The following is a 56,990-nucleotide window of genomic DNA, read 5'->3' on the forward strand; positions in this document are numbered from 1 at the left end:
CCACGGCGGGTGCCGCGGCGACTGCGACCGGCGCAGCGGCAACCGGTTGCGCAACCGGCGCAGGTGCCGCCATCGCAGTCTTGGCACCGGGCACGACGAGCTTCATGCCGAGGCTGAGCCGCGCCGACTGATCGAGATTGTTGGCGCGGGCAAGCTCGGCCACCGGGATGTGGTGCTGGCGCGCGATGCTGTGCAGCGTGTCGCCGCGATTGACATAGTGGACGCCGGGCGCAGCCGCCACAGCGACGGGCCGCGCGGCCGGTGCGGACATCGCGGGTGCAGCGGCGGCTGCGGTCGGACGCGGAATGATCAGTTGCTGACCGGGCGACAGCGCGCGCGGTCCCTTGTAGCCATTGGCGCGCAGGATCTCGGCGCTCGAGACGTTGTAGCGCCGCGCCAGCACTTCCAGCGTGTCGCTGGTGCCGACGATGATGGTGGTGCCGTTATGCCCGGCGTGCGCCGCCGCGACCGAATGCGGCACGGTGCCGGTCGCCTCCATCTGCGCGCGCGCCGGCGGCGGTGGCGCGTAGGACGACATCCCTCGTCCGCCTCCGGAGACGCCGGAGTTGGCGACCGGGTAGGATTGCGGCGCCGCGACCGGCGGCGGCAACGGCTGGGACTGATACTGCGAGTACTGCGGTTGCGTTCGCGGCCGTGCGTATTGCGGCAACTCGCGCGGCGGCGCCTGCACGGAGCTGGTCGGCTGCGGATCGAACGCGAACGGATTCTGTGAATATGAGCTTTGCTGGAAGCGCGACGACATGTCGGCGCTGCAACCGGCGAAAGCCATGGACATCAGCGTCAGCACCGCAACCTGCGGAACGCGACGCGAGCGAAGCAACTCAACAACCCCAGACATGGTTACTCACTCGTACGCAACAAAAGACTGTTTTGAGTAAACACGTAGCGAGTAAATAACCGCTTAACCCAGCGAATAAGGCGTTGGTGCCAAGCAGCAAATCGCCAAATTTACAATTCGCGCGCGATTCCGGGCAGCGCCGGCACAAAGCGCACGTCGACCAATTCCTTGCGGTCGAAGCCGCTCTCCGTCCGCATCATCCGGACCAGCGTCTGGGTGCCCTGATGCGGTCCAACCGGGGCAATCAGGATGCCGCCCGGTTCGAGCCGATCGAGCAGTTTCTCCGGCACCTGCTCCATCGCCGCGGTGACGATGATGCGGTCGAAATCGCCGGCGCCGCGGGGGACGTCGAAGCCGTCCCCGAGCAACACCTCGATGTTGTAATAGCCGAGCTTTTCGAGACGCTTGCGGGCGCCCTCGGCCAACGTGCGGTAGCGCTCGACGGTCAGCACCTGCTTGCACAGCCGGGACAGGATGGCGGCCTGATAGCCCGAGCCGGTGCCGATCTCGAGCACGCGATGGTCTTTCGCGAGCTGCAACTGCTCGGTCATGTAGGCCACCACGAAGGGCTGGCTGATGGTCTGCCCGCAGGCGATCGCAAGCGCACTGTCGCGATAGGCCTCGTTGCGATCGCGCGGCTCGACGAAGACCTCGCGCGGCACCTCTTCCATGGTGCGCAGCACCGCCTGATCGCTGACCCCTCGCCGTCGCAGGGTGAGCTGAAACATCATCTTTTCGGTCGAATCAGGGGTTACGGCCATGTTCATCAGCGTCTCTGGGCACCGGCGCGCGGATCTTGCTGAGCTTGATGCCATTGAATCCAAAATACCGCGTTAAGGAAAAATTTCCCGTCATTTTTGTTCCCGGTCAGGAACCTGGCGGCCTGGTTCGCGTTCGGCGCCAGCGGCGGCTCTTCAGATAGTCACCAATGACGCGTGGTTGACTGAGTCGAGCAGCTCGCCGGATCCTGGACGAATCTCGCGCAGCGAGTCAGTCGGGGCGATGCGGCGAAGTGCCTTTGCACGCTGGAAATGGACCAATCCCCAAACGTTTGCATTGCGCCTGGTAATGTTATTTGCGAGCCTATTTCAGGGACGGGCAAGGATTCCATCATGACAGCGATACGGCCGGCGGGCTGTTCAGTTTTCCTCGTGGAGGACGAGGTCATGATCCGGATGATGGTTGCCGATATGCTGGAGGAACTCGGCCATAGCGTCGCCGCCGAGGCCGGCGAGATCGGCGAGGCAGTCAAGCTCGCGCAATCGACCGAGTTCGACCTCGCGATCCTCGACGTCAACGTCAATGGCAAGGTGATCACGCCGGTCGCCGAGCTGATCAACGCCCGCAACCGCCCCTTCATTTTCGCGACCGGCTATGGCTCGTCCGGCCTGCCGCCGGAGTATCGCGACCGCCCGGCGCTGCAAAAGCCCTTCCAGCTGGAAACGCTGGCCCAGGCGATCTCAAGCGCGATGAGGAGCGCGCCGGTCTGACGATCGGCCCATAGCCCGGATGAGCGCAGCGATATCCGGGGCACCTCAAACAATGGTCCCGGATGTCGCTGCGCTCATCCGGGCTACAACGATCATTTCAACGTGTCGACCAGCGTTTCCGAAAACGCCTCATCGGTGCGATCGAGCCTGAGCGGCGTCACCGAGACGTAGCGCGCGGCGAGTGCTGCGAGGTCGGTGCCTTCGGCCGGCGTATCCATCATCGCCGCACGCTCGAAGCCGATCCAGAAGTACGGATTGCCGCGTCCGTCGTGACGGCGATCGATCTTCAGAAAGCCCTGATTGCGCTTGCCCTGCCGGGTGATCCGGATGCCCTTGACGTCGTCGGGCATGCAGGACGGGAAGTTGACGTTGACGACGGTGTTCCGGGGCACGCCCGCGGCCATCACCTTGCGGATGATATCGGGTCCGAATTTCAGCGCGGTGTCCCACAGCGGCGCGTTGCGCGTCTCGATCGAGAATTCCTGCGACAGCGCAAATGACGGGAAACCGAGAATGGTGCCCTCCAGCGCGCCGGCGATGGTGCCGGAATAGACCACGTCCTCGGCGACGTTGCGGCCCTTGTTGACGCCGCTCAGCACGAGATCGGGCAGCTTGTCGCCGAGGACGTGGCGCGCGCCCATGATGACGCAATCGGTCGGCGTGCCGCGCACCGCGAAGTGACGCGGGCCGACTTCGCGCAGGCGCAGCGGATCGTTGAGCGACAGCGAATGCGAGACGCCGGACTGATCGAGCTCGGGCGCGACGATCCAGACGTCGTCGGACAACGCGCGCGCGATCTCCTCGATGACCTTGAGGCCCGGAGCGTTGATGCCGTCATCGTTGGTGCAGAGAATTCGCATCCGTCAAAGTGCCTTTTTTTCCGATTGGGCTCGATCTTCTTGGCTGACGAGCCGTCTTAACCGGCTAGGGCCGCGGAGGCAAACCTGACGAGGGCCCATGCCAGCGTGCCGACCTCACCCGCCAAGGGCTGACAAACCGGGCGCTGCCGGCGATCTTGCGCTCGAACACCGGCCAGGCAGCCGTGGCGCGCGCTACCGGATTGCTCGGCGACGGCGACGGCGGCGGCTCAGGCTGTGGCGGCTCAGGCTGTGGAGGTTCAATCGCCTGAGCATCGGACCCGGGCGGCTCTGGGACGGCCGTAGCAGGCGCCTCGGCGGATTTTGCCGTGGTAGCCGATTTTACCTTCAACCTGGCCAGCAGTTCTTCGATCGTGGGCACCAACGGCGGTTCGATCGAAGCGCGTGACGCTGCTGGCGCAGCTACCGCAGGCGGCTCGGCCGGCGCGGGATCAGCCAGCGCGACATGCGCGAACTTGGCTCGCGCGACCTCCAGCGCCTTGTCGAAATCCGGCCTGTCGATCCAGGCCTTCGATTGCATCGCCTCGATCACGCGCGCCTCGCCCAGGCGCGCGGCCTCGATGTCGTAATAGCCTCGCTGCTTCTGGTTGATCAGTTGCAGACCGTGGCCGGTGACCGCCCATTGTCGACCAAGCCAGTGGATGTCACGGTGGAGCGGCATCACACTGGCCTCGGCGTTACATGCCGTGCTCGATGACCTTGAGCCCGCCCATATAGGGCTGCAACACATCCGGCACCGCGATCGAGCCGTCCTGCTGCTGATAGGTCTCCATCACGGCGATCAGCGCGCGTCCGACCGCCGTGCCCGAACCGTTCAGCGTGTGCACGAAGCGCGGCTTGCCGTCGGGACCACGATAGCGTGCGTCCATGCGGCGGGCCTGGAAATCGCCGCACACCGAGCAGCTCGAAATCTCGCGATAGGCGCCGCCGTCGCCCTGCCCCGGCATCCAGACCTCGATGTCGTAGGTCTTCTGCGCGGAGAAGCCCATGTCGCCGGCGCACAGCGTCATCACCCGGTAATGCAGATCGAGCCGGCGCAACACTTCCTCGGCGCAGGACAGCATGCGCTCGAGTTCATCCTTGCTGGCTTCGGGCGTCGTGATCGAGACCAGCTCGACCTTGGTGAACTGGTGCTGCCGGATCATGCCGCGGGTGTCGCGGCCGGCAGCACCCGCCTCGGCGCGGAAGCACGGTGTCAGCGCGGTGAGCCGCATCGGCAGCTCTTTCTCGTCCACGATCGACTCGCGAACGAGGTTGGTCAGCGAGACCTCCGCAGTCGGGATCAGCCCGAGGCGCGCGCTGCGCAGATCGGCATCGGGTCTTGCAAGCAGCTCACCGCTGATCGCCCAGAACTGGTCGTCCTCGAATTTCGGCAACTGGCCGGTACCGAACATCACGGCATCGCGCACCAGCAATGGCGGATTGATTTCGGTATAGCCGTGCTCACCCGCGTGAAGATCGAGCATGAATTGCCCGATCGCGCGCTCGAGCCGCGCCAAGCCCTTCTTCAGCACAACGAAGCGCGCGCCGGACAATTTCGCCGCCGCCTCGAAATCCATAAAGCCGAGCGCGGTGCCGAGATCATCGTGCAGCTTCGGCGCAAAACCGTAGTCACGCGCCTTGCCGAACACGTGATGCTGGACATTGCCGTGCTCGTCGGTGCCGTCGGGCACCTCGTCGAGCGGCAGATTGGGGATCGACGACAGCTCTCTCGTCAACTCCTCGTCGGCCGTCTTCGCCGCGGTCTCGAGCTCCGGCATCGTCGTCTTGAGCTCGGCGACCTCGGCCATCAGCTTGGCGGCGCGCGCCTCGTCCTTGGCCTTCTTGGCGTCGCCGATCTCTTTCGAGGCCGCATTGCGCCGCGCCTGGGCCTGCTCGGAGGCCAGGATCGCGGCACGCCGCCTCTCGTCGATCGCCAGCAGCGACGGCGACAGCGGCCCAAGTCCGCGGCGCTTCAGGCCGGCGTCGAAGGCTGTCGGGTTGTCGCGGATCGCTTTGATATCGTGCATGGCGGGAAGTCCTAATATGCGTTGATTGACAACGGTTGTGTTGACAATCAACGTTCCACTACCACGACCGTCATCACCCGCGAAAGCGGGTGATCCAGTATTCCAGAGGCGTCGGTGTCTGACCGAAAGGCCGCGGCGTACTGGATACCCCGCTTTCGCGGGGTATGACACTGAATGTGGGGCGAAAGGGCCTACTCGGCCGGATTGGTCGCCGAGCCGGACGAGGCATTCGAAGCCGCGGCCTTCTTCTCCACGATCCGGACCGCGATGATGGCACCCTCATAGAGCGCGAGCAGCGGGATAGCGAGCGAGGCCTGGCTCAGCACGTCGGGCGGCGTCAGCACGGCGGCGATGATGAAGGCGACCACGATGAAGTAGCGCCGCTTTTCCTTCAGCATCTTCGAGGTGACGATGCCGACCCGCCCGAGCAGCGTCAGGATCACCGGCAACTGGAATGCGATGCCGAACGCGAAGATCAGCGACATCATCAGCGACAGATACTCGCCGACCTTGGGCAGCAACTGGATCTGCGCGGTCTCGGCGCCGGCCGCCTGCTGCATGCCGAGCGAGAAGCGGGTCAGCATCGGGAAGACCACGAAATAGACCAGCGCCGCGCCCATCACGAAGAACACCGGCGTCGCGATCAGGTATGGCAGGAAGGCGTTGCGCTCGTGCCTGTAGAGCCCGGGCGCCACGAATTTATAGATCTGCGTCGCGACGATCGGGAACGAAATGAAGCCGGCGCCGAACAGCGCGAGCTTGAGCTGCGTCAGGAAATATTCGAGCAGCGCCGTGTAGATGAATTTGGAGTTTTCCGGCCCCGCCACCCAGATGAAGGGCCACACCAGGACATTGAATATCTGCTTGGCGAAGAAGAAGCAGATGATGAAGGCCACGCCGAAGCCGAGCAGCGCCTTGATCAGGCGCGAGCGCAGCTCGATCAGATGATCCATCAAGGGGGCCTTGGAGGCCTCGATATCTTCGGCGCTCATGACGCCCTCGCGTCCTTCAGCACGTCGGGCTCCGCAGACGACGCCTGCTGCGCCGGTGCGGGCTCGGACTTCACTTCACTGGTGACCGCAAGCGGCTCGCTGCTGGCGGCGTGCGTCTCGGCCTCGACGAAGGTTTCCGGCGTCGGCGCGACCGGCGTCGTGGGCGTGACCGGTGCATCGCCAGTCGATGTCACCGGCGCGTCGATCGCGGAGGCGACCTGCGCATCGACCGGCTTGTCGATCTGCAAGGCGTCGCTGACGTCCTTCTGCAACGAGGTCATGATGTTGCCGCCGCTGGTGATGCCGGTGGCGGCTTCCCTGACCTCGTCAAAGCTCTTCTTGAGGTCGGCCATCTCGGCCTCGCGCATGGCCTCCTGGAACTGACCCTGGAATTCGGCGGCCATCTTGCGGGCCTTGCCCATCCATTGCCCGACCATGCGCAGCACGCCCGGCAGTTCTTTCGGGCCGATGGCGATCAGCGCGACGACCGCGATGACCACCAGTTCACTCCACCCGATATCGAACATGAATTGTTCCGCCTCAGCGCGCCACGATCGGCCCCATGGTCTGACAGGACTTGCCGTCCTAACAGGATCTGGGGCCGCCGGCGCCTCTTCTCAACCGGCGTCCATAGCGCGTCTGTGCGACGGCGTCACCGTTTCGCGCAAAGAAAAACGTCGAAATATTCGTCAGTACGAGCGCGTTAGACAGCCTTGCTGCCAACGTCCTGGCGCGCTGCCGACGGCGCCGCGTTGTGATCGATCGCCTTGGTGGGCTCGGTCTTGTCTGCGACCTTGTCGTCGTCCTGCATGCCCTTCTTGAAGGCCTTGATGCCCTGGGCGACGTCACCCATCAGGTCCGAAATCTTGCCGCGTCCGAACAGCAGCAGGACCACTGCGATCACGACGATCCAGTGCCAAATGCTCAGCGAACCCATCCTGCAAACCCTCCAGAAATGGCCGGGCGAACCGGCCTGGACTTTGCCGGAAGGTAGGCCCGCGGGGTGTCAAAAACAAGGACTTCGGCCGCGGCAAATCGCTGTCGCGGCTACGTAATATTGCTAGGCTTAACCGGGAATATTCGGGCTATTCGCCCTTCTCCTCGGCGCCGTCCTCATCGTCGGCGTGGCCGGCGCGCTGGTCCGGCTCGTCGGCGTCGGGCTCGGCCGCGTCGACCTCCGAAGCCATCTCCGCTTCGACTTCGGTCTCGGCAGCCGTTTCGGCCTCGGCCGTCACTTCAACCTCGCCAGGAGCCTCGGGCTCGGCCTTCGGTTCCTCGGCGTCCGGCTCGACGGCCGGCGCCAGCAGCAGTTCCAGCGTATCGCCGGGCTCGAGCGGCTCCTCGTCCTCGTGCAGCGTCGCGTCGTCCGATGGCGACGGCACGGAGAAGCCGGTCGGCAGCCGCGAGTCGAGCAAGCCAGTACCCTTGAGTTCCTCAAGCCCCGGCAGGTCGCCCAGCGCCTCAAGGCTGAACTGCGACAAGAATCCGTCGGTGGTACCGAAGGTCAGCGGACGGCCCGGTGTCTTGCGACGGCCGCGCGGCCGGATCCATCCGGTCTCCAGCAGCACATCGATCGTGCCCTTCGACGTCACCACGCCGCGAATCTCTTCGATCTCGGCGCGGGTCACCGGCTGGTGATAGGCGATGATCGCAAGCACCTCGATCGCCGCACGCGACAGCTTGCGGGTCTCGGTGCTCTCGCGCGTCATCAGCCACGACAGGTCGCCGGCGGTGCGGAACGTCCACTTGTTCGCGACCTTCACCAGGTTGACGCCGCGCGGCGCATATTCCGCCTGCAACTGCGCGAGCGCTAGCTTGATATCGACGCCGTCGGGCATCCGCTTTGCCAGCGTTGCCTGATCGACCGGCTCGGCCGATGCAAACAACAGGGCTTCCAGGAGCCGCAATTCCTCAGGACGCGCCACCGGATCCATAGGAGAAACCTCCTCCTCGGGCTCTTCTCTGCGCACTTCCGCCAAGCTTGCCATGGGCTTGCTCTCCTTCTTCCGCTTACTCAACCGACAGGTCCGGCGCCGCCATGGCGGCTTGCGCTGGACGCTTTCGGAAATAGATCGGCGCGAACGCCTGCTTCTGGTTGATCTCCATCTCACCCTCGCGGACCAGCTCAAGGGCCGCAGCGAAGCTCGATGCGAACACCGTCGCCTTCTGCTTGGGATCAGCGACATAGTTCATCAGGTACTCGTCGAGGCAGCTCCAGTCCTCGGCGAGGCCGACCAGCCGCTCCAGCGAAGCGCGTGCTTCCGCCAGCGACCACACGGTCCGCTTGGCAAGATGGACCGTCGTCAGCACGCGTGACGCACGCTGCGTCGCATAGGCCGACAGCAGGTCGTACAAAGTCGCGGTGAACTTCGGATGCTTGATCTCGGCGATCGTTTCCGGATTGCCGCGTGGAAAGATATCGCGCTGGAACTGCGGCCGGTTCATCAGCCGGTTTGCCGCCTCGCGGATCGCCTCCAGACGACGCAGCTGGTTGGCAAGCGCGGTCGCCATTTCCTCGGCGCTCGGTCCTTCCGCGGTCGGCGGTTCCGGCAGCAGCAGCCGCGACTTCAGGAAGGCGAGCCAGGCCGCCATCACCAGATAGTCGGCCGCAAGCTCCAGGCGAATCTTGCGCGCCGCCTCGATGAACGAGAGATACTGATCGGCGAGCGCGAGGATCGAGATCTTCGACAGGTCGACCTTCTGCTGCCGCGCCAGCGTGAGCAACAGGTCGAGCGGGCCTTCATAGCCCTCGACGTCGACCACCAGCGCCGGTTCGCCATCAGCGAGGTCGGCCGGCCGCCCGGTATCAAACGATAGAATTTCAGCGGTCATGCCGTCCCTACCCGATCCAACAACGCATCCAGTTCAGCTCGCGCCGCCTGCCGGTCGATCGGCTCAGGCTGCTTCCGCGCGGCGAGCGCGGCCCTGGCGCGCTCAAGCGCCTTGCCGGTCAGTTCCGGCGTCTCCCGCGCGACCTCGCGCATCTCGTCGAGATTGCCGTTGCAGTGCAGAATCACGTCGCAACCGGCGGTGACGATGGCGCGGGTCCGTTCGGCGATCGATCCGGCCAGCGCATTCATCGACACGTCATCACTCATCAACAAACCTTGGAACCCGATCAGGCCGCGAATCACCTGTTCGATGATTGTCGCAGAAGTCGTCGCCGGATGGGCGGGGTCCAGCGCGCTAAACACAACATGTGCAGTCATCGCCATCGGCAGGTCCGCCAGCGGCCGGAACGCGGCGAAATCGGTCCGTTCCAGCTCGTCCCTGGTGGTATCGACCGTCGGAAGCCGGAAATGGCTGTCCGCGGTGGCCCGACCGTGGCCGGGGATATGCTTGAGGATCGGCAGCACGCCGCCCTGCTCGAGCCCGTCGGTGACCGCGCGGGCGATCGCTGCGACCTTGTCCGGCTCGGTCCCATAGGCCCGGTTGCCGATCACGGCGTCTGCGCCTGCCACAGGAACGTCAGCCAACGGCAGGCAGTCGACCGTGATCCCAAGGTCGATCAGATCGGCCGCGATCAGGCGCGAGCTGAGCCGGGCGGCGGCAAGGCCGAGCTTCGGGTCGATGTCGTAGAGTGCGCCAAAACTCGCGCCCGGCGGATAGACCGGCCAATGCGGCGGGCCGAGCCGTTGTACCCGGCCGCCCTCCTGGTCGATCAGGACCGGGGCGTCGACGGCGCCGACTGCCGACCTGAGTTCCCCAACGAGAGCTGCCACTTGGACAGGATTCTCGATATTGCGCTTGAACAGGATGAAGCCCCATGGCCGCTCGGCGCGAATGAATTCGCGTTCGGCGTCATTGAGGGTCAGCCCGGATATGCCCGTGATGAATGCGCGGTTCGTCATTCGGCCGATTAGGCCGTATGCGGCTCACGGGTCAAGGAAACGGCCGTTAATTTCTTTGGATGAGGCATTGCGGCCCACCGGCCGACATCAGGCTCTTGCAAAGCTGGCTCGCCTCGTCCGATGACGCGAACGGGCCGGCAAAGGCGCGGTAATAGACGCCCTTCTCGCCGAGATCGACGCGTTTCACCACCAAAGGCTGCGAGCCGAGCACGTTGCGATACTTGCCCTGCAACGTCCGGTAGGACGCCTGAGCGTCGGCCTCGTTCTTCTGCGACGACACCTGGACCAGGTATCCACCGCCGCCAACCGAGGCGGTCGTGGTGGATGCCATCCGGGTCGGCGGCGCGGCCGGAGCTGCATCGGCCTGACCGGGGGCAAGCGACAGCGGCGCGTTGACGCTGGCGTTTGCCGCGGACGGATTGCCGCGTGACACCGGCGGCCTTGCGGCGGCCATCGACCGCGTCGGCGCGGCCTGGGCCGCGTCAGGCGTGTCGCCCTTGACCGCGAGGGTGCGGATCTTGCGCGGCTCGCTCTGCGGCAGCGTGCCGTTGGCGGTGATCGGCGCCGGCGCGGGCTGCGCGGTCTGCACGCTGGCCGCCGAGGGCGGATTGGCATTGGCATTCAGCGGCGGAAACACGACGCGCGGTCCGGCCGCCTTGGAGTTGACGTCGACCGGAGTTTCCTCGCGCGACACGATCTTCTCGGTGCCGTCACCCGCCGCCATGCGGTCGGGCGTCTTGGCCGGCGTATCGGCCTGCGCCGGGATCACCTTGGTCGGCGTGTTGTCGGCCTTGATGATCGGCGGCTCGCCGGTGCGGGGCGAGCCGACATAGTTGCGATAGGCGAGCGCGCCGCCGGTGCCAACCACCGCAAGCGCGACCACCGCAGCAACCGTCATCAGGCCGCTGCTGCGTCGCTTCGGTTCGGGTTCGTCCTCATAGGCCTCGTAGGCATAGGGATCGTCCGGATAGGCCGGATCGCGCTGGAGGTCCTGTTCGCCGGCTTCCAGCTGACCATAGAGCGCGTCGTCATAGCGCGACGGATCGTGGCCCTGCGCACCGTCCTGGTAATGCACCGCCTCGTCATAGGCTTCAGCCTGCCGCGCGGGCTCGACCGCGCGATAGGGCGCGACCGGTGCCGGCGCGGACTGCGGCTGTTGGGCCGCATAACGGTGCAGCGGATGCACCGGGCTCGGCTGCTGGTAGTCCTGCTCGGGCTCTTCGTAATCGACGTGCTGCTGCGCAGGCGGCTGCACCGGCGGCGGAACGACGGCGTCCTGCCGCGCGCGCTTCATCCAGGGCGGCGGGCCGGCGGGCGGCGCATCCTCTTCGTCTGCCTGCGGCTGATATTGTTGCGGCCGCACATTGGCGCGCGATTGCAGCGGATGCGGCGGCGGCTTGTTGGCGCTGCCGAACGGATCCGTCTGGCCGATCAGGCGGGCCAGCTCGGCAAGCGGATCGCTCTCGGCCTTGGGTGCCGTGTCGGCGGGAAAATGTCGGTCCTGATATCGATCAGCCATTGTGATGATGCATCCCCTTCGGGACAGCGCCAAGATCGCCGGCACAGCCGGTCCGAACGAGTTGGCCCCTGCCAGATGCCCTCACAAATCCCCACTCGTGAGGGCCTAATGCCCCTGCCTACCGCATCTCGGTCGGAGCGTGGACGCCTAGTACAGCTAAGCCCGATGCCAGAACCGAGACGACGCCCTGAACCATTGCCAGTCGCGCCCTCGTGATCTCTGCATCATTATTGATAATGAAGCGTAAATAGGGCAAATCCCGCCCCCTCGTCCAAAGCGCGTGAAATTCACTGGCCAAATCATATAGATAAAAAGCGATTCGGTGCGGCTCATGTGCCGCCGCCGCAGCCTCGATCATCCGCGGATAAAGCGCAAGCCGCTTCAGCAAATCGAGCTCGGCCGGATCGGTCAACCGTTCGACCGCAGCACTACGGAGATAGGCCAGCCGGGCGTCGTCGGTCTCGGGCAGATCCGGAACCGCCTCCTCCCGCGCGTTGCGGAAGATCGAGTGGCCGCGGGCGTGGCCGTACTGGACGTAGAAGACGGCGTTGTCCTTGGACTGCTCGATCACCTTGGCGAGGTCGAAATCGAGCACCGCATCGTTCTTGCGGAACAGCATCATGAACCGGACGGCGTCGGAACCGACCTCGTCGACGACCTCACGCAGCGTGACGAAATCGCCTGACCGTTTCGACATCTTCACCGGCTCGCCGTCGCGCAGCAGCTTCACGAGCTGCACGATCTTGACGTCGAGCACGGCCTTGCCCGCGGTCACGGCCTTCACGGCTGCCTGCATGCGCTTGATGTAGCCGCCATGATCGGCGCCGAACACGTCGATCAGGTTGGTGAAGCCCCGCTCGAACTTGTTGCGATGGTTGGCGATGTCGGATGCGAAATAGGTGTACGAACCGTCCGACTTGATCAGCGGCCGATCGACGTCGTCGCCATAGGCGGTGGCGCGGAACAGCGACTGCTCGCGGTCCTCGTAATCCTCGACCGGCTTGCCCTTCGGCGGCGGCAGGCGCCCCTCATAGATGTCGCCCTTGGCGCGCAGGAAGTCGATGGTCTCGGCGACCTTGTTGTTGCCCGAGGTGATCAGCGAGCGCTCGGAGAAGAACACGTCGTGATGGATGTTGAGCGCGGCGAGATCGCCCTTGACCATCTCCATCATCATGGCGATCGCCTTGTCGCGCACGATCGGCAGCCACTCGGCTTCCTTCATGTCGAGCAGCTTCTCGCCATGCTCCTTGGCGAGCGCTTCGCCGACCGGCACGAGGTAATCGCCGGGGTAAAGCCCTTCGGGGATCGCGCCGATGTCCTGCCCCAGCGCCTCGCGGTAGCGCAGAAACGCCGAGCGTGCCAGCACGTCGACCTGCGCACCGGCGTCGTTGATGTAGTATTCGCGGCAGACGTCGTAGCCCGCGAATTGCAGCAGGCTGCACAGCGCGTCGCCGAACACGGCGCCACGGCAATGGCCGACATGCATCGGCCCGGTCGGATTGGCCGAGACGTATTCGACATTGACCTTCTCGGCCTTGCCGATGTCGCTGCGTCCGTAAGCGGAGCCGGCGGCCAGCACGGCGCGCAGCGCGTCCGCCCAGACCTGCGGCTTCAAGGTCAAATTGATGAAGCCGGGCCCGGCGACGTCGACCGAGGCCACCAGCGCATCGGCGCGCAGCCGCTCGGCGATCTTGTCGGCGAGCTCGCGCGGCTTGGCCTTGGCATCCTTGGCGAGCACCATCGCGGCATTGGTCGCCATGTCGCCATGGCTGGCGTCGCGCGGCGGCTCCACCACGACGCGCGTCAGATCGATGCCCGCGGGCCAGTTGTCCTCGGCGGCGACCGCGGCACAGATCACGTGCACGCGCGTCAGCATGTCGGCAAAAAGGTGCGGTGAAGCAGTGGTGTCGGCCATGGCAGGGCGCTAACGCAAATCCGGGGTCGAGTCAAAAAGCCTTTGGTGTTCGATCAGGGCGAAACGGTCGGTCATCCCGGCAATGAAATTGCCGATCCGCCTGTTCCGCGCGCTGGCGGTCTCCTCCGCGCTCCCCTCGACCCATTCCGCCGGCAAATCTTCCGGCGACTGCCGGTAGCGCTCGAACAGATTGCGCACCACCTGCTCCGCCTCCCGCATCACCAGCATCACCCGCTGGTGGCGATACATCCGCCGGTACAGGAACGCCTTGATCGCCGCCTCCTGCCCGGCCACGTCGGACGGGAACGCAATCAGCGGAGCATTGTGGTTGCGGACGTCGTGGGCGGATTGCGGCTGGGCCGCCGCAAGCCGCCGGCTCGCCTCCGTGAACACGCCATTGATGAAATGCGAGATCAACTCACGGACCAGCTCGGCGCCGCGCCGGACCTCGTCGAGATCGGGATAGTGCCGGTCGATCGCGGCGATGATCTCAGCGGTCAGCGGCATCTCCTTGAGGTCGTCGACCGCGAACAGGCCGGCGCGCAGGCCGTCGTCGATATCGTGCGCGTCATAGGCGATGTCGTCGGCGAACGCCGCGATCTGCGCCTCGAGCGAGGCATAGCTCCAGAGCTCGAGGTCGTAGGTCTTGTTGTAGTCGGCGATCCCGACCGGAATGCCGCCCTCCCAGTAGCGCCCGGCCGGTGCGCCGTTGCGCTCGGTCAGCGGCCCGTTGTGCTTGACGATGCCCTCGAGTGCTTCCCAGGTCAGGTTGAGCCCGCCGAACTCGGGATAGCGGTGCTCCAGCGAGGTGACGACCCGCAGCGTCTGCGCATTGTGGTCGAAGCCGCCATCATCCTTCAGGCATGCGTCGAGCGCCCGCTCCCCGGCATGCCCGAACGGCGGGTGGCCGAGATCGTGCGCGAGCGCCAGCGTCTCTGTCAGATCCTCGTCGACCCCGAGCTGGCGGGCCAGTGCGCGGGCGATCTGCGCGACCTCCAGCGAATGGGTCAGCCGGGTGCGGTAATGATCGCCCTCGTGGAAGACGAACACCTGGGTCTTGTGCTTGAGGCGGCGGAAGGCGGTCGAGTGGATCACCCGGTCGCAGTCGCGCCGGAACGGGCTGCGGGTCCGGCTCGGCGGCTCCGTGACCAGCCGGCCCCGGCTGCGGTCGGGGTCGCAGGCATAAGGCGCGCGGGGGGCAGCCATTCCGACCGACACAGTATTTTAGTCCTTATCCATTTGATTCCATGGTCCGACGCACTTAACTATGTCTGAGGCGGCGGACCAAATGAATTGGGTATGACGCCGGGCATGATCCGATCAGATCGCGCTCAAATAGGGTTTCGGAGACCGAACATGACTGCTGCCATCACTGTCAGCGAACGGGCCGCCCGCCGTATCGGGCAGATCCTCAGCAAGGAAGGCGACGGTGCCAAGCTGCGCATTTCGGTCGAGGGCGGCGGCTGCTCCGGTTTCCAGTACAAGTTCGACGTCGAACGCACCCAGGCCGATGACGATCTGGTGATCGAGCGCGACAGCGCCGTGGTGCTGATCGATCCCGCCTCGGTCCCGTTCCTCGCGGGCTCGGAAGTCGACTTCGTCGACGACCTGATCGGCGCCTCGTTCCGCGTCGTCAACCCGAACGCCACTGCCTCCTGCGGCTGCGGCACCAGCTTCTCGATCTAGCCGCCTCCACCTACTCCGCCGCGACCACCTGCGGGCGATCGACGTCACCGGTGGCGTCTGCCTGCGGGTCGAGCTTGCGCCGCAACTTGCGGTCGATGCGGTCCAGATAGATATAGATCACCGGCGTGATGAACAGCGTCAACAGTTGCGACACGCAGAGGCCGCCGACCACCGCGACACCGAGCGGCTGACGCAGCTCCGCGCCGGCGCCCGCGCCGAGCGCGATCGGCAGCGTGCCGAAGATCGCCGCGAACGTGGTCATCATGATCGGGCGGAAACGCAGCAGCGCCGCCTCGCGGATTGCGTGCTCGGCACTCAAGCCGACGCGGCGGCGCTCCAGCGCGAAGTCGACCATCATGATCGCGTTCTTCTTGACGATGCCGACCAGCATCACGATGCCGATCATCGCGATCACCGACAGCTCCATGCCGAACAGCATCAGCGTCAGGATCGCGCCGATGCCGGCCGACGGCAGGCCCGAGATGATGGTGATCGGATGGATGAAGCTCTCGTAGAGAATGCCGAGGATCACGAAGGCCGCGAACACGGCGGCGAGGATCAGGACGCCCTGCCCGCGCAGCGAATCCTGGAACACCTGCGCGGTGCCGGAGAACCCGGTCGCGATCGTCGGCGGCAGGTTCGAATTCTGCTCGAGCTCGGTGATCTTGTCGACCGCATAGCCCAGCGAATTACCCGGCGCGAGATTGAACGAGATGGTCACCGCCGGCTGCTGGCCCTGGTGGTTGATCTGCAACGGGCCGACCGTCGGCACCAGCCGTGCCACCGCGTCGAGCGGGATGGTCTGGCCGCTCCCGGTCTTCATGTAGAGTTTTGACAGGTCGGACGGATCAACCCGGAATTGCGGCTGCACCTCCAGGATGATCTGGTAGTCGTTCGACGGCATGTAGATGGTGCCGACCTGCCGCGAACCATAGGCGTTGTAGAGCTGGTTGCGGACCTGATCGACGGTGACGCCGTAGACCGCCGCCTTCTCGCGGTCGATATCGACCGTCATCTGCGGGTTCTTGATGTAAAGATCGGTGGTGACGTCGAGCAGGCCCGGGATCTTCTCGATCTTGTCGCGCATCTCAGGCGCCAGCCGGTACAGCGACTCGGTGTCGCCGCTCTGCATCACATACTGGTACTGGCTCTTCGAGATGCGGCCGCCGATGTTGAGGTTCTGCACGCTCTGGAAGAATGCCTGCATGCCCGGAATCTCGCGCGCCTTCTGACGCAGCCGGCCGATCACGACGCTGGCATTGTCGCGGGTCTTCTGCGGCTTCAGTGCGATGAACAGCCGGCCGTAGTTGGTGGTCGGATTGGGACCGCCGGAGCCGACGGTGGAATTCACATAGTCGATCGCCGGATCGGTCCGCAGCACCTCGACCAGCGCCTGCTGGCGCACCTTCATCGCCTCGAACGAGGTGTCGGTCGCCGCCTCCGTCACGCCGATCAGGAAGCCGGTGTCCTCCTGCGGGAAGAAGCCCTTCGGCACCAGCATGTAGAGATAGAAGGTGCCGCCGAGCGTCGCGAGCGTCACCGCGAGCATCAGGGCCTTCCTGGCCAACACCCAGTCCAGCGCCCATTCATAGGCCCGCAGCCAGGCCTCGAACATCGCCTCGAACGCCCGCAGAACGATGTTGGGCCGCTTGGCCGCGTCATGCGCGCGCAGCACGCGGGCGCACAGCATCGGCGTCAAGGTCAGCGACACGAAGCCGGAGACGATGATCGCGACCGAGATGGTGACCGCGAATTCGCGGAACACGCGGCCGACGATGCCGCCCATCAGCAGCACCGGGATGAACACGGCGATCAGCGAGAAGGTGATCGAGATGATCGTGAAGCCGATCTCACGGGCGCCCTTCAGCGCCGCCTCGAACGGCTTCATGCCGTGCTCGATATGGCGGACGATGTTCTCCAGCATGACGATGGCGTCGTCGACCACGAAACCGACCGAGAGCGTCAGCGCCAGCAGCGTCATGTTGTTGATCGAGTAGTCCAGCGCGTACATCACCGCGCAGGTGCCGAACAGCGAGATTGGCACCGCGAGCGCCGGAATGAAGGTCGCCGATGCCGAGCGCAGGAACAGGAAGATCACGAGGATCACCAGCGCGATCGCGATCAGCAGGGTCTCCTCGACGTCGCTGACCGCCTGCCGGATCGAGACCGAACGGTCCATCATGACCTGCATGGTCACCGAGGGCGGGATCGCGGCGCGCAGCGACGGCAGCTTCGCGAGCACGGCATCGACCACCGCGACGGTATTAGCGTCGGGCTGTTTCTGGATCGCGAGCACGATCGCCCGCTCGTCGTTCATCCAGGTCGCGATCTTGTCGTTCTCGACGCTGTCATAGACCTTGGCGATCTCGTCGAGGCGGACCGGCGAGCCGTTGCGCCAGGCGACGTAGATCTGGCGGTAGTCGGCCGCCTTGTCCATCTGGCCGGAAGCCTGCAGCGCGACATCCTGCTTGGGGCCGTTCAGCGTGCCGACCGGGGTCGAGGAATTGGCCCGCGACACCGCGGCGCGGATATCCTCCATCGAGACACCGCGGGCGGCGGCGGCCTCCGGATCGGCCTGGACCCGGATCGCAAATTTCTGCGCGCCGTAGATCAGGACCTGCGCAACGCCGGGCAGTTGCGACAGCGCCTGCCCGATCGTGATGTCGCCGTACTCGTTGACGCTCGACAGCGGCAGCGTCGCCGACCCCAGCGAGACGAACAGCACCGGGAAATCTGCCGGGTTCACTTTCCGGAAGCTCGGCGGGATCGTCATCTCGATCGGCAGCCTGCGCTGCGCGATCGTCAGCGCCGTCTGCACGTCGAGCGCGGCCGCATCGATGCTGCGGTTGAGGTCGAACTGGATGGTGATGACGCTGGTGCCCTGCGACGAGTTCGAGGACATCGAGGAGATGCCGGCGATGGTCGAGAGCTGGCGTTCGATGATGCCGGCGACCGAGGCGGCCATGGTGTCGGCGCTGGCGCCTGGCAAGGTCGCGGTGACCGCAATCGTCGGGAAATCCACCTTGGGCAGTGCCGAGACCGGCAGCAGGCGGAAGCCGAACACGCCGAATGCGATGATCGACGCCGTGATCAGCGTCGTCATGACCGGGCGGCGGATGCAGAGCTCGGAGAGCGTCATCGATCAGGCTCCGGCCTTGCTCGTCCGCAGTTCGACCCGCGATCCATCAGACAGCAACAATTGGCCGTCGACCACGACGCTTTCATCGCCCGCCAAACCGTCTGAGATCACCGATGAGCCCTGGAAGGTGCGATCGACCTTGACCGGACGGACCCTGGCGACGCCGTCCTGGACGACGAAGACGAAATTGCCGTTCTGGCTGCGCTGCACCGCGACCGTCGGCACCACGACCGCGTCCTCGCTGCGGATGATCAGCTTGGTCTGCACGATGGTGCCGGGCCACAGCGTCTCGCTCGCATTGTTCATGATGCCGCGCACCGTGACCATGCCGGTGGTCGCATCGACGGCGTTCTCGACCATCGCGACCTTGCCGCTCTCGGAGCGCTGGTGGCCGGGAATGGTCGCGACCACCTTGGGATCGCCGCCCTTCATGGCGTCGCGCAGGTCGACCAGCGCCCGCTGCGGGATCGCGAAGGTGACATAGACCGGCGCCATCTGGTTGATCACCGCGAGCGGCTGGGTGTCGGCGGGACGGACGAAGTTCCCGACCTTGACGTTGGCGGCGCTGATCCGTCCCGCGAACGGCGCGCGGATCACGGTGTAGCTCTTCTGGACGCGGAGGTTCTCCAGCGCGAACTGGTCGGCCTTGATGGTGCCGATCAGGACATCTGACTGGGTCTTGGCGTTGTCGAGATTGACCTGGGTGGTCGCGCCCTTGCCGACCAGCTCGGTATAGCGGCGAAGATCGCGCTGCGCGCCCTCGAGCTGGGCCTGGTCGCGGGCCAGCACGCCCTCGGCCTGCTCGATCTGGGCGTCGATCTGCCGCGCGTCGAGCATGAACAGAAGGTCGCCCTCATTGACCCTGGCGCCGTCCTCGAAATGCACCGAGACGATGGTGGTCTCGAGCCGCGACTTCAGCGCTACGCTGGAGATCGGGGTCACTTGTCCGATCGCATCGACGTCGACCGGAACCGATTTGCGTTCCGCCTTGGCCAGGTTCACCGAGACGACCCGCGGCTGCGGGGTCCCTAGCGCGGTGGCGGAGCCAGCACCCGTCCATGACGAGCGGGTCATGTAGGCCACCCCGGAAGCAATGCCGAGAATGGCGGCAGTCAGAATCAAATTGCGTTTTTTCATAAGCCTGGCACGTGCGGCGCCGGCCTCCCTTGAAGGCCGGGACGCGTCGTAACTCCCCCGTCGGCAATTGTTACGCCTTGTTTCTGGAGAGTTAGCACACGCCGATCGCCCATGGTATGCCACCTAAGTGAAATAGTGCGGCCTTTGGTCCGCCCCCGGACAAGCGCGCCCATCTCATGCCTGCCACGATCCTGATCTGCACTTGGGAAGCGGCGCGCGAACGCGCCGGGGCCATCCGCATCAGCGTCTTTGTCGAGGAACAGGGCGTGCCGCTCGAGCTGGAGTGGGACGATATGGACAGGTCGAGCTGGCACGCACTGGCGTTGACCACGGACGGGGCCGCGGTGGCGACCGGCCGGCTGCTGCCTGACGGCCATATCGGCCGGATGGCTGTGCTCAAAATGGCACGCGGCACGGGCGTGGGTGCCCAGGTGCTGGACGCGCTGATGGCCAAGGCGGCCGAACTCGGCTATCCCGAACTGATCCTCAACGCGCAGACGCACGCGGAGCCGTTCTATGCGCGCGCCGGATTCGAGCGTGTCGGCGACGTGTTCGAGGAAGCCGGCATCCCACACATCGAGATGCGGAAGCGCTTGGTCTAGGCGGCGCGCCGAGCGACGCGATGGCCCCATGAGATAACAAAGGACGTCCGATGACCGTTCGTATCGCCACCTGGAACGTCAACTCGGTCCGGCAACGGATCGAACTCCTGGTTGCCTGGCTGAAGGAGAGTTCGCCGGACATCGTCTGCCTGCAAGAGATCAAATGCGTCGACGACGCATTCCCCCGGCTCGAGGTCGAGGCGCTCGGCTACAATGTCGTTACCCACGGCCAGAAGACCTTCAACGGCGTTGCGCTATTGTCGAAGCTGCCCTTCGATGAGACCAAATCGGGCCTCGCCGGCGACGACGAGGACAGCCACGCCCGCTTCCTCGAGGGCGTCGTCACGTTGAAACAGGGCGTGGTGCGGGTGGCGTGTCTTTATTTGCCCAATGGCAACCCCGCCAACACCGACAAATATCCCTACAAGCTCAAGTGGATGTCGCGGCTTCTTGACTACACGCGGGAACGACTGAAGGCCGAGGAGCCGCTGATCCTGGCCGGCGACTTCAACGTCATTCCGGCGGCCCGCGACGTCTACAATCCGGCTGCCTGGGTCGACGACGCCCTGTTCCGCCCTCAGACTCGCGAGGCCTTCCAGTCGCTGCTCGGCCTCGGACTGACCGACGCGCTGCGGGCGGTCAATGATGAGCCCGGCCAGTACACCTTCTGGGACTACCAGGCGGGCGCCTGGCAGAAGAATTGGGGTCTGCGCATCGACCATCTCCTGATGTCACCTCAGGCGAGCGACCGGCTGATCGATGTCGGCATCGATAGCTATGTGCGGGCCTGGGAGAAGCCGTCCGACCACGTTCCGGTCTGGGCCGATCTCGATTTCGAGGTCGCCTGAAGTCCCACCGCCGCAAGCAAGATCAGTCGCGGCGGCCTTGCACCCAGTGCTCCAGCATCTGCAACGCCATGGCGCGATCGTCCTCGGAGGCCTTGGCGATCGCCCGGTTGTAGCTTTCCTTGATCCAGGCCTCGTCCGGCGTCGCGCTGTCACGCGCCAAGGTCAGCCACATCAGGCCGCGTGCCCGCTGCGGCGGCAGCCGGTCGCCGTTGAACAGCATCTGGCCGAGCAGCGCCTGGGCCTGGTGCTGGCCCTTCTGGGCGGCGAGCCCGAGCCAGCGGGCGCCATAGCGGAAGTCGTCGCGTGAGGCGTCCGGCGTCTTCAGGTACAGCCGGGCCAGGTCGTACTGGGCGTCGGCATTGCCGAAATAGGATGCAGCATAGGAGAACATCTCCCGCGCCCGCTCGGTGTCCGCCTTGACCTTGGAATTGGGGATGCCGCTCAGATAGTAGCGGCCGAGTGCCACGAAGGCATTGGCCACGATCGAGGCCTGCGGCGCCGACGGCGAATCCTCGGCATGCGCATTGGCGATCCGGCTGAAATATTCGAAGGCGCGCATGTCGTCCTGGATGACGCCATCGCCCTCGGCGTACATCTTGCCGAGCTTCCACTGCGCCACCGGGTGACCGCCCTCGGCCTGATACTGCAACGTGCTGATCGAGGAGTTCGGATCGGTCGCCACCGGAGCAACCGGCGTTGCGGCCCGCTTGAGCGCGGCGGCTCCGCCCGGCTGCGGTGCGACCACAGGAAGGACGGTATCCTGCGGGTTGACCGGGGCACCATCGAATCCGAATCCAGGGCCCGCCACCGGAATGGCCCCTAACGCAAACGCAAAAATCGTACGCCTAAACGTCCGCATAACACTGTTTCTCGTGCGCGCCACCCGGATGGGTGACTGCGCCATCCACCGCCGGCCCCACTTGCTCGGCATATTTCCACAGCGCACCAGATGTGTGGTTAGTCGCGCGAGGGGCCCATTTGGTCTTACGATCTGCGAGCTCGGCGTCGCTCAATTTTACGTTAAGGGTGCCGACGTCAGCATCGATCTCGATGATGTCGCCGTCCTGCAATAACCCGATCGGCCCGCCGATAGCCGCTTCAGGTCCAATATGTCCGATGCAGAAGCCACGGGTGGCGCCCGAGAACCGGCCATCGGTGATCAGGGCAACCTTGCCGCCCATCCCCTGCCCGGTCAGCGCCGCCGTGGTCGCCAGCATCTCCCGCATCCCGGGACCGCCCTTCGGCCCCTCGTAGCGGATCACGATCACTTCGCCTTCCTTGTAGGTGCGCTTCTGCACCGCCTCGAAGGCGTCTTCCTCGCGGTCGAAGCACCGGGCGGGACCGGTAAACTTCAGGTTCGACATGCCCGCGACCTTCACGATCGCACCCTCCGGAGCGAGATTACCCTTCAGCCCGACAACGCCACCCGTGACGGTGATCGGATTGTCGGCGGACCGCACCACGTCCTGGTGCGGATTCCATTTCACGCTTTTGAGGTTTTCAGCGATCGTTCGGCCAGTGACGGTCAGGCAATTCCCGTGCAGGTGGCCATTGTCGAGCAGCGTCTTCATCAGCAGCGGAATGCCACCTACTTCAAACATGTCTTTGGCAACATAACGGCCGCCCGGCTTCAAATCCGCGACGTAAGGAGTCTTTTTGAAGATTTCGGCGACGTCGAACAAATTGAATTTAATGCCGCACTCATGGGCGATCGCCGGCAGGTGCAGTGCAGCATTGGTCGAGCCACCGGAGGCTGCAACGACGGCCGCAGCATTCTCAAGGGCTTCGCGGGTGACGATGTCGCGGGGCCGGATGTTTTTCTCGATCAGCTCCATCACCTTCTCGCCGGCGGCGGCGCAGAAGGAGTCGCGGATCTCATAGGGCGCCGGTGCGCCGGCCGAGTACGGCAGCGCGAGGCCGATCGCCTCGGACACGGTCGCCATCGTGTTGGCGGTGAACTGGGCGCCGCAGGCGCCGGCCGACGGGCACGCCACCCGCTCGATCTCATCGAGGTCCTCGTCCGACATGGCGCCGACCGAATGCTTGCCGACCGCCTCGAACATGTCCTGCACGGTCACCGGCTGGCCGCGGAAATTGCCCGGCAGGATCGAGCCGCCATAGATGAAAATCGAGGGCACGTTGAGCCGGACCATCGCCATCATCATGCCCGGCAACGACTTGTCGCAGCCGGCGAGGCCGACCAAGGCATCATAGGAATGGCCGCGGACGGTCAGCTCGACCGAATCGGCGATGCATTCGCGCGACGGCAGCGACGAGCGCATGCCGTCATGGCCCATCGCGATGCCGTCGGTCACAGTGATGGTGCAGAATTCGCGCGGCGTACCGCCGGCCGAGGCCACGCCCTTCTTCACCGCCTGCGCCTGGCGCATCAGCGAGATGTTGCAGGGAGCAGCTTCATTCCAACATGAAGCAACGCCGACAAAGGGTTGATGAATCTGGGCTGTCGTCAGTCCCATGGCATAAAGATAGGACCGATGCGGTGCGCGCTGCGGCCCTTCCGTCACGTGACGGCTCGGTAGCCTGCCCTTGATGTTCGTCTTGGCGTCCATCGCGACCCTGTTCCCGGCGCTCTTTCCTCCATCAACGCCGGAACCCATGAAAATGTCCCGTCGTCGCGAGCGCTGGTTGTTCAACTATGTGAATATCCTTTCATGTCGGGGTGTGGCTAAAAAGCGGCGCAACTGCCAACTGACTGCTTTTAGGGTTAAATGTTGGGATGATGTTGCGAAATCGCAACAATCGTGGCCTGCGCGCAACCATGTATTATCGGTCCTTATGGGAACCTGACGCGCGCCTGAACAGGGCCGCCTTAAAGCTGCTGCTAAATAACGGAACTCGCCTGAGTTGTGATTGAGTTCCCTGAAAAACAGAGGCCGGTCAGGTCGTCAGCCAGCAACACCGCCATCACTCCGAGGCGCAAGCCCTACTCCGCCGCCAGCTTTGGTGGCGCTGGAGGCATCCAGCATTGCGTGCGATTGCGGCCGCCTTCCTTGGCCTGATAGAGCGCGGCGTCGGCCGCCTTCATCAACGCATCGACCCCGGGCATGCTCGTGATGGCCTCGGCAACGCCGACGCTCACCGTCAGTTGCACCGGGCGACCCTCCGCGGTCAATGTCAGGCCCTCCACCTTCTTGCGAATGCGCTCCGCGACAGTTCGGGCGCGCGACAACGTCGTCTCCGGCAGCAGGACCGCGAACTCCTCGCCTCCAACACGGCCAACGATGTCCGACTTGCGCTTGCCGCGAACGCAGACGTCGGCGACCGCCCTGATCGCCTTGTCACCAACCGCATGACCGAACCAGTCATTGACGCTCTTGAAGTGATCGATATCGACCATCAGCACCGATAACGAACGATAGTAGCGCTGGAACCGGCTCCACTCGGCATCCGTCATCGTCAGGAACTGGCGGCGGTTGAACAGTCCGGTGAGCGGGTCCGTGGTCGCGAGCACTTCGAGCTGTCGTGCATTGCGGACGAGATCGGTGACGTCGACAAAGGTCAGCATCCGGCCGCCGTTTGCCATCGTCGAGCAATGCACCCTGATATTGCGGCCGTCCGGCGTCTGGACGTCGCGCTTGTGGTCGCCTGCCTTGATCTCCGCGATCCGCTTCGCCGGAAAGGCCTTGATCTGCTCCAGCGTCGCGTCCGCCGGGACCGCGCGGCGATTGCGCGTGAGCAGCGTGACGTAGGCCGGATGCCGCGCAACCTCTTCCTCGGTCACCTGCCAGAATTCCCGCATTCTCCGATTGAGGAAGATCGCATTGAGATCGCGGTCGAGCAGGACGACGCCGTCTTCGACGTTCTCGAGCGCACCGGTCAGCACCTTCAGCTTGTCGGACGCGCGCACGATGTCGGTCACCGGCGTGTAGCTAACCATCCGGCCGCCGTCGGGCAACGGCGTGCACTGACAGCGAACCACGTCGCCATTGCTGCGCCTGAGATCGATCGGGTGGACGTCCCCGACGCTGATGAGACGGACGCGCTCTGCAACATAGGCTTCGAGCTGCTCGGCCGGCAGCTCATAGGCCATCGTCTTGCAGCCGTGATGCATCAGATCGGTGAAGCTGGGATTGCGGTCGGCCACCGCGTCCGGAAGCGCCCACATGTTCCGGAACGCGCGGTTGACGAACAGGGCCTTCAGCTCCGTGTCCAGCAGCAGGATGCCGACCGGGATCTGATCGAGCGCCGCGCGCAGCGCCAACATGTGCCCGCGCAGAATATCGCCGCCGCGCCGTTCCAGAATGGCTGCCGGGGCGGAAGCGGCCGGCACCGGACCCGCAGCGTTCGTCCGCTGCTCCTCAAAGGCAAGGCCGAGCTGGCGGTCCGACTGCCACAGCCGTTTGCACGGCTTGACCTGATTGGTGCCGACGATCAGCAGCTGAACGTTGTCGGGAATGCCGATCGTGGTTTCGAGTTCCACGGTGGCTCCCGCATCGGTGAGCTGCCGGATTGTGCAATCAAAAGCGGAGCGACCGAAGTTGAAGACGATCTTTCCGGCCAAGAACGTTCGGCCGCGGGAAGCTGACACCTGTCCGGACATGGCAAGACCACCAGGAGCAATTGCGAGCCCCCTCACATCAGCACCTTTGAGTCACCAAGCCATGAACGGTTTCAGAGGATTTTTTCGGGAACTGCCAAAGGCCGCGCTGTGAAGACGGTTCCATCCGTCGAGCCCGGCGTTGTGGAGGGCCACACGTGAAAAGACCGCCCGAAGGCGGTCTCTGCGGAGCTCATCCCGAGGCGCGATCGAAGATCAGGCCGCAGCCGGCGCGTTGCGGCGACGATAGGCCATGAAGCCGACGGCCGCGAAGCCCAGGATCAGCATCGCCCAGGTGGACGGCTCGGGGACCGCCGGCGTAGCCGCAAGGGTCGCGGTCAGCACGCCGTTGCTGCCGTGGCCGGTGTGCATGTCGTAGTAGGAATACACCGCGGTCGTGAACAGGCTGACGTAGTTGTCGGTCGAGAACCCGCTCGACGTGATGTCGTAAAGGGCTCCGTTGAGAAACTGAACCGTGACAAGGGTGAACTTCGGAATACCGAGCCCGAAGGTGTGGCCGTCGATCGTGAAGGTCAGCCCGGTGATATCAGCGGCAGCGATCGTATCGAGCCCGCTCGCCGCAACCGGCCGATCCAGGGTCAGCAAACCGGACCCGCTATAGGGAGAGCCATCGGTCGGAGTGAGAGACAGATTGTAAGTTACCACCATCGCATCAGCGCGCTGCGTAACGCCAGCGAAGGCGAGTACCATCAAAGCAAGCGCAATCAGTCTGGATTTGTTCATTGTTCTTATGCTCCCTGAAAAAATCACGATTAACTCGAATTCAAATGCTCGTCAAAAACGGAGCTCCACCAATTTGCTGCATAATGCTCGTTCAAAGGTATGACTCTGCCTCGCCGATAGCGACGAATTCTCACTCCGCGCACGCCATTCAAAAAGACGCCAGGCACGACGCTGATGACGCGTTTGTTTTGCACGTCACCACAAACAAAAAGACCGCCCGAAGGCGGTCTCTCTGTGGCTCGTTGACGCTGATGATCAGGCGGCGGGAAGCGAGGACGCCTGACTGCGCTTGCGATAAGCGAGGAAGCCCAGCCCGCAGAATCCGAGGATCATCATCGCCCAGGTCGAAGGCTCCGGCACGGCACCGACAGCGTGAAGGCTTGGAGCGCCCAATGAGTATTTGCCGCTCAGCGTATCGCTTCCGGCGACGTGCTTGATCTCGAAACTTCCATCATTGTCCCAGCCGTTATAGAGGGCGAGATACGCCGCTCCGGGCAGCAGGCCCGTCTGCGACTGGGTGACGGCGATCGACAGATGGCTGGAATCAGGATTCGAGGACTGCGGCCACACATGCGCTCCTTGCAGACCGCCAAAGGCGATGTTCGAATTCGTCAGCTCGAAATTCAGCGTTCCGAAGGTCGCGCTCAGGCTCGAGAAGATCGGGTTCGGCAGGCTGGTCCAGTTGATCGGACCGGTCGTCGGAAACGACGGCAAGTCCAACACCAGGACGCCGGTGCCGACAGAAGTTCCAGACCAATTGCTGAAGGTGACGCCGTAGTCGACCAAAACGGCCTTCGCCGGAACCGTCGAGGTGGCCGTAACAATCAATCCGAACGCGGCCGCCATTAAAGATTTAACCCGAAACATTTAACCCTCTGAGTATTTAAATTCCGCGCGCGATTTGGCAGAAAACCAAATGCCTGTCAAAGCGGCGGATGGTCTTTGCACAGCAGTGGTTACCGGCGAGGACGACGAAAGCGCAGTCATGCGTTGTTATGCCGCACGATCGGCCGGCAGCGCCGCGCGACGAGATCAACCGCGCTTCGAAGGATGGTTCGGTTTACCTTACCGGCGCTGCGATGCGCCTCACGCGCTCAGCCGCGCCCGCTTCGCATTCAGCGCAGAGGCAACGCGGCTGACCGGTGGGCGGCCGAGCAAGCCGGCCACCTCATTGGTCGCAGCGAGCAGCCGGTCCATATCCACGCCGGTCGCCACACCCATGCCTTCCAGCATGTAGACGACGTCTTCCGTTGCGACGTTGCCGGTGGCGCCGGGCGCATACGGACAACCACCGAGGCCGCCGGCAGCGGAATCGATGACGCGAACGCCCTGCTCCATGCCGGCATAGAGATTGGCAAGCGCCTGGCCGTAGGTATCGTGGAAGTGCATCGCAAGGTTGGCGACCGGAAGCTCGGCACCGACCGCCCGCAGCATCGCCTTGGCCTTGAGCGGCGTGCCGACGCCGATGGTGTCGCCGAGCGAGATTTCGTAGCAGCCGAGATCCCACAAGGTCACCGCGAGGTCGGCCACTGCCTTCGGCTTGATCTCGCCATCGAACGGGCAGCCGAGCACGCAGGAGATATAGCCGCGCACCTTGACGCCATCGGCCTTGGCACGCGCCAGCACCGGCCGGAAGCGTTCGATCGACTCCGCGATCGAGCAGTTGATATTGGCGCGTGAGAAGCCTTCCGATGCAGCCGCGAATACCGAGACTACTTGAGCACCAGCCGCACGCGCGGCGTCGTAGCCCTTCTCGTTCGGCACCAGCACGTGGAATTCGGCGTTCTTGATATGGCCGACGCCGCGCAGCACCTGGTCGGAGTTCGCCATCTGCGGGATCGCCTTCGGCGACACGAAGGCGCCGACCTCGACGGTGCCGAGCCCCGCCGCCACGAGCGCCTCGACGAAGGCGATGCGCGCTTCGACGCCGACCGGCGTGTTCTCGTTCTGGAGGCCGTCGCGCGGCCCCATCTCGATGATCCTGACCTGATCGCTCATGACGCGGCCGCAGGCTCCACTTCCGCAAGCTCGACGCCCTCGCCGACGATGTCGCCGACCTTGCATTTGAGCTTCTCGAGCACACCCGCGTAGGGCGCGCGCAAGGTCTGCTCCATCTTCATCACTTCCAAGGTGAGGATCGGCGCGCCCTTCTCCAAGGTCGCGCCCTCCTCGGCCAGCAGCGCCACCACGGTGCCGGGCAAGGGAGCCACGATCTTGTCCTCGCCGACCTGCTCCTCGCTTTCGCCGCCGAACGGATCGACCCAGTGCAGGTCGAAGCGGCCATTGCGAGTGCGCAAATAAAGCTCGTGGCCCTCGATGACAGAGGCGACGCGCGACTTGACGCCGTTCAGCGTCAGGTCGAAGCCGTCGTCGTCGGACGACGAGATCGCGAACGGAAGCTCGCGACCGCCGATTGATAGTGTCGACGGTCCGCTGCCATAGTGCAACGTGATGGTCTGTGGTGGCTCGTGGCCCTGCCGGAACGAAAACACCCGCTGGCGGCGGCCGACCGGCATCCAGCCAAACGCCTGCCACGGCGAACTGGCCTCACGCCGTGACGCCTTGCGCTCGTCGTCGACGATCGCGGCCACCGCCGCGCACAGCTCGAACTCGCCGGCAGCACCCTGCCCCGCCGTCAGGTTTTTCAGCTCGCGCTCGATGAAGCCGGTGTCGATCGCATTGGCCCTCGTCGCCGGATGCGTCACCAGCGCCGACAGGAATGGGATGTTGGTGACGATGCCGCGGACGTCGGTCTGTTCCAGTCCGCGATTGAGCTTCTCGATCGCGCCTTCGCGGGTCGGCGCCCAGGCGATCACCTTGGCGAGCATCGCGTCGTAGTATGGCGAGACGCTATCGCCGCTGCGGTAGCCGGCGTCGACGCGCAGGCCATCGCCTTCCGGCGGCGTCCGCCAGGTCTTGATGCGGCCGACCGAAGGCATGAAGTTCTTCTGCGGATTCTCCGCATAGACGCGCGCCTCGATGGCATGCCCGTTCAGCTTGATCTCGTTCTGCTTCAGCGGGAGCTCCTCGCCGAACGCGACGCGGAGCTGCCATTCGACCAGATCGACGCCGGTGATCAGTTCGGTCACGGGATGCTCGACCTGCAAACGGGTGTTCATCTCGATGAAGAACACGTCCTTGCCGTCGGAGACGAACTCGATCGTGCCGGCGCCGACATAATTGACTGCGCCGGCGGCCTTGCGCGCGGCCTCGCAGACGGTGTCGCGCTGCGCGGCGTTCAGGGTCGGCGACGGCGCTTCCTCGATCACCTTCTGGTGGCGGCGTTGCAGCGTACATTCGCGCTCCCACAGCGACAGCAGATTGCCGTGGCTGTCGCCGATGATCTGCACCTCGATATGCCGCGGGTTCTGGACGTATTTCTCGATCAGCATGCGGTCGTCGCCGAACGCCGCCTTGGCCTCCCGCTTGGCGCTGGTGATCGCGGCCGACAGTTCCGCCGCCGCATTGACCACGCGCATGCCGCGGCCGCCGCCGCCGGCCGATGCCTTGACCAGCACCGGGAATCCGATCCGGTTGGCGGCGTCCGCCAGGATCGCCTCGTCCTGCGCCTCGCCGTGATAGCCGGGCACCAGCGGCACGCCGGCCTTCTCCATCAGTGCCTTCGAACCGGACTTCGAGCCCATCGCCGTCATCATCCCGGCGGTCGGGCCGACGAACACCAGACCTGCGTCGAGGCAGGCCTGCGCGAATTCGGCATTCTCGGAGAGGAAGCCGTAGCCGGGATGCACCGCTTCCGCGCCGGTCTCCTTTGCCGCTGCGATCACACGTTCGATGTTAAGATAGCTGTCGCGGGCCCGTGCCGGCCCGAGCAGCACGGCCTCGTCGGCGAGCGCGACATGCATCGCGTCGCGGTCGGCCTCGGAATAAACGGCGACAGTGCGCAGCCCCATGGCGCGCGCCGAGCGGATGACGCGGCAGGCGATCTCGCCACGGTTGGCGATCAGCAGCGTGCGGAAGCGCCGGTAGAGTTTTGAGCGGTCCATGATCAGATCCTTGGCTCACATCCTGAACAGGCCGAATTTGGTCGGCTCGATCGGCGCATTGGCGGCGGCCGACAATCCAAGCCCGAGCACCAGGCGGGTGTCGGCGGGATCGATCACGCCATCATCCCACAGCCGCGCGGTGGCGTAATAGGGATTGCCCTGCTTCTCGTACTGCGCACGGATCGGTTCGCGGAACTTATCTTCTTCCTCCGCCGACCAGCTCTCGCCCTTGGCCTCGATGCCGTCGCGCTTGACCTGGCTCAGCACCATCGAGGCCTGCTCGCCGCCCATCACCGAGATGCGGGCGTTCGGCCACAGCCACAGGAAGCGCGGGCTGTAGGCGCGGCCGCACATGCCGTAATTGCCGGCGCCGTAGGAGCCGCCGATCACGACGGTGAATTTCGGCACGCCGGCGGTCGCGACCGCCGTCACCAGCTTGGCGCCGTCGCGCGCGATGCCGCCCGCCTCGTATTTCTTGCCGACCATGAAGCCGGTGATGTTTTGCAGGAACACCAAGGGAATGCCGCGCTGGCAGCACAGTTCGATGAAATGTGCGCCCTTCAGCGAGCTCTCGCTGAACAGAATGCCGTTGTTGGCGATGATACCGACCGGATAGCCCCAGATATGGGCGAAGCCGCAGATCAGCGTGGTGCCGTAGAGTTTCTTGAACTCGTCGAATTCAGAGCCGTCGACGATCCGCGCGATGATGTCGTGCACATCGAACGGCTTGCGGCCGTCGGCGGAGACCACACCGTAGATCTCCTCGGCAGGAAACAGCGGCTCCTGGACAGCGCGCATGTTGAGCGGTGCCTTCACCGGCTGCTTCAGCGTGCCGACGATGCGGCGTGCGATGCCGATCGCGTGGGCGTCATTCTGGGCGTAGTGGTCGGTCACGCCCGACTGACGGGAATGGACATCGGCGCCGCCGAGCTCTTCGGCGGTGACGACCTCGCCGGTCGCAGCCTTCACCAGCGGCGGACCGCCGAGGAAGATGGTGCCTTGATTGCGCACGATGATGCTCTCGTCCGACATCGCTGGCACGTAGGCGCCGCCCGCAGTGCACGAGCCCATCACGATCGCGATCTGCGGGATGCCCTGCGACGACATCTGGGCCTGGTTGTAGAAGATGCGGCCGAAATGCCGCTCGTCGGGAAAGATTTCGTCCTGCAACGGCAGGAAGGCACCGCCGGAATCCACCATGTAGACGCAGGGCAGATTGTTCTGCCGCGCGATGTCCTGGGCGCGCAGGTGCTTCTTCACCGTCATCGGATAGTAGGTGCCGCCCTTGATGGTGGCATCGTTGGCGACGATGATGCATTCGCGGCCCGCGATGCGTCCGACGCCGGTGATGACGCTCGCCGAATGCACGTCACCGCCATAAAGGCCGTTGGCGGCGAGCGGCGACAATTCGAGGAAGGCGGTGCCCGGGTCGACCAGGAGATCGACGCGGTCGCGCGCCAGCATCTTGCCGCGCGAGGTGTGGCGCTTGCGCGAGGTCTCGCCCCCGCCGCCGGCCACCTGGTTGAGCTTGCCGCGGAGCTCCGCGACCAGGCCGCGCATTACCTCGGCGTTGCGGGCGAATTCGGAAGATGTCGGATCGATCGTCGAATGAAGCGGCATCGGTGTTGCACGTTTCGTTGGAGGAGCTGACAGGATCGGGGACGTCGAGCGATCGCGCCGTGGCGCGATCGCTCGCGCGAAGCTCAGGCCGTCTTGGCGAACAGTTCGCGGCCGATCAGCATGCGGCGGATCTCGCTGGTGCCGGCGCCGATCTCGTAGAGTTTTGCGTCGCGCAGCAGGCGGCCGGTCGGATACTCGTTGATGTAGCCGTTGCCACCGAGCAGCTGGATCGCATCCAGCGCGCATTGGGTCGCCTTCTCCGCGGCATAGAGGATCGCGCCAGCGGCGTCCTCGCGCGTGGTCTCGCCGCGGTCGCAGGCCTTCGCCACCGCGTAGACATAGGCCCGCGAGGCGTTCATCGTGGTGTACATGTCGGCGATCTTGCCCTGCACCAGCTGGAACGAGCCGATCGGCTCGCCGAACTGCTTGCGCTCGTGCACGTAAGGCAGCACGACATCCATGCAGGCCTGCATGATGCCGATCGGCCCGGCCGCAAGCACGGCGCGCTCATAGTCGAGGCCAGACATCAGCACGTTGACGCCGCGGCCGACCTCGGAGAGCACGTTCTCCTCCGGCACCTCGCAATCCTCGAACACCAGTTCGCAGGTGTCGGAGCCGCGCATGCCGAGCTTGTCGAGCTTCTGCGCGGTGGAGAATCCCTTCATGCCCTTTTCGATGATGAAGGCGGTCATCCCGCGCGGGCCGGCATTGGGGTCGGTCTTGGCGTAGACCACCAGCGTCTCGGCGTGCGGACCGTTGGTGATCCACATCTTGTTGCCGTTGAGGATGTAGCGGTCGCCCTTCTTGTCAGCCCGGGTCTTCATCGAGACCACGTCCGAGCCGGCGCCGGGCTCCGACATCGCCAGCGATCCGACATGCTCGCCGGAGATCAGCTTGGGCAGATATTTGCGCTTCTGCGCCTCGTTGCCGTTGCGGCGGATCTGGTTGACGCAGAGATTGGAATGGGCGCCATAGGCCAGCCCGACCGAGGCCGACGCCCGCGAAATCTCCTCGACCGCGATGCAGTGCTCGAGATAGCCGAGGCCCGAACCGCCATACTCCTCCTCGACCGTGATGCCGTGCAGGCCGAGCGCCCCGATCTTGGGCCAGAGGTCGCGCGGAAAGGTGTTGGAGCGATCGATCTCTGCGGCGCGCGGCGCGATCTCGTTGGTCGAGAAATCATGCACCGTCTCGCGGATCGCATCCGCGGTCTCGCCAAGGTCGAAATTGAAGATTGCCGCCCGGTTCGAGGCCATGATCCCTCCCATGAGATTCATCTTGCAATTAAACGATCATACGTTTTTTTCTTGGCTTCGCAAGCGACTGTGCTATGGTTTGCGCATGAAATCCGCAGTTCATTGAATTTGCTGCGATTTCATGCGATATAGATACGGTCGTTCGCTTGTTTCCTAGCTCTCCTGGCAAGCCAACACCCCTCCGAGGCCCCGATGGCACGCACGATCGGCTCACATGGCCCCACGACGCTGGAGGCGATCCGCAAGGCCGGTGTGCGCCTGATCTTCGAGCACGGCTACGAGGCGATGAGCCTGCGCCAGCTCGCCGCCGAAGTCGGCATCCAGGCAGGCTCACTCTACAACCATATCTCAACCAAGCAGGACCTGCTGTTCGATCTGGTGCAGGACCATATCAACGATTTGCTGCGCGAGTTGGACCTTGCGCTCGCCGGCAAGGCCGATCCGGTCGAGCGATTACGGGCCTTCGTCGCGTTCCACGTCACCTATCACATGACCCGCAAGCGCGAAGTGTTCATCGCCAATTCCGAACTGCGCAGCCTCGATGCCAAGAACTACGACGCCGTGGTGGCGCTGCGCGGCGCCTATGAGCAGCGGCTGGCGCAAATCCTTGCCGATGGGCTGGCGGACGGCGTGTTCGAAGTCGTCGACATCCAAGTCGCGACCTTTGCGATCATCGCGCTGTTGACCGGGCTGTGCACCTGGTACCGGCCCGGTGGCCGGCTGACCCGCGACGCCATCATCGCGGCGCACGAGAAGCTGGTGCTTTCAGGCGTCGCACCGCGGGCCGTAATCGGCGAGCTCCGCAGCGACGGCGAGCGCCCACGGACCGCGGTGGCCGGTTCGTGACTGTGACAGAACGCCCACAGCTCGATGACATCGACCTGCGGATCCTCACCGAATTGCAGCGCGACGGCCGGATCAGGATCAACGAACTCGCCGAGCGGGTCGGCATCACCGCCCCGCCCTGCCTGCGCCGGGTCCGCGCGCTGCGTAGCCGCGGCGTGGTCCAGGCGATCCGCGCCACGCTCGACGAACGGCTGCTCGGCTATGAGGTGACGACCTTCGTGCTGATCCAGCTCGACAGTCAGAATCTGGTCGCGATCGAGGCGTTCGAAGCTGCGGTGGCGGCGGTGCCGCGCTTCCTGCAATGCTGGCGGATCTCGGGCGACGCCGATTTCATGCTCCGCTGCGTCGCGCCCAGCGTCGACGACATGCGCCGGCAGTTGCTGCAATTCGCCGGGCTGCCCAATGTGCGCAAGATCAGGAGCTTTCCGGTACTCGGCGTCTCCAAGGATGCGCCGCTGCCGATCCCGGGTGCCCTCGCCGCGCCAAGCCCGGCGAGCTGACCGTAAGCCCTTAGTGGGTCCACGGCTCCCAGCGGCGGAATGCGAAATTGTCGGCATAGGCGATCTGGCGGTGCGCCGAATCCTTCGGCTCGATGACCTGGTAGGCGATGCCCTTGCGCTCGCAATAGGCGACCGCCTCTTCCTTGGTGTCGAAATGCAGGGTGAGCTGCTGCTTCATGTCGGACGACGAGGTCCAGCCCATCAGGGGCTCCACCGTGCGCGGCTGCTCCGGCTCGTAATCCAGTTGCCACGCCTTGGTCTTGGCTCGTCCCGATTGCATCGCGTTTTTGGCGGGCTTAAAAATGCGTGCGGTCATGGATGGTCGGGCCCCGTAGGATATAGGACATGGAAGCGATTTGAAGGAACCCGCCGGGATAGTATAGAGACACCGATCAACGATCTGATCGGTGATTCCTCGACCCCGGAGGTAGCCTTCGCCAGACCGGTATAGTCATTCTACCGCGCTGTGACAATCTGGCCTCGGGGCTTCCCTTTGGAGTGCCTTGGGGGAGAGCCTTGGACCCGGGCCAGATTGTTACAGCATGGTCTTCTCGACAGCATCACCTCGAAGAAGAAGCGGCGCGCCCCATGGAAATCCACGCTAGCCTGCCCGAAAAAGGACGTGACCTGCGGCTCGACCTGTTCCGCGGGATCGCGAACTGGGCGATCTATCTCGATCACATCCCCGACAATATCGTGAACTGGATCACGACGCGGAATTACGGCTTCAGCGACGCCGCTGACCTGTTCGTCTTCATCTCCGGCTACACCGCATCCTTTGTCTATGCCCGCATGATGCTGGAGCGCGGCTTCATCGTCGGCGCGACCCGGCTGACCAAGCGGGTCTGGCAGCTCTATGTCGCGCACATCATCCTGTTCGTGATCTACATCGCCGCGATCAGCTATCTCGCGCTGCGCTTCGGCGACTCCGAGATGATCAACGAGTTCAATGTCGCCGGCCTCGTCGACAACGCCACCGAGACGCTGCGCCAGGGCCTGTTCCTGAAATTCAAACCGGTCAATCTCGACGTGCTGCCGCTCTACATCGTGCTGATGGGCCTGTTTCCGCCGGTGCTGTGGTTCATGCTGCGGCAGCCGAACTGGACCATGGCAGCCTCGATCGCGCTGTGGCTGGTGTCGCGGCAGATGGGCTGGAATCTGCCGGCCTATCCGGCCGGGACCTGGTACTTCAATCCGTTCGCCTGGCAGGTGCTGTTCGTGTTCGGCTCGTGGTGCGCGATGGGCGGTGCGCGCAAGAACATGCACATCATCAATTCGCGCTACACGCTGTGGTTCTGCATCGCGTATCTGATCTTCGCGCTGGTCATGACCATGGCCGGACGCTTTCCGGAGTTTGGCGCCCAGTTCCCGGACTGGCTCTATTCGATGTTCAATCCGAACGACAAGACCAACCTTGCGCCCTACCGCTTCCTGCACTTCGTGGTGATCACGGTGCTGGTGATCCGCTTCATCCCGAAGGATTGGTCGGCACTGGAGTGGAAGGTATTCGATCCCCTGATCGTCTGCGGCCAGCAATCGCTCGCGGTGTTTTGCGTCGGCGTGTTTCTGTCCTTTGTCGGACATTTCGAACTGTCGATGAGCTCGGGCTCGCTGTTCGCACAGATCTTCGTCAGCATCTCCGGCATCGCGATCATGACGATCGTGGCCTATTACATCTCGTGGTCGAAGCGGCAGGATAAGCCGGTCAAGCCGCCGGCACCGAAGCCCGCGGCGCCGGCCGCCAAGGCCGGGTGACGCTGTTCGTCACTTCCGAGGCGTTCGACGCTTGCCGGTCGGCGGGTCGCTCCGCCACCGGCCTTTTGACGAGATACCGTCCCAACTGGTGGTCCAGCGATATTCTGCAGGGCCGGCTTTCGCGATGCCGTCCTCGCTGCGCGCGCCCTGAAGGGCGAAGGTAGCGCCCTGCGGGTCGAGGCAACGGACGATCCAGCTGCCGTCAGGCAGCTCCAGCGGCCCTTCATAGACCCGCCCGCCACCGCTGTTCACGCGCGCCATTGCCGCGTCGATGTCGTCGACGTTGAAATAATAGAGCCAGAACGGAATCGGTTCGAGCGGACGCTTGTTGAAGATGCCGCCGGCCATCCGTCCGCCGGCTGCGAACAACTGATAAGGCTCGGCGGAAGCGACCTCGGCTTCAGCCTGCTGCCAGCCGAAAACGTCTACGTAGAAGGCGAACGCCTTGCGCCAGTCGGCAGCCAGCAGTTCGTGCCAGCCCACGCGCGAAGGCGCGTCGAGATCGGCCACGACAGGCGCGGCAATCTTCAAATCGCTCACCAGTCCAAAGGTTGCGCGCTGCGGGTCAGCGACGATCGCGATGCGGCCAATGTTGGTGCTGGTCGGCGGGACGTAGACGGCACCACCAAGTTCTCGAATCCGGGTGGCAGTCGCGTCGATATCGCCGACACCGACATAGCCGACCCATCGCGGCATCGCACCCTGCCGCCTGCCCTCTTCAGGCAGCTCCATCAATCCGCTTCGCGGGACATCGCCAGAGATGAACAAATTGTAAGAAAGCTCGGCAGTCGAAACGTCTCTGGTGCGCCAGCCGAGGACGCTGCCGTAGAAGGTGCTCGCACCCGCCGCGTCAGTGGTCAGCAGCTCGTACCAGACAAAACTCGCCGCATCATCCGCCATGGTGATTCCTCTGGTGCCCCCTCGGCCCGGCTTCAGAGTAATCGCAGCGCAGCATGGATCGTCTCGCGGTCCGCAAACTGTCGTTAACGATGTGGGCCGTGTGACGGCAACGGCGTCGGATCACGTTCATCAAGATGAAATTGCAACGGAATGCGCGTTGAAGCGTTGTGCGAATGCGCCGCGCGTCTTGCATGGTCAGATCGTCGAGCGTACAAATGCGTGGGGTGGATTTGAGAACCAGTTTCGTCAGGAATGGAGGATGCGACTATGCCACGGGTGAAGCAAGCCCCGACGCGGAAGCGCGTAACCAAGGCCGCGGTGCCCGCGTTGGGTGCTGCCGGATTGACTCTCTCACTGGTGGGTAGTGCGTCCGCTTCGGCAGTGCCCGCGACCGACGCGCCAAAGACTACGAACTACACTCCGACCCATGCCATCACGCTCGGCGAGGAAGAAATCGCTGACGTCAGCCTCGCGACCTTCCACCTGTTCGACAAGGAAGACGCCGGAGCCGGCGTTCAGGTCGCGTGGCGTGGATGCGGAGGCTGCCGCGGTTGTCGCGGCTGCCGCGGATGTCGCGGTTGCCGATGCGGCGGCTGTGGTGGCTGCGGTGGTGGCTGCTGCATTTCGTGGGGCGCCTGCCGCCTCTGCTGAGCCGGATCGCATTGCGTTGCCAAACATCAATCGTCATGGCCGGGTTCGACGCAGGTCGACCCGGCCATTTCATGTTGCCTCTGCCGATGTTGCCCTTGTGCCATTGCGCGGCACGGCTCGCGCGGCAACACCGGAATGCTGAGGCCTCCGGCCTCCTCCCGCCCCGAGAGACCAGCCAGCACGCTGCATAGGAACGATTCCTTGCCCAGAAAATCCATTGCGCAGGCCGACAAAGAGACGCTGCAATTCGCACCGAATTTCACGGCCTATGTGCTGCCTCCGGACATCGTCTGTCTGTATTCCGAAGACCGCAAATTCTTTCTTCACGGCGAACTCTATTGCGCGCTGGCGGCGGCGATCGGCACCAAGGGAAAATCCCGCGTCAGTCTCCTCGACGAACTCGGACGAAAATTTCCACCGGACAAGATCGATGAAGCGATCAAGCGCCTGCTCGATCGGCGCTATGTGATCTTGGCATCGCCAACTCCCCACAACGCCGTGGACGGGCTTTGGGCGAGCCTCGGCCTGCCCGGCCCGGTCGCTCGGCAAAACCTGCAAGACTGCCGCGTGCGGGTCGAGGCGATCGACGTCAAGGGCGCGGCTGAATTGAGCGAGGCGTTGCGGGACCTCGGTGTCCGCGTCGTCAAGGCATCGCCCGATCTCACGGTCACCCTGGTCAACGATTATCTCGATCGGCGGCTGGCGGAGCGCAATCTGGAGCGCGTGTCCGGCAAGTCTCCCTGGCTGCTGGTGCAGCCCTCCGGCGTGTTTCCGCTGGTCGGTCCGGTCTTCAATCCGGGCGAGAGTGCGTGCTGGACCTGCCTGTTCGATCGGATGATCCGCAACCGCGAGATCAAGGGTTTCCTCGATCGCAACGGGGCACGCCCGGTTGCGGTCTCTGCCCTCGCGCAGCACACGATCGGACAAAGCGCCGTTCAGTTTGCGGCGGTCGAGATCGCCAAGGCGATTGGCAGCGGCTTCCGCACCGATCTGCGCAATCACATCATGAGCCTGGACCTGCTCGGTTCGACCATCGCCAGGCACTATGTGGCTGCCCGCCCGCAATGCCCGACTTGCGGCAACAAGAAACTGCAAAATCCGCGACGAGCGCCGCAGCCGATCGAACTGGGCCCGGGCGCCACGCTGGTCATGACCAGCGGCGGCTATCGCACGGTGTCGTCGCGCACCACGTTGGCGCGGTTCAAGAAGCATGTCAGCCCGCTCACCGGCGTCGTGACACGGCTGGAGCGGATCGAAGTCGATCTGCCGATGAACACCAGTTTTTACGCCCAGCACAATTTCTCCGCGCCGGCGCAGACTCTCGACCAACTCCGATCCGGGCTCAGCGGCGGCAGTTTCGGCAAGGGCAGCACCGCCGAGCAAGGCGAAGCCAGCGCGCTGATGGAAGCGATCGAACGCTACTCGGGAATTTTTCAGGGCGACGAGATCCGGACAAAAAAGCGCTTCACCGACTTCGCGCCGGGCGATGCCATCCGTCCCAATGACATTCTGCTGTTCAGCGAGGAGCAGTATCGGACCCGAGCGGTTCACAACCATGACGATTCCCATCACACCCAGCCGGCGCCCGATCCGTTCGATCCGTCCGAGCGGATCGAGTGGTCGCCGGTCTGGTCGCTGCGCGACCAGCGCTTCCGGCACGTTCCGACCAGCCTGCTGTATTTCTTCTATGACGGGCCGGCTGCCTTCGCCGCCGATTCCAACGGCTGCGCTGCCGGCAATACCCGCGAGGAAGCGATCGTCCAGGGCTTCCTCGAACTGATGGAGCGCGATGCCTACGCGATCTGGTGGTACAACCGATCGCAGCGGGCGGAGATCGATCTCAACAGCTTCGAAGATTCCTATGTCCGCGATCTCAAGGCGCAACTCGAGGAATCCGGCCGCAAGCTATGGGTGCTCGACATCACCAGCGATCTCGGCATCCCGACCTATGTCGCTATCGTGCACTGGATGCAGAACGGCCAGGAAAACATCGAGTTCGGGTCCGGCTCGCACTTCGATCCGCGCATCGCTTTGCTGCGGTCGTTGACGGAGCTGAACCAGTTCCTCTCCATCGGGCTGATGGGTGGCGGCAGCGGCGAGAAACCGAGCCTCGACGGCATCAATCCGCTGCGGATCGCGGACTATCCGTTCCTGCTGCCGAGCTCGAATCCGGTTCTCCCCCCAGCGACCGCTTCGCGCGTACCGCTCGACAACACCCGTGCGCAGGTGGACGCCTGCGTCGACATCGCCGCGCGCGCCGGGATGGATTTCCTCGTTCTCGACCAGACCCGGCCGGACGTCGAGGTTGCCGTGGTCCGGGTGATCGTGCCCGGCATGCGCCATTTCTATCGCCGCTTCGGACCCGGGCGGCTCTATGATGTCCCGGTCAGGCTCGGACTGCGCGATCGGCCTTCCCTGGAAAGCGAGCTGACGCCGTTCCTTCCGCATACCTGAGGTGATGCCGGCGTGCGCACGCCCAAACGCACATCCAAGACCACCCCGAAGCAGGCGGGATCGCCAAGCGCAGCGCCGCCGACGCTGCTGGCTCGGCTGAATGCGCGCGTCGCGCTGGACACCCAGACCGACGGCCGCATCGCGGCGCATGTCGATGGCTATTCGGAGCCGCTCGGAACATTCAGCACCGCGGTCGCGGAGCGCGCGCGCGGCCTGCGGGACGGCTTGCCTCTGCCGTCGGCTGCGCCCGAGGGCGATGCCACGGCGCGCGACATCGAGCGCCTGATCCGACAATTGGCGCTGCGCGGCCTGCTGGAGTACCGCCTGCCGGGCGCGCGCGCGACCGAGGACCTGGTGGTGATCGAACCGCAGCTTCCCGGCTATTGGCCGCGGATGCCGACACTCTCGGATGCGACGACAATCGTATTGTCGCGCTTCGCCTATCTGCGGCGGCGCGGCACGGAGATGGTGCTGGAATCGCCGCGCGCCGGGGCGCTGTTCAAAATCTGCGATCCCCGGATCGCAACCCTGCTCGCGATCCTCGCCGTTCCACAGACGATCAGCCAAATCCGGCGTCGGCAGGACTATCCGGGCCCGGCAATCCTCGCGCTGCTGCTGGATTGCGAAATCCTCGTCAGCGTCGACCCGGCAAAGCGCGATGCTCTCCGGCGGGCCGAAGGCGACGACGATCTTGTGCTGTGGGATTTTCACGACCTGCTGTTTCATGCGCGCAGCACGGAAGGCCGCCAGGCCAATCCGCTGGGCGGCCTCTACCCGCACACCGGCCTGATCGCGCCATTGCCGGCGGTGCGGCCCGCCTGGCCCGGACGGATCGTCAAGCTGCCCGAAGTCGACGGGTCCCCCTCGCCGTTCGAAGAGCTGCTGCACGCAAGGCATTCCACGCGCGACTTCGATGAACGGAAGCCGATCACGCTCGTGGAGCTGTCCAGGTTGCTGCGCAGCGTTGCGGGCGTCCGCTCGAAATGGAGCAGCAAGCTCGAGTTCGCCGACGATGGTCCCGACATCGAATACACCGGCAGACCCTATCCCGGGGCGGGCAGCGCATATGAGCTTGAACTCTATCTGACCGTTGCGAGCTGCGATGGCCTGGCGCGGGGCTTCTATCACTACGACGCCGCTGCGCACGTGCTGGCAGCGATCGACGCCCATCCGCAACACATCGAGGCCGTGTTGCAAAGCGCCGAATTTGCCATGGATGCGTCCGCGCCTCCGCAGATCCTGATCACGATCGCCGCGCGCTTCGGCCGTATCTCCTGGAAGTACAGCGCGATCGCCTATGCGCTGATCCTGAAGGATGTCGGCGTCCTGACCCAGACGCTGTACATGATGGCGACGGATCTCGGTCTCGGCGGCTGCGCGATCGGCACCACCAATATCGATTTGTTCGCCAAGATGACCGGACTCGACTTTCACGTCGAGGGACCGGTCGGTCAATTCGCGCTGGGACGCGGCATGGCAGCGCCCGCCTCCGGCTAGCGCGACGCCAGGCCTGATCAGCCGCCGCCGCGACTGCCGTCCTGCGTCGTCGAGGACACGATGGTGGCGACGTCGCCGAACGTGGTCATCACAGGTGTGACGACCTTGTGCATGGCGGTCTTCGATACCAGCGTGTCGTGCAGCACGAGGTGGTCGATCCCGGTGGTCAGGAAGCAGCTCACCGCGTCCTGCGGCGTCTCGATGATCGGCTCGCCCTTGACGTTGAACGAGGTGTTGATCAGCACCGGCACGCCGGTCAGCGCATCGAACGCCTTGAGCAGGCGATAGAGCATCGGGTTGGTTTCCTCCCGCACGCTCTGCACCCGCGCCGAGCCGTCAACATGCACGATCGCCGGGATCTTGTCGCGCCATTCCGGCCGGACCGGCTTGGCGATCAGCATGTAGGGCGAGTCCTCCTCGCCCTCGAAGATGTCCCGCATGCGCTCCGCCAATACGATCGGCGCGAACGGCCGGAACGCCTGGCGATGCTTGACCCGGCTGTTGAGGATATCCTTCATCTCGGCCTTGCGCGGATCGGCGATCAGGCTGCGGTTGCCGAGCGCGCGCGGACCGAACTCCGACGGCCCCTGGAACCAGCCGATCACCCGCTGGTCGGCGAGCAGTCTTGCCGTGTCCCGGCAGATGTCGTCGCTGCGCCTGGCGTCGACCTGGATGCGCACCAGAAAATTTTGCAGCGCGGCCGCGACCTCGGCATCGCTGTAGCGCCGGCCGACATAGGCGTGCTCCATCACGAACGAGCGGCGCTGCTTCAGCACCTCGAGCCAGCCGTAATAGGCGCAGCCGATCGCGATGCCGTCGTCGCCGGCGGCGGGCTGGATCCAGACGTTCTCGAAACCGGCCTCGCGCGCGATGCGCCCGTTGGCCACGCAGTTCAGCGCGACACCGCCGGCGACGCACAGGTTCTTCGCACCGGTGGTCTCGCGCAGCCAGCGCGCGCGCGCCAGCAGCACATTCTCGGTGTCGTCCTGCACCCGCCAGGCGATATCCTGCCAATGCTGCATGGTCGGGCTCTTGTCCCAGCTGCCGCCGTCGAGCACGAAAGGCTGCTGGTTGTCGCTGCCCCAGAACGGTACGTGCAGCTCGCCGTCTTTCATCTCGAGCAGACTGCCGACCTGCCCATGGCGGCCATAGGGTGCGAGCCCCATCAGCTCGCCGCACTTGTTCCAGTCGCCGAACACATAGGTCGAAACCCGGCTGTAGAGCGCCCCCAGCCCCGGCATGTTGTAGAACTCGTCCGACAACAGCCCGCGCGCCGGCTCCATGTAGACCTTCTTCAGGCATTCGAGCCTGGTGTCCTCGAACCTGTAGTAGCTCTCGGATTCGCGGGCCAGCGGCGAGGCCCCGTCCTGCGGATGGGACTCCATTGCGTCAGCCTGATAGTTGCCGACACCGTCGACGATCATCACGACGCCGTCCTTGAACGGTGACACCGCGAACGCGCTGTAGGCATGCGCGAGGTGATGCGAGATCGACACCACCTTGTCGGATTTGGAACGAAACAACGGGTGCTTGATTGCCTCGTTGCGCTCGGCGATCGGCAGGAAGCCCGGCATGTCCTGATGGAGCATCCGTTCCTCCATCTCGGGCACCGGCAGGATGTAGCTGTTGCGCACCACGAGATCGACGTCGTCGAGCGTAATGCCCTCGGCGGACAGGCAGTAGTCGACGACCTCCTTGTAGAAGCCCGAGGCGTGCTTCTCGCGGGTGATGCGCTCCTTGGAGATCGCGTAGGCGATCGCGCCGTCGCGCAGCAGGCAGGCGCTGACGTCATGGTCGTAGACGTTGAGACCAAGGACGTAGATGTGTTGTTTCGGCATAGGCACTCTTCAGGAAGGATTCTCGGAATGCTCAGAGAACATGATCGTGTCGACTTCAAGTTCTCGACAGCATTTCAGCAGGTCTGGCATCTCTGCATCCGCGACGCACAAGTCAAATCGATGCAACACACGATGAACAGAATGAACCTCGGATGAACGGCAAGATGAACGCAGCAACCACCTCATTTCATGCATGCATGACCACAACTTGACCTTACTTTTTGGCCTCAATAGAGTCGCAAAAGCTCGCAAGAACCTTAGTGAAAATATTGTACTCGCATGCTCGAACCGATCGTCGGTGTTGCGCGTCAAAGCACGATAGCCAGCATTGGTTCAGATGTTTGGAAGTGACTGGAGATCTCTGGAATGACTAAACGCTACAATATCCTGACTCGTTGCCTCGCAGCGGTCGCTTTGTTGTTCGTCTATGTCGCAAGCACCTCGGCCATCCTGGTCGGCGCGACCACGTCGTCGGCGCAAGCGCAATGGCGCGGACGCGGCTATGGCTATCGCGGCGGCTGGGGTCGTGGCGGCGGTTGGGGTCGTGGCCGTGGTTGGGGCTATGGCCGCGGCTACGGCTACGGCGGATATGTCGGTCCCCGTTGCTGGTGGACCCCGCGCGGTGTTCGCGTTTGCCGCTGGTAACAACCGTCCGGACACACAAGCGACAGTGAAGACAACGATCAGGTGCGTCGGTCCCGGCGCACCTGATTTTCTTTTGCGGCCTCGCCTGACTGCGGCACGCAAGAAAGAGCCCCGGAAGGGGCCGGGGCTCTAGTCAGGGAGAGAACGCGTCAGAAATCGGGATGCGAAGGCGAGCCATCGGCCCGATCAGCCAATGCATCTAGTACGTGTATAAGAGCAGATTCGTCTGCCTCAGGCTGTAGCCATGTTGCAACAATCATCTGGAATGATCAGCCTGTGCACGGGTTCCCGAGCCTTGGCCAAGAGCCCAGCCCACCGACGAGACACCAAGCGAGATTTCTAGCCGTCGAGGATTGCGACCGCCCTCGTCCACCCCGCCGACGCGCGCTCGATCTTCACCGGAAAGCACGACACCATGAACCCGCTTGACGGCAGTTGCTCGAGATTGTGCAGCTTCTCGATGTGGCAGTAGCCGATATGGCGACCCGCCTTGTGGCCTTCCCAGATCAGGCTGGCGTCTTTTGTCTCGGCATATTTCTTGGCGGTGAAGACGAACGGCGCGTCCCAGCTCCAGCCGTCGATGCCGGTCAGCCGCACGCCGCGCTCGAGCAGATACATCGTGGCCTCATAGCCCATGCCGCAACCGGAATTGACGTAGTCGGGCTGGCCATACTTCGCGCCGGCGCTGGTGTTGACGACGACGATCTCGAGCGGCGACAATGTATGCCCAATGCGCTTCAGCTCGGCCTCGACATCGCCGGCTGTCGCGACGTAGCCGTCGGGCAGATGGCGGAAGTCCAGCTTCACGCCGGGCTGGAAGCACCATTCCAGCGGCACCTCGTCGATGGTCCATGACCGCTCGCCGCGGTTCATGGTCGGATGGAAATGCCAGGGCGCATCGAGATGCGTGCCGTTGTGGGTGGAGAGCGAGACCTGTTCGACGGCCCAGCCCTGCCCGTCCGGCAGATCCGCAGCCTTCAATCCGTCGAAGAACTGCAACATGCGCGGCAGCCCCTGCTGATGATCGATATACTGAATGGTCGGGTGGTTGCCGGGCGGGTCGGCCGGAACGTCATTCTGCAGGGGAACGGAGATATCGATCAGTCTGCGTGCCATGGCCGGTCCTCTCTCTGATTGTTCTCGTCGGTTCGGATGACGATACCGATCGTAGCCCATCACCCGGCATCCCCTGCCGATAGTGTACACACATCTGGCAAGCCGGCCGGCGCGATCGTCGGCGCCTACTCGGCAACAATGATCATGTCCGGCGCGAGGCCGGCCTGGTACCGCTCGTGCATTGCGACGTAAGCCGCCTCGATCTGCCTGGTGAAACGCTTGGTATCGAACAGCGGCTTGGTCAGACGATTCTGCGCGAGCTTCTCCTTGAGCGCCTTGAGCGCTTCCGGATCTCGCGCGATGCCGATCGCCCGTTGCTCATATTCGCTGGCATCACGGGCAATCAATTCCGGCAAGCCGACCGCAGTGAGCAGGCTTGCGGCCACTCTGCCCGCGAGGGTGTCGCCAATCTGGGTCAGCACCGGCAAGCCTGCCCAGAGTGCGTCGCTCGCCGTCGTGTGAGCATTGAAAGGCAACGTATCCAGAAAAAGGTCCGCGCCGCGATGCCGGGCCAGATGATCCGCCAGCGAAGACATGCGCCTGGCGAAGACCAGCCGTTCGGCATCGACGCCGCGCAACGCCGCCTGCATCTTCAGATTGGCTGCGGCGGTGGTGCTGTCCTCACGGAGCCAAAGCACGCTGCCGGGCACTGCGGCCAGGATCCGCATCCAGCGATCGAACACGGCCGGCGTGATCTTGTAGAGGTTGTTGAAGCAGCAGAACACGACACCGTGCTCGGGAAGCCCGCATTCAGCCCGGGTGAACACCGTCTCCGATATGGCGCGCGTTGCATCGTTCGCCTGATAGCTGTGCGGAAGATACGCAATCTTTTCCGAGAAATTGCCCTGCTGCGAAGCCGGGATGATGGTTCGATCGGCGATGATGTAGTCGATGAAATCAGCGCCACTCGTGCCGGGATAACCGAGATAGCCGACCTGGATCGGTGCCGGCCGCTGCGCGAAGATGTTGGTGCGGCTGTTCCTGGTGAAGCCGTTCAGGTCGACCAGGATGTCGATCTCCGCGGCCCGGATCATCTGCGCAACCTCGACGTCGCTGAGCCGCGAGCAGTCGAGGAATGCTCCGAAGGCGCCTTCCAGCCGCCGGCGCATCGCAGACTCATTGGCGGGACCGATCGATATTGCCGTCGTGTCAAACCTCGACCGGTCGTGATGTTCGAACATCCCGGCCGTCAATTGCGCTACGGGATGGTCCTGAAAATCTGACGACACGTAGGCAATGCGGATGTTGTCGTGGTTGTAGATGTCTCCATTCCAGAGCGGGTTCTTGGCCGGCGGATGCCATTTGCCGACCCAACGCCGCACGTAATCATACTGGTCTTTGCTCGACGAGGTGACGCCGACGAACGTGAAGGGATCGGTATGCGACTTGTTGTTCCGGGCCGAGTCGATCACCCGAGCGAAGTCGGCTTCAAAACTGTCCCAATCGCAAAGATGCGTTTTCAATTGCAAACGGACTCCTTCGAGACCCACCAGATCGGGCTTGAGCGCCAACGCCTTGTCGTAGGCCTCGAGCGCTCGGTCATGACGCCCTGTTTCCATGAACACGTTGGCGCGACCGCACCATGCCTCGACCAGGTCGGGCTTGAGGGCAAGCGCCCTGTCCTGCGCGGCAAGGGCGTCGTCGGTGCGTCGCAGTTTGAGCAGCGCATTGCCAAGACCAAGCCACGCCCCGGCCAGATCGGGGTTGAGCGCGCGCGCCTTGTCGTAAGTCGCAAGCGCCTCGTCGAAGCGCTCCAGCTTGAGCAGCGAGAGGCCGCGACCGAGCCATGCATCGGCCAGATCTGGCTTGAGCTTCAACGCGCGCTCGCACGCGGCGAGCGCCTGATCATGACGCTCCAGTTCCACGAATGCGTTGCCGAGGCTGAGCCACGCCTGCACCAGATCGGGCTTCAGCGCCACAGCCTTGTCGTAGGGTGCAAGCGCCTCCTCGTGGCGCTCGAGCTTGACGAGCAGATTGCCGCGACCGAGCCACGCCTCGGCCAGGCTGGACTTCAGCGCCAGCGCCTTGTCGTATGCGGCGCCGGCCTCGTCGTATCGCTTGAGTTCGGTGAGCAGATTGCCGCGGCCGAGCCATGCCTCCGGCAGGTCGGGCTTGAGCGCCAGCACCTTGTCGAAAGCCACCAGCGCGTCGTCGAGCCGCGCCAGCCTGAACAGCACGTCGCCACGACCGAGCCACGCCTCGATCAGATCGGGCTTGACCGCGAGCGTCCTGTCGTAAGCGGCAAGGGCCTCGTCGAACCGCCCCACACTACCCAGGAGGTGACCGAGCCACGGTGCGGCCGCGCGAGGCTCGAGCGCGACGGACTTGTCGTAGGCGGCGAGCGCCTCGGTGTAACGCCCGAGCTTCGCATACGAATGGCAGCGGCCAAGCCAGGCCTCGGCCAGATCAGGCTTCACGACCAACGCCTTGTCATAGGCGGCAAGGGCCTTGTCGAAGCGCCCGAGGTTGGTCAGCAGATGACCGAGCCAAGGTCCGGCCAGGTCCGGCTTCAAGGCGATCGCCTTGTCGAAGGCGGCGAGCGCTTCGTCATGCCGCCCCATCGCCGCGAATGCATTGCCACGACCGAGCCATGCCTCGGCCAGATCGGGCTTGAGCGCCAGGGCCTTGTCGAACAGCGCGATCGCCTCGAGCGGCCTCCCGCCATTCATCGCATTGATGGCATTCTGGTATGTCTTCTTTGCCGCGCTCATCGTGCTTTCGCTAACCCTGTCTGAACAGTCCCGATCCTATCCGATCGGCGCGAACCGAGCGGCAGTCACGTGGAGCCGAAGTCGCGGCAAATGACGCCTGCATCCGTTCGGCGGTGCTCACGTGCCGTCCCGCGGATCCAACACGCATTATGTCCCCGCCGCTATTTGGCGCCGGGACACTAGCAGGCAACCTGAACGGAACAAGTTCCCGCACGCCCGCGAATTCCGCAACGCGGACGGCCTTTTTCATCGGACAGATTTGCGGAGCGCAGCCGCTCCGGCCCGGCGCAGCGTTGAACCTATTCCCGGTCAGGACGACTCATGGTCACTGGGGATTTCAGGGCCCAGTATTTCGGCGGCGCCGTCTGGACGAACATACTCCGTCCAGGCGGCGTTGTTGCGTCTGGCGAGACATTCTGGATCGCGACGAGTCCCCGGCGGAGGCACGATGCGCGCAGTCGCGCGCCACCGGCGCAGGTGCGACGGCAAGGTCTGAAACCGTGCGATGGGATGGTCGGGGCAGCTGGATTCGAACCAACGACCTGCAGTACCCAAAACTGCCGCGCTACCAGGCTGCGCTATACCCCGACATTTCCGAGAGGCCCCGTGGATACACGCTTCAGCCAGCGCCAGCAAGGCGCCGGAGCGGGGCTTCCCGAGGCGAAATCGGCACTAACGGCTGCCGAACAGCGGGTGGGCGACCCGGTCGCCGGGCTGGATGCCGTATTTCTGCGCGGTCCCGGCGATCACCTCGAGGACGCCCTTGGCCAGTCCCCGCGACGGAATGATCCTGGTCGACATCGGCTCGGTGTTTTCCGCGATGCGCAGGATGCGCCCGTCGGCGCGGATGAAGATCATGTCGAGCGAGATGTAGGTGTTCTTCATCCACATCGACACTTCCTGCTCCGGCGAGAAGTCGAACAGCATGCCTTTGCCGTCCGCGAGCTCCTTCCGGTACATCAGGCCGGTCTCCTTCTCCTCCTCCGTGGTCGCCATTTCGACCGAGAACACGTGCACGCCCGATTTGGTGACGATCTCGAGCGGCTGCACGCTGGCGGCCTGTGCCGCGGGGCCCAGCAGCGTACCGGCAATGATGACGAGGGAGGCCACCAGCCACGGACGCAGCCGGCCAACAACACGATCGAAATACATCGACAAATACTCACACCGGAGAAGATTTTCCGGGCGGACCCTAACCCGATGATTGCGGCAAATGCCAGAGGCCAGAGGGCTCGCCGTTGGCTCACGTTTCCGTCAGGGCGAGCGACCGGAGGTCTCGTTTGAGCATGATCTCCGCGCAAACGCATTCCGCACTTGTCGCGAGGGATAACCGCTTCGCACCTTTCCGGATCATGCTCAGTGCGATGACAGTGCCGACGGACCGGTCTCGGGGTGGATCTCGGCGGCCATCATGCCCTTGGAGCCCGGCCCGAACCGCACCAGCACATATTGGCCAGGGCGCAGCTCGGTCATGCCGAAGCGCCGCAGCGTCTCCATATGCACGAAGATGTCGGGGGTACCCTCCCCGCAGGTCACGAAGCCGAAGCCGCGCAGCCGGTTGAACCACTTGACCTGCGCGCGCTCCAGCCCACTGGTCGCGGTCACCGTGACATGGGTGCGCGGCGGCAGCATCTGTGCCGGATGGATCGCCGTCGACTCGTCCATCGAGACGATGCGGAAGGCCTGATAGCCCTTGGCACGCTGAACACATTCGACGACGAGGCGTGCGCCCTCATAGGCGGTCTGAAAGCCGTCCCTCCGCAGCACCGTCACGTGCAGCAGGATGTCCGGCCAGCCATTGTCGGGGACGATGAAGCCGTATCCCTTCGAGGCGTCAAACCATTTGATGACGCCGGAGACTTCAACGAGGTTGGCTGCGGCGTCACCGAGGCCAGAGAAGGCATCCATCGCCGCATCGCGCGACGCACTGCCGCCGTATTCGCTTTGTGCAATTCTACCTTGCCCAACTCCGCCGATCGGCGGTCCGCCGAGCTTCTTGGACTCAAATCCGTCCGACCCCATGACCCCGGACCCCACACATCAAATGCAAATCGCCGTCGTTGCGGCGCACCCTCTGCACGCTGCTCTCCATGACCAACTCCGTGGTCGCTCATTTTGACGCTGCGCGAATCTCTCAACCAAAAGATAACACTCCCGCTTGCCGGGCATAGCTAAAAATCGATTCTTGCGGGAACTATGAACAGGCTTGCACAGCCGCGAATCAATCGGGCATCAATTGCCTACGAAAGGACCAAGCGTATCGCCGATGTCGTGGCGAATGACGAGATCGGCGACGTCGTCTTGATCGGTCGGCTCGTTGTTGATGATCGCGAGCCGCGCGCCGCTCTCCTTCGCCATCATCGGAAACCCCGCGGCCGGCCACACCATGAGCGACGATCCAATCGCCAGAAACAAGTCGCAATGCCTGGTGAGTTCCGCCGCGCGGCGCATTGCATCCTCGGGCATCGATTGCCCGAACGAGATCGTCGCGGTCTTCACCGGATCGCCGCAGTCTGCGCAGTCTGGCGCACGGCCGGCCTGGTCGAAGGCCCGCTTCACCCACGATAGGTCGTAGTCCTTGCCGCAGCCGATGCAGCGCGCGTAGGTGGTGTTGCCGTGCAGTTCGATCACGTCATCGGCCTTGAAGCCCGACGCCTGATGCAAATTGTCGATGTTCTGCGTGATGATGCCAGGAACCTTGCCTGCCCGGTAGAGCGAAGCCAGCGCGCGATGGCCGCGACCGGGCCTGGCGGCGGCGAACGTCGGTTCCATCGCGAAGCGGCGCCGCCAGGACTCGTCGCGCGCCTCCTGGCTGGCAACGAACTCGTCGAACGGGATCGGTCGGTTGCGGGTCCAGAGCCCGCCCGGCGAGCGGAAGTCGGGAATGCCACACTCGGTGGAGATGCCCGCGCCGGTGAAGGGCACGATCGACGACGCCTCAGCAATCATCTCGCCGAGTTGCTCGACACCGCTGCGCAAATCCTTTGCAATCGAGTCTTTTGCAATCACTGGAAATCATCCGGTTGGTCGTTGCGATTATAGCACGGCCAGAGCGATTGCGAGCTCAACCGTCATGCGCGGTCGAGTGAGACCGGGGCATCTTGAGCGACAATCCCCTGCTGCGGACAGGCCGCATCACCGGTTCAGCGCCTCAGCATCATCACAATCCTGCAATGCCGGCTCCGCATTGACGCCCGATTCGCTGACGTCAATGCGCCGCGGGACAGGACCACGATGAGAAGGATGGGCAATGACCGATCAGGAAGACCGCGCCGCGCGCGAGCGCGAGGAGATCGTCGCACGCGTTGCCAGCTTCAGAGCGACGCAGCAGAGATTCGAGCGTGATCGCCAGGAATATTACGACAGCACGCTGGGCAATGTCTGGAGTGGAATTCAGCGCAAGAGCGCTTGATGCGGTGCCCGGTCGCGCATGATCACACCATGACCCCCGATTGAGAAAGCCCGGAGCGATGCGCTCCGGGCTCGTCGTCGTCGTTACCAATAGTGCCGGTAATAGTAGTGCCGATAGTACGGACCGCGATAATAGGCGTAGGGTCCGGGACCGTAGTAGCCATAACGCGGACCATAATAACCCGGGTAGTAGCCCGACCCGTAGTACGGACCATAAGCGCCATACGCCGCCCCGGCGGCGCCCGCGGCGAGCGCGCCGGCGGCCAGACCGAAAGCCAGTCCGGGTCCGATACCGCGCGCCTGCGCCGGCGCGCTGACCATCGTTGCGCCGACGGTCGCAACCGTCGCCAACACTGCCAGTACCTTTTTCATACGCAACCTCCTCATGTCGTTCGGTGCACCAACGCGGGCGCGATGGGATGGTTGCAGCGAGGCTATTGGCCGCCGCACTCGCTTCGGTTCCGCAGTCATGCGATTGCGCAAAGCTACCATCGGTTAGCGCGGGAACAAAAACACAACCATAGGGATTAGCTTGGGGTGAGCGAGGTTGGCATCGATGCCGGCGTGGATGGAATTGCTGCTGAACGTGATGGGCTTTGCCGGATTTGTCGGCATCGCCATGTATCACAAGCGCCCGGACGGGAAGCTGCCGGACTGAGCGTCGGCAGCGGCCTCAGTTCGCCTTCCGCGCCTCGCCAGCCGTTCGAACCAGCCGGTCCGCCTTCACCAGCACCTTGCCGCTGTCCGGCTGTGGCCGAAGCCAGAAGCTGATCCCAACGAAGACCGCACAGAACAGCAGGCCCGCCACCATCACCCGTCGGTGGGTCGGTCGGTCCGCGTTGTGGAACGATGGCATCATGGCAGTCACCTGCGACCATCCCTAGCGCAACCACAGATAGTGACAACAGGACGCTGCTCTTAACCTAACCAGGTAGGGTTAGCGGTGGGCTGGTAGGGTTGGAGCGGGAGTTCCGGCCGCACGCTGCGGCAGCGATCCACAGACTATCCCGGGCTTGTCCGCAGCAAATTCACAGCGGCCACGGCGCTTTTTGCGGAGCAATATGCGCGTCTTGCTGCGCACTCGTCCACAGCCTGCCGGCACACAGGCGTCCGTCGGCTTCTTGATGGTCCACTGGAAGCTCGGCCGCGGGTTCCGACGAGCACGACCTCGCCATCGCTGATTGTGCCCGATAACCCACTCGCCACCTCCTGCACGGCAAACCAGCGGCCGAACGACGGGATCGGATTCGCGCCGAATGCGCCGCACCGGGGAGCTTACAAATCGTTAAGATCCCCCTGACAAGGTTCGACGGCTGGAGGGAGAGAGCCATGCTGGTTTACCCCGTACCTGCCGAAGTGACGCAAGCCAGAGTGCAACTCGTCGTCGATCAGACCGCGAAGGCACAGCCCCGCATCATCAGCGAGGATGTGCTTGACGTCTTCGCGGCCAAGAACCAGGCCGACCGCGACGCCGTCGAGACCATCCTCGATATCAAGGTCTGAGCGCGACACCGCGCGATCCGACCCGCGAGCTCCCGTCGCAGGTTTCTTTGCCGTGAACCTTTTGCGCAGTGCGAAGACATACCGGCACTGGGGATTTCAGGGCCCGGCATTCGGCACAGCGCTGTGGGACAAACACACTTCGTCTACGCGACGCTGTTGCATTTTGTAGATTCAACCTTAAGTTTGGTGCCGAACAGTTGACGGCTCACGCCCTGAGAGATCCCCAGTCCGTCAGCTGGGAAAGCCCCGCATCCAGCCTGCGGGGCTTTCTTTTTTCCGAGCGTAGGAACCTCTCGGTCCGAACACCGTTATGTGAGCGGTTGCCGGCACGATCTCCCCAAGGCCGGTCGGCATCAGACCTCGCGAGCCCGCTCGCGGGGTTTTGCGTTTTAGAGGAGGTCCAACCTCGCGCGTCCTTGATTGGAAGTGATGAGCGATCGATGGGATAGAGAGGATGCCTCCAAGGCACGACCACAAGCCCCGTTCCGGCGCCGCAGCCGGGCGGGGCTTTATCGCATCCGATCCTGCGCGAGCCCCCTGCCCGGCGTCGGGTTTTGCTGCTAATTCATTGGCCGTCTCGCCCCAGGGGCCAAACAATATCTGAATCCGCAGGAGGATGAATAATGCGCTATCTCCACACCATGCTGCGCGTCCGCAATCTCGATGTCGCGATGAAGTTCTATCAGGACGCGCTCGGACTGAAGGAAGTGCGCCGCATCGACAATGACAAGGGCCGCTTCACGCTGGTGTTTCTCTGCGCGGAGGAAGACCTCCATCTGCTCAAGTCGCAGCCGCAGACCCGCGGCGCACCGCTGGTCGAGCTGACCTACAATTGGGACGAGGAAAAGTACGGCGAGGACCGCCATTTCGGCCATCTCGCCTACGAGGTCGACGACATCTACGCCACCTGCGAGAGGCTGATGAAGCTCGGCGTCACCATCAATCGTCCGCCGCGCGACGGCAACATGGCGTTCGTGCGGTCGCCCGATCTACACTCGATCGAGATCCTGCAAAAGGGCGAGCCGAAGGCGCCCGCCGAGCCATGGGCCTCGATGCAGAACACTGGCCACTGGTGAACGCTGCCTCGCATCCGTCCCGATCTGCTTTCCGCGCCTCATCCGGAGGCCGAACGATCGTTAGGAACATGCCGCCACCGCTGACGTTGCCCCCTCACCAAGAGGAATGCGAGGAGGCAATGAGATGGGAAAAGGAATTTTGCTTTGGCTGTTGGGCGTGCCGATTCCGGTGATCATCGTGCTGTGGTTGTTGTTCGGGCGCTGATCGTATCTTGATGCGCCATGCATGAGCGTGAGGCTCTGCCGCACTGCGGCGGAGCCTGTTTTTTGCTCTCGATACAATTCATCCCGCGCTTTTCTCCGGCTATTCCTCTAAGAACGCGCAAAGCGCAACCGCGGGAAGAAACGTGATGGACAGCAAGCCGCAACTGACGATCTGGGGCCGGGCCAACTCGGTCAATGTACAGAAGGTTCTCTGGTGCCTCGCCGAGCTCGACGTGCCCTATCAGCGCATCGATGCCGGCATGCAGTTCGGCCGGAACGACCAGCCCGACTATCTCGCGATGAATCCGAACGGGCGCATCCCGACGCTGGTCGAGGGCGACTACGTGCTGTGGGAATCCAATTCGGTGATGCGCTATCTCTGCATGGCGCATGGCCAGGGCTCACCGGTCTATCCGCAGGCGCCGAAGGCGCGCGCCGCCGTCGACCGCTGGCTCGACTGGACGCTGTCGACGCTGCAGCCGGTCGACCGCCCGGTATTCTGGGCGCTGGTGCGCACGCCGCCCGAGAAGCGTGACATGGTCCAGATCCAGAAGGACGCCGATGCGGAAGGCATCGTGTGGCGGGTCGTCGAGGCGCAACTCGCCAGCCGCCGCTTCGTCGAGGGCGATCAGTTCACGATCGCCGACATCGCGCTCGGCACTTTTGCGCGGCGCTGGCTCGGCGTCGAGGGCGTGACGAAGCCGACACTGCCCAATCTCGAGCGCTGGTTCGGCGAGATCGCGCAGCGGCCGGGCTTCGTCCGCTTCGTGGCGCCACCGATGTCGTGAGCGTCGGGCCGCTCAGCGACCGCCGGAGACGACGCCGTCGACGCGAATGGCGCCGCCGAGCTTCACGCAGGTGTCGGAGCCCTCGACCTTGACGAAGCCCGGTCCATACGACGCACAGGCGTTGCTCCGGGTCGCGGACTTGGACGACAGGGTTTTCCCGGCATCGGGCGGCGTCCGAAGATTCCAGCGGTCGCCCTGCTGCGCGGACGCGGCGGCAGGAATCAGGACGGCGATGACGGCGAAGCAGGTCGTGCGCATTAGAACTTCTTAACGCGTGTCGCGGGATCAGGCCAGCGCATGACGCGATCGGGCAGAACCGTCGAAAGACCGACGTAGTCAGGCTTCAGCGCACGAACCGGACGCCGAAGGTCTTGCCTTCGCGCCACACCACCTCGCAGGCGCGCCCGGTGCGGGCGTCCCGCGAAAACGCCAGCCGCAGCTTGGCCGGCAGCGTGTTGTTGTCCTGGACGGTGATCTTTGCGCCGGACGAGGAAATGTCCTCGACCACGCAAGGCCGCGCGGCGAAGCCGCCGTCGAGCGTGATCCAGCCGGACTGACGCAACGATTTGCGCGTTTCGCGCTTCCTGGTCCCAAGAGCCATCACTTCATCCCCAAGGTTCAGCCCTACCGCCGTTGGCTTTACAAAGGGTTGCGAAATATCAGCGGTTTGCAGCGATTCCGGAACGGCGAGCACGCCGCCCTGCAAACTTCAACCAAAACAGACCTTTGGCGCGCGGAATCGACAGCCGCGACGTGCGTTGCGCGCTCGATCCAGCAGCACGAAGTGTCGATCTCGGTGACGGCTGCAAACCACGTTCGTTCATCTTGTTCCCAGAAGGAGGGTGGGAACCAAATGAAATGTTCGGTATCTAGGGGCTTTCATTGCCCTGCCCCCGGCCCGCCAGCAACCGACCAACAGGCGGAAAGTCGTTTGAGCCACGATGGCGTTCAACCTCCGCAAGATCGACCTCAATTTGCTCGTGATCTTCGAGGCGCTCTACGCCACGGGCAGCACCGGGCGTGCCGCCGAGCGGCTCGGCATGAGCCAACCCGCGGTGTCCAATGCACTTGGCCGGCTGCGCGACCTGATCGGCGATCAGCTCTTCGTGCGGGATACGCGCGGACTGAAGCCGACCAGCAAATCCAACGAGATCATCCGCCCCGTGCGCGAGGCGCTGGGCGTGATCGGTAGCCAGCTCATCACCTCTGACTCGATCGATCTCTCGACCTACCAGCGGCAGTTTCGGGTCATCATCGCCGATCCCTTCGAGCCGATCCTGATGCCGCCTATCGTGCGCGCCATCACCACCGAGGCGCCGGGTATCGAGATCGAATGCGTGCAGGCCACCGCGAGATTTGCCGAGGATATCCGCGACGGCGGGATCGATCTTGCCTGCTTTGCTTTTCCGATCGACAGCAAGGACATCGTCACGCAGGTGCTATGTCCGATCGAGCTCGTCATCCTGAGCCGACGCGATCACCCTGGAATTAAGAAGCCGCTCGACATCGACACCCTGCGCCGGCTGCCGCAAATCGCGATCGGCCGCGAGCTGCGCGGCTTCACCGGCGTCGACAAGAAGCTGATCGCCGCCGACACCGCCCGCCGCACGCCCTATATGGTCGGCAAGATCTGGTCGATGGCACCGATGATCGAGCGCACCGACCTGATCGGCTTCCTGCCGCGCCGCTTCGCCAACGAGATCGCTCGGAACTTCGATCTCGACATCCACGAAGTTCCGATGAAGCTACCCGAGCAGCATGCCTATCTGATGTGGCATGTGAGCAGCGAACGCGATCCCGGCCATAAGTGGCTTCGCGACTCGATCATGCAAGCGATCCAGACCGATCCGTAGAGCGGAGCCCATCGCTTGAGCGTGAGCTCCCCGGGAAAGCCACCCTGCTCTTCCCGCGTCGTGCCTGGAGCAAACTGGGTTCTGGTTGGATCTAGCCGAACTGCGCTTTGGCATCGACGCCGGAGCGGCGCTCGC

General features: G+C 64.1%; 50 protein-coding genes, 1 tRNA gene and 3 pseudogenes (1 of these 54 running past the window's edge). 15 read left to right on the top strand and 39 right to left on the bottom strand.

Going from position 1 to position 56,990, the window contains the following annotated elements; translation table 11 throughout:
• Both B2W55_RS27405 and B2W55_RS27410 read right to left on the bottom strand, forming a co-directional pair.
• The coding region (locus B2W55_RS27405; protein ID WP_291532394.1) for a LysM peptidoglycan-binding domain-containing protein at window positions 1–859 on the bottom strand (859 nt) is incomplete at its 3' end.
• 110 nt (window positions 860–969) lie between these two features.
• On the bottom strand, window positions 970–1,626 hold the full coding sequence (locus B2W55_RS27410) for a protein-L-isoaspartate(D-aspartate) O-methyltransferase (RefSeq protein WP_024578313.1): 657 nt from the start codon (window positions 1,624–1,626) through the stop codon (window positions 970–972).
• A 345-nt stretch (window positions 1,627–1,971) separates the two neighbouring features.
• Between B2W55_RS27410 and B2W55_RS27415 the strand changes: the two genes are divergently transcribed.
• Window positions 1,972–2,349 (top strand): response regulator, encoded by a 378-nt coding sequence (locus B2W55_RS27415; RefSeq protein ID WP_021081219.1) that lies wholly within the window; start codon window positions 1,972–1,974, stop codon window positions 2,347–2,349.
• 92 nt (window positions 2,350–2,441) lie between these two features.
• Here B2W55_RS27415 and surE read toward each other — a convergent pair whose 3' ends face one another.
• The 12 genes and pseudogenes from surE to B2W55_RS27475 all read right to left on the bottom strand — a co-directional run bounded on the left by surE (window position 2,442) and on the right by B2W55_RS27475 (window position 14,731).
• Window positions 2,442–3,209, bottom strand: coding sequence for a 5'/3'-nucleotidase SurE (gene surE, locus B2W55_RS27420; protein ID WP_024578314.1), 768 nt, complete (start codon window positions 3,207–3,209; stop codon window positions 2,442–2,444).
• A gap of 64 nt (window positions 3,210–3,273) precedes the next feature.
• Window positions 3,274–3,888 (bottom strand): hypothetical protein, encoded by a 615-nt coding sequence (locus B2W55_RS27425; RefSeq protein ID WP_024578315.1) that lies wholly within the window; start codon window positions 3,886–3,888, stop codon window positions 3,274–3,276.
• A 16-nt stretch (window positions 3,889–3,904) separates the two neighbouring features.
• Window positions 3,905–5,236, bottom strand: a complete 1,332-nt coding sequence (serS, locus tag B2W55_RS27430) for a serine--tRNA ligase (RefSeq protein ID WP_024578316.1) — start codon at window positions 5,234–5,236, stop codon at window positions 3,905–3,907.
• A 191-nt stretch (window positions 5,237–5,427) separates the two neighbouring features.
• On the bottom strand, window positions 5,428–6,228 hold the full coding sequence (tatC, locus tag B2W55_RS27435) for a twin-arginine translocase subunit TatC (RefSeq protein WP_024578317.1): 801 nt from the start codon (window positions 6,226–6,228) through the stop codon (window positions 5,428–5,430).
• The gene (tatB, locus tag B2W55_RS27440) at window positions 6,225–6,755 is read right to left on the bottom strand and encodes a Sec-independent protein translocase protein TatB (protein WP_024578318.1); all 531 of its coding nucleotides are present in this window, start codon (window positions 6,753–6,755) and stop codon (window positions 6,225–6,227) included. Before tatB ends, tatC begins: the two co-directional genes overlap by 4 nt.
• Window positions 6,756–6,931: 176 nt before the next feature.
• On the bottom strand, window positions 6,932–7,165 hold the full coding sequence (locus tag B2W55_RS27445) for a twin-arginine translocase TatA/TatE family subunit (protein WP_021081213.1): 234 nt from the start codon (window positions 7,163–7,165) through the stop codon (window positions 6,932–6,934).
• Window positions 7,166–7,504: 339 nt separating this feature from the next.
• Window positions 7,505–8,216 (bottom strand): annotated as a pseudogene (scpB, locus tag B2W55_RS27450) (SMC-Scp complex subunit ScpB); the annotation flags it as partial.
• Between the two features lie 22 nt (window positions 8,217–8,238).
• The gene (locus B2W55_RS27455; RefSeq protein WP_024578320.1) at window positions 8,239–9,060 is read right to left on the bottom strand and encodes a segregation and condensation protein A; all 822 of its coding nucleotides are present in this window, start codon (window positions 9,058–9,060) and stop codon (window positions 8,239–8,241) included.
• Complete coding sequence (gene nagZ / locus B2W55_RS27460) at window positions 9,057–10,079, bottom strand: beta-N-acetylhexosaminidase (protein WP_024578321.1); 1,023 nt, start codon at window positions 10,077–10,079, stop codon at window positions 9,057–9,059. Before nagZ ends, B2W55_RS27455 begins: the two co-directional genes overlap by 4 nt.
• 46 nt (window positions 10,080–10,125) lie before the next feature.
• Window positions 10,126–11,598: an SPOR domain-containing protein gene (locus B2W55_RS27465; protein ID WP_024578322.1), complete on the bottom strand. Its 1,473-nt coding sequence runs from the start codon at window positions 11,596–11,598 to the stop codon at window positions 10,126–10,128.
• Window positions 11,599–11,716: 118 nt separating this feature from the next.
• Window positions 11,717–13,513: an arginine--tRNA ligase gene (argS, locus tag B2W55_RS27470; protein WP_024578323.1), complete on the bottom strand. Its 1,797-nt coding sequence runs from the start codon at window positions 13,511–13,513 to the stop codon at window positions 11,717–11,719.
• Window positions 13,514–13,522: 9 nt separating this feature from the next.
• Window positions 13,523–14,731: a deoxyguanosinetriphosphate triphosphohydrolase gene (locus tag B2W55_RS27475; RefSeq protein WP_024578324.1), complete on the bottom strand. Its 1,209-nt coding sequence runs from the start codon at window positions 14,729–14,731 to the stop codon at window positions 13,523–13,525.
• Between the two features lie 138 nt (window positions 14,732–14,869).
• Here B2W55_RS27475 and erpA point away from each other — a divergent pair, with 138 nt between their 5' ends.
• On the top strand, window positions 14,870–15,199 hold the full coding sequence (gene erpA, locus B2W55_RS27480) for an iron-sulfur cluster insertion protein ErpA (protein ID WP_021081206.1): 330 nt from the start codon (window positions 14,870–14,872) through the stop codon (window positions 15,197–15,199).
• 10 nt (window positions 15,200–15,209) lie between these two features.
• Here the strand turns inward: erpA and B2W55_RS27485 are convergent, their stop codons facing one another.
• The gene (locus B2W55_RS27485; RefSeq protein WP_024578325.1) at window positions 15,210–18,338 is read right to left on the bottom strand and encodes an efflux RND transporter permease subunit; all 3,129 of its coding nucleotides are present in this window, start codon (window positions 18,336–18,338) and stop codon (window positions 15,210–15,212) included.
• Window positions 18,339–18,341: 3 nt separating this feature from the next.
• Window positions 18,342–19,475: an efflux RND transporter periplasmic adaptor subunit gene (locus B2W55_RS27490; RefSeq protein ID WP_024578326.1), complete on the bottom strand. Its 1,134-nt coding sequence runs from the start codon at window positions 19,473–19,475 to the stop codon at window positions 18,342–18,344.
• Between the two features lie 176 nt (window positions 19,476–19,651).
• Between B2W55_RS27490 and B2W55_RS27495 the strand changes: the two genes are divergently transcribed.
• Both B2W55_RS27495 and xth read left to right on the top strand, forming a co-directional pair.
• Complete coding sequence (locus tag B2W55_RS27495) at window positions 19,652–20,077, top strand: GNAT family N-acetyltransferase (protein ID WP_024578327.1); 426 nt, start codon at window positions 19,652–19,654, stop codon at window positions 20,075–20,077.
• A gap of 50 nt (window positions 20,078–20,127) precedes the next feature.
• Window positions 20,128–20,925 carry an exodeoxyribonuclease III gene (gene xth / locus B2W55_RS27500; RefSeq protein WP_024578328.1) on the top strand — a complete coding sequence of 266 codons (798 nt, stop codon included), beginning with the start codon at window positions 20,128–20,130 and terminating at the stop codon, window positions 20,923–20,925.
• A 22-nt stretch (window positions 20,926–20,947) separates the two neighbouring features.
• On the opposite strand, the gene B2W55_RS27505 is transcribed toward xth, so the two are convergent.
• The 9 genes and pseudogenes from B2W55_RS27505 to B2W55_RS27545 form a co-directional block, all read right to left on the bottom strand.
• Window positions 20,948–21,784 carry a tetratricopeptide repeat protein gene (locus B2W55_RS27505; protein WP_024578329.1) on the bottom strand — a complete coding sequence of 279 codons (837 nt, stop codon included), beginning with the start codon at window positions 21,782–21,784 and terminating at the stop codon, window positions 20,948–20,950.
• Entirely contained in the window at window positions 21,771–23,495 is a 1,725-nt protein-coding gene (gene ilvD / locus B2W55_RS27510; RefSeq protein ID WP_024578330.1) for a dihydroxy-acid dehydratase, read from the bottom strand. The genes B2W55_RS27505 and ilvD overlap by 14 nt, the downstream gene beginning before the upstream one ends.
• 374 nt (window positions 23,496–23,869) lie before the next feature.
• A complete protein-coding gene (locus B2W55_RS27515; protein WP_244442096.1) occupies window positions 23,870–25,366 on the bottom strand; it encodes a sensor domain-containing diguanylate cyclase in 1,497 nt (498 codons plus the stop codon).
• Between the two features lie 333 nt (window positions 25,367–25,699).
• Window positions 25,700–25,807 (bottom strand): annotated as a pseudogene (locus tag B2W55_RS34275) (PEPxxWA-CTERM sorting domain-containing protein); the annotation flags it as partial.
• 675 nt (window positions 25,808–26,482) lie between these two features.
• A pseudogene (locus tag B2W55_RS34280) lies at window positions 26,483–26,599 on the bottom strand (PEPxxWA-CTERM sorting domain-containing protein); the annotation flags it as partial.
• A gap of 714 nt (window positions 26,600–27,313) precedes the next feature.
• On the bottom strand, window positions 27,314–28,225 hold the full coding sequence (locus B2W55_RS27530; RefSeq protein WP_024578334.1) for a hydroxymethylglutaryl-CoA lyase: 912 nt from the start codon (window positions 28,223–28,225) through the stop codon (window positions 27,314–27,316).
• Window positions 28,222–30,231, bottom strand: a complete 2,010-nt coding sequence (locus tag B2W55_RS27535) for an acetyl/propionyl/methylcrotonyl-CoA carboxylase subunit alpha (RefSeq protein WP_024578335.1) — start codon at window positions 30,229–30,231, stop codon at window positions 28,222–28,224. The genes B2W55_RS27530 and B2W55_RS27535 overlap by 4 nt, the downstream gene beginning before the upstream one ends.
• A 15-nt stretch (window positions 30,232–30,246) precedes the next feature.
• Entirely contained in the window at window positions 30,247–31,851 is a 1,605-nt protein-coding gene (locus B2W55_RS27540; RefSeq protein ID WP_024578336.1) for a carboxyl transferase domain-containing protein, read from the bottom strand.
• 83 nt (window positions 31,852–31,934) lie between these two features.
• Window positions 31,935–33,107, bottom strand: coding sequence for an isovaleryl-CoA dehydrogenase (locus B2W55_RS27545; RefSeq protein WP_024578337.1), 1,173 nt, complete (start codon window positions 33,105–33,107; stop codon window positions 31,935–31,937).
• Window positions 33,108–33,299: 192 nt separating this feature from the next.
• On the opposite strand from B2W55_RS27545, the gene B2W55_RS27550 reads away from it, so the two are divergent.
• Both B2W55_RS27550 and B2W55_RS27555 read left to right on the top strand, forming a co-directional pair.
• A complete protein-coding gene (locus B2W55_RS27550) occupies window positions 33,300–33,953 on the top strand; it encodes a TetR/AcrR family transcriptional regulator (RefSeq protein WP_024578338.1) in 654 nt (217 codons plus the stop codon).
• 2 nt (window positions 33,954–33,955) lie between these two features.
• Window positions 33,956–34,453, top strand: coding sequence for an Lrp/AsnC family transcriptional regulator (locus B2W55_RS27555; protein WP_024578339.1), 498 nt, complete (start codon window positions 33,956–33,958; stop codon window positions 34,451–34,453).
• 10 nt (window positions 34,454–34,463) lie between these two features.
• Here B2W55_RS27555 and B2W55_RS27560 read toward each other — a convergent pair whose 3' ends face one another.
• Window positions 34,464–34,769, bottom strand: a complete 306-nt coding sequence (locus B2W55_RS27560; protein ID WP_024578340.1) for an ETC complex I subunit — start codon at window positions 34,767–34,769, stop codon at window positions 34,464–34,466.
• A gap of 272 nt (window positions 34,770–35,041) precedes the next feature.
• On the opposite strand from B2W55_RS27560, the gene B2W55_RS27565 reads away from it, so the two are divergent.
• The gene (locus B2W55_RS27565; protein WP_024578341.1) at window positions 35,042–36,208 is read left to right on the top strand and encodes an OpgC domain-containing protein; all 1,167 of its coding nucleotides are present in this window, start codon (window positions 35,042–35,044) and stop codon (window positions 36,206–36,208) included.
• A gap of 9 nt (window positions 36,209–36,217) precedes the next feature.
• On the opposite strand, the gene B2W55_RS27570 is transcribed toward B2W55_RS27565, so the two are convergent.
• On the bottom strand, window positions 36,218–37,108 hold the full coding sequence (locus B2W55_RS27570) for a VOC family protein (protein ID WP_024578342.1): 891 nt from the start codon (window positions 37,106–37,108) through the stop codon (window positions 36,218–36,220).
• A gap of 852 nt (window positions 37,109–37,960) precedes the next feature.
• Between B2W55_RS27570 and B2W55_RS27575 the strand changes: the two genes are divergently transcribed.
• On the top strand, window positions 37,961–40,213 hold the full coding sequence (locus tag B2W55_RS27575) for a TOMM precursor leader peptide-binding protein (RefSeq protein WP_024578343.1): 2,253 nt from the start codon (window positions 37,961–37,963) through the stop codon (window positions 40,211–40,213).
• A 12-nt stretch (window positions 40,214–40,225) separates the two neighbouring features.
• Complete coding sequence (locus B2W55_RS27580; RefSeq protein WP_024578344.1) at window positions 40,226–41,710, top strand: SagB/ThcOx family dehydrogenase; 1,485 nt, start codon at window positions 40,226–40,228, stop codon at window positions 41,708–41,710.
• A 17-nt stretch (window positions 41,711–41,727) separates the two neighbouring features.
• On the opposite strand, the gene B2W55_RS27585 is transcribed toward B2W55_RS27580, so the two are convergent.
• Complete coding sequence (locus B2W55_RS27585) at window positions 41,728–43,548, bottom strand: carbamoyltransferase family protein (RefSeq protein WP_024578345.1); 1,821 nt, start codon at window positions 43,546–43,548, stop codon at window positions 41,728–41,730.
• A 366-nt stretch (window positions 43,549–43,914) separates the two neighbouring features.
• On the opposite strand from B2W55_RS27585, the gene B2W55_RS27590 reads away from it, so the two are divergent.
• Entirely contained in the window at window positions 43,915–44,193 is a 279-nt protein-coding gene (locus tag B2W55_RS27590) for a hypothetical protein (RefSeq protein ID WP_029878674.1), read from the top strand.
• 339 nt (window positions 44,194–44,532) lie between these two features.
• On the opposite strand, the gene B2W55_RS27595 is transcribed toward B2W55_RS27590, so the two are convergent.
• The 6 genes from B2W55_RS27595 to B2W55_RS27625 all read right to left on the bottom strand — a co-directional run bounded on the left by B2W55_RS27595 (window position 44,533) and on the right by B2W55_RS27625 (window position 50,969).
• Window positions 44,533–45,309 (bottom strand): cyclase family protein, encoded by a 777-nt coding sequence (locus B2W55_RS27595; RefSeq protein ID WP_024578347.1) that lies wholly within the window; start codon window positions 45,307–45,309, stop codon window positions 44,533–44,535.
• A 125-nt stretch (window positions 45,310–45,434) separates the two neighbouring features.
• Entirely contained in the window at window positions 45,435–48,020 is a 2,586-nt protein-coding gene (locus tag B2W55_RS27600; protein WP_024578348.1) for a tetratricopeptide repeat protein, read from the bottom strand.
• 511 nt (window positions 48,021–48,531) lie between these two features.
• A tRNA-Pro gene (locus tag B2W55_RS27610) sits at window positions 48,532–48,608 on the bottom strand.
• An 84-nt stretch (window positions 48,609–48,692) separates the two neighbouring features.
• Window positions 48,693–49,172, bottom strand: coding sequence for a DUF192 domain-containing protein (locus B2W55_RS27615; protein WP_024578349.1), 480 nt, complete (start codon window positions 49,170–49,172; stop codon window positions 48,693–48,695).
• 204 nt (window positions 49,173–49,376) lie between these two features.
• A complete protein-coding gene (locus B2W55_RS27620) occupies window positions 49,377–50,042 on the bottom strand; it encodes a cold-shock protein (RefSeq protein WP_024578350.1) in 666 nt (221 codons plus the stop codon).
• Window positions 50,043–50,252: 210 nt separating this feature from the next.
• Window positions 50,253–50,969 carry an SIR2 family NAD-dependent protein deacylase gene (locus B2W55_RS27625; protein WP_043855419.1) on the bottom strand — a complete coding sequence of 239 codons (717 nt, stop codon included), beginning with the start codon at window positions 50,967–50,969 and terminating at the stop codon, window positions 50,253–50,255.
• A 301-nt stretch (window positions 50,970–51,270) separates the two neighbouring features.
• Between B2W55_RS27625 and B2W55_RS27630 the strand changes: the two genes are divergently transcribed.
• Complete coding sequence (locus tag B2W55_RS27630; RefSeq protein WP_168200214.1) at window positions 51,271–51,432, top strand: hypothetical protein; 162 nt, start codon at window positions 51,271–51,273, stop codon at window positions 51,430–51,432.
• 83 nt (window positions 51,433–51,515) lie between these two features.
• Here the strand turns inward: B2W55_RS27630 and B2W55_RS27635 are convergent, their stop codons facing one another.
• Window positions 51,516–51,803 carry a hypothetical protein gene (locus tag B2W55_RS27635; protein WP_024578352.1) on the bottom strand — a complete coding sequence of 96 codons (288 nt, stop codon included), beginning with the start codon at window positions 51,801–51,803 and terminating at the stop codon, window positions 51,516–51,518.
• A 301-nt stretch (window positions 51,804–52,104) separates the two neighbouring features.
• On the bottom strand, window positions 52,105–52,290 hold the full coding sequence (locus B2W55_RS27640) for a hypothetical protein (protein WP_029878676.1): 186 nt from the start codon (window positions 52,288–52,290) through the stop codon (window positions 52,105–52,107).
• Between the two features lie 470 nt (window positions 52,291–52,760).
• Here B2W55_RS27640 and B2W55_RS27645 point away from each other — a divergent pair, with 470 nt between their 5' ends.
• The 3 genes from B2W55_RS27645 to B2W55_RS27655 all read left to right on the top strand — a co-directional run bounded on the left by B2W55_RS27645 (window position 52,761) and on the right by B2W55_RS27655 (window position 55,002).
• Window positions 52,761–52,934, top strand: a complete 174-nt coding sequence (locus B2W55_RS27645) for a hypothetical protein (protein WP_157817213.1) — start codon at window positions 52,761–52,763, stop codon at window positions 52,932–52,934.
• Between the two features lie 623 nt (window positions 52,935–53,557).
• The gene (locus tag B2W55_RS27650) at window positions 53,558–54,010 is read left to right on the top strand and encodes a VOC family protein (protein WP_024578353.1); all 453 of its coding nucleotides are present in this window, start codon (window positions 53,558–53,560) and stop codon (window positions 54,008–54,010) included.
• A 350-nt stretch (window positions 54,011–54,360) separates the two neighbouring features.
• Window positions 54,361–55,002: a glutathione S-transferase family protein gene (locus tag B2W55_RS27655; protein ID WP_024578354.1), complete on the top strand. Its 642-nt coding sequence runs from the start codon at window positions 54,361–54,363 to the stop codon at window positions 55,000–55,002.
• A 12-nt stretch (window positions 55,003–55,014) separates the two neighbouring features.
• On the opposite strand, the gene B2W55_RS27660 is transcribed toward B2W55_RS27655, so the two are convergent.
• Entirely contained in the window at window positions 55,015–55,260 is a 246-nt protein-coding gene (locus B2W55_RS27660) for a porin (protein WP_024578355.1), read from the bottom strand.
• 85 nt (window positions 55,261–55,345) lie between these two features.
• Window positions 55,346–55,603 (bottom strand): PilZ domain-containing protein, encoded by a 258-nt coding sequence (locus tag B2W55_RS27665; RefSeq protein ID WP_024578356.1) that lies wholly within the window; start codon window positions 55,601–55,603, stop codon window positions 55,346–55,348.
• Between the two features lie 340 nt (window positions 55,604–55,943).
• On the opposite strand from B2W55_RS27665, the gene B2W55_RS27670 reads away from it, so the two are divergent.
• On the top strand, window positions 55,944–56,855 hold the full coding sequence (locus tag B2W55_RS27670) for a LysR family transcriptional regulator (protein ID WP_024578357.1): 912 nt from the start codon (window positions 55,944–55,946) through the stop codon (window positions 56,853–56,855).
• 91 nt (window positions 56,856–56,946) lie between these two features.
• On the opposite strand, the gene B2W55_RS27675 is transcribed toward B2W55_RS27670, so the two are convergent.
• Window positions 56,947–56,990, bottom strand: the 3' end of a protein-coding gene (locus B2W55_RS27675) for a choice-of-anchor A family protein (RefSeq protein WP_024578358.1). Its footprint extends 940 nt past the window's final position; the window shows 44 of its 984 coding nt (coding positions 941–984); the start codon falls outside the window, past its right edge; it ends in the stop codon at window positions 56,947–56,949.

The organism is Bradyrhizobium sp. UBA2491 (genome assembly GCF_002341725.1).
In the GTDB taxonomy this organism is placed as follows: domain Bacteria; phylum Pseudomonadota; class Alphaproteobacteria; order Rhizobiales; family Xanthobacteraceae; genus Bradyrhizobium.

Excerpts from the sequence above, each read along its gene's own strand:
- tatB (WP_024578318.1), bottom strand. The coding sequence starts at position 6,755 with ATGTTCGATATCGGGTGGAGTGAACTGGTGGTCATCGCGGTCGTCGCG.
- B2W55_RS27565 (WP_024578341.1), top strand. The coding sequence starts at position 35,042 with ATGGAAATCCACGCTAGCCTGCCCGAAAAAGGACGTGACCTGCGGCTC.
- B2W55_RS27650 (WP_024578353.1), top strand. The coding sequence starts at position 53,558 with ATGCGCTATCTCCACACCATGCTGCGCGTCCGCAATCTCGATGTCGCG.
- B2W55_RS27590 (WP_029878674.1), top strand. The coding sequence starts at position 43,915 with ATGACTAAACGCTACAATATCCTGACTCGTTGCCTCGCAGCGGTCGCT.
- erpA (WP_021081206.1), top strand. The coding sequence starts at position 14,870 with ATGACTGCTGCCATCACTGTCAGCGAACGGGCCGCCCGCCGTATCGGG.
- B2W55_RS27665 (WP_024578356.1), bottom strand. The coding sequence starts at position 55,603 with ATGGCTCTTGGGACCAGGAAGCGCGAAACGCGCAAATCGTTGCGTCAG.
- B2W55_RS27640 (WP_029878676.1), bottom strand. The coding sequence starts at position 52,290 with ATGATGCCATCGTTCCACAACGCGGACCGACCGACCCACCGACGGGTG.
- B2W55_RS27505 (WP_024578329.1), bottom strand. The coding sequence starts at position 21,784 with ATGCGGACGTTTAGGCGTACGATTTTTGCGTTTGCGTTAGGGGCCATT.
- B2W55_RS27535 (WP_024578335.1), bottom strand. The coding sequence starts at position 30,231 with ATGGACCGCTCAAAACTCTACCGGCGCTTCCGCACGCTGCTGATCGCC.
- B2W55_RS27495 (WP_024578327.1), top strand. The coding sequence starts at position 19,652 with ATGCCTGCCACGATCCTGATCTGCACTTGGGAAGCGGCGCGCGAACGC.
- B2W55_RS27545 (WP_024578337.1), bottom strand. The coding sequence starts at position 33,107 with ATGGCCTCGAACCGGGCGGCAATCTTCAATTTCGACCTTGGCGAGACC.
- B2W55_RS27585 (WP_024578345.1), bottom strand. The coding sequence starts at position 43,548 with ATGCCGAAACAACACATCTACGTCCTTGGTCTCAACGTCTACGACCAT.
- B2W55_RS27670 (WP_024578357.1), top strand. The coding sequence starts at position 55,944 with ATGGCGTTCAACCTCCGCAAGATCGACCTCAATTTGCTCGTGATCTTC.
- B2W55_RS27485 (WP_024578325.1), bottom strand. The coding sequence starts at position 18,338 with ATGACGCTCTCCGAGCTCTGCATCCGCCGCCCGGTCATGACGACGCTG.
- B2W55_RS27560 (WP_024578340.1), bottom strand. The coding sequence starts at position 34,769 with ATGACCGCACGCATTTTTAAGCCCGCCAAAAACGCGATGCAATCGGGA.
- B2W55_RS27600 (WP_024578348.1), bottom strand. The coding sequence starts at position 48,020 with ATGAGCGCGGCAAAGAAGACATACCAGAATGCCATCAATGCGATGAAT.
- B2W55_RS27660 (WP_024578355.1), bottom strand. The coding sequence starts at position 55,260 with ATGCGCACGACCTGCTTCGCCGTCATCGCCGTCCTGATTCCTGCCGCC.
- serS (WP_024578316.1), bottom strand. The coding sequence starts at position 5,236 with ATGCACGATATCAAAGCGATCCGCGACAACCCGACAGCCTTCGACGCC.
- B2W55_RS27645 (WP_157817213.1), top strand. The coding sequence starts at position 52,761 with ATGCTGGTTTACCCCGTACCTGCCGAAGTGACGCAAGCCAGAGTGCAA.
- B2W55_RS27455 (WP_024578320.1), bottom strand. The coding sequence starts at position 9,060 with ATGACCGCTGAAATTCTATCGTTTGATACCGGGCGGCCGGCCGACCTC.
- B2W55_RS27655 (WP_024578354.1), top strand. The coding sequence starts at position 54,361 with ATGGACAGCAAGCCGCAACTGACGATCTGGGGCCGGGCCAACTCGGTC.
- B2W55_RS27530 (WP_024578334.1), bottom strand. The coding sequence starts at position 28,225 with ATGAGCGATCAGGTCAGGATCATCGAGATGGGGCCGCGCGACGGCCTC.
- B2W55_RS27445 (WP_021081213.1), bottom strand. The coding sequence starts at position 7,165 with ATGGGTTCGCTGAGCATTTGGCACTGGATCGTCGTGATCGCAGTGGTC.
- B2W55_RS27595 (WP_024578347.1), bottom strand. The coding sequence starts at position 45,309 with ATGGCACGCAGACTGATCGATATCTCCGTTCCCCTGCAGAATGACGTT.
- B2W55_RS27570 (WP_024578342.1), bottom strand. The coding sequence starts at position 37,108 with ATGGCGGATGATGCGGCGAGTTTTGTCTGGTACGAGCTGCTGACCACT.
- xth (WP_024578328.1), top strand. The coding sequence starts at position 20,128 with ATGACCGTTCGTATCGCCACCTGGAACGTCAACTCGGTCCGGCAACGG.
- surE (WP_024578314.1), bottom strand. The coding sequence starts at position 3,209 with ATGCGAATTCTCTGCACCAACGATGACGGCATCAACGCTCCGGGCCTC.
- ilvD (WP_024578330.1), bottom strand. The coding sequence starts at position 23,495 with ATGGACGCCAAGACGAACATCAAGGGCAGGCTACCGAGCCGTCACGTG.
- argS (WP_024578323.1), bottom strand. The coding sequence starts at position 13,513 with ATGGCCGACACCACTGCTTCACCGCACCTTTTTGCCGACATGCTGACG.
- B2W55_RS27635 (WP_024578352.1), bottom strand. The coding sequence starts at position 51,803 with ATGAAAAAGGTACTGGCAGTGTTGGCGACGGTTGCGACCGTCGGCGCA.
- tatC (WP_024578317.1), bottom strand. The coding sequence starts at position 6,228 with ATGAGCGCCGAAGATATCGAGGCCTCCAAGGCCCCCTTGATGGATCAT.
- B2W55_RS27615 (WP_024578349.1), bottom strand. The coding sequence starts at position 49,172 with ATGTATTTCGATCGTGTTGTTGGCCGGCTGCGTCCGTGGCTGGTGGCC.
- B2W55_RS27425 (WP_024578315.1), bottom strand. The coding sequence starts at position 3,888 with ATGCCGCTCCACCGTGACATCCACTGGCTTGGTCGACAATGGGCGGTC.
- B2W55_RS27630 (WP_168200214.1), top strand. The coding sequence starts at position 51,271 with ATGACCGATCAGGAAGACCGCGCCGCGCGCGAGCGCGAGGAGATCGTC.
- B2W55_RS27415 (WP_021081219.1), top strand. The coding sequence starts at position 1,972 with ATGACAGCGATACGGCCGGCGGGCTGTTCAGTTTTCCTCGTGGAGGAC.
- B2W55_RS27490 (WP_024578326.1), bottom strand. The coding sequence starts at position 19,475 with ATGAAAAAACGCAATTTGATTCTGACTGCCGCCATTCTCGGCATTGCT.
- B2W55_RS27620 (WP_024578350.1), bottom strand. The coding sequence starts at position 50,042 with ATGGGGTCGGACGGATTTGAGTCCAAGAAGCTCGGCGGACCGCCGATC.
- B2W55_RS27465 (WP_024578322.1), bottom strand. The coding sequence starts at position 11,598 with ATGGCTGATCGATATCAGGACCGACATTTTCCCGCCGACACGGCACCC.
- B2W55_RS27540 (WP_024578336.1), bottom strand. The coding sequence starts at position 31,851 with ATGCCGCTTCATTCGACGATCGATCCGACATCTTCCGAATTCGCCCGC.
- B2W55_RS27625 (WP_043855419.1), bottom strand. The coding sequence starts at position 50,969 with ATGATTGCTGAGGCGTCGTCGATCGTGCCCTTCACCGGCGCGGGCATC.
- nagZ (WP_024578321.1), bottom strand. The coding sequence starts at position 10,079 with ATGACGAACCGCGCATTCATCACGGGCATATCCGGGCTGACCCTCAAT.
- B2W55_RS27550 (WP_024578338.1), top strand. The coding sequence starts at position 33,300 with ATGGCACGCACGATCGGCTCACATGGCCCCACGACGCTGGAGGCGATC.
- B2W55_RS27410 (WP_024578313.1), bottom strand. The coding sequence starts at position 1,626 with ATGAACATGGCCGTAACCCCTGATTCGACCGAAAAGATGATGTTTCAG.